This window comes from Nostoc sp., assembly GCF_036919495.1.
GTDB lineage: Bacteria > Cyanobacteriota > Cyanobacteriia > Cyanobacteriales > Nostocaceae > Nostoc.
Map to the genome: position 1 here is coordinate 115344 of NZ_JBALBZ010000170.1, position 57066 is coordinate 172409.

General features: G+C 42.5%; 63 protein-coding genes, 1 tRNA gene and 1 pseudogene (1 of these 65 cut by a window edge). 36 read left to right on the plus strand and 29 right to left on the minus strand.

The features are described 5' to 3' along the window. The 6 genes from carB to nblB all read left to right on the plus strand — a co-directional run. Nucleotides 1-1642, plus strand: partial view of a carbamoyl-phosphate synthase large subunit gene (carB, locus tag V7K25_RS24350; protein WP_335161366.1) — the 3' portion only. Its footprint begins 1625 nt before the window's first position; only the last 1642 of its 3267 coding nucleotides appear in the window; the start codon falls outside the window, past its left edge; its stop codon occupies nt 1640-1642. A 551-nt stretch (nt 1643-2193) separates the two neighbouring features. Then, nucleotides 2194-3150, plus strand: coding sequence for an RNA polymerase sigma factor, RpoD/SigA family (locus V7K25_RS24355; protein ID WP_335161369.1), 957 nt, complete (start codon nt 2194-2196; stop codon nt 3148-3150). Nucleotides 3151-3405: 255 nt separating this feature from the next. Further along, complete coding sequence (locus V7K25_RS24360; RefSeq protein ID WP_335161371.1) at nt 3406-3750, plus strand: DUF760 domain-containing protein; 345 nt, start codon at nt 3406-3408, stop codon at nt 3748-3750. A 581-nt stretch (nt 3751-4331) separates the two neighbouring features. After that, nucleotides 4332-4748 (plus strand): 8-oxo-dGTP diphosphatase MutT, encoded by a 417-nt coding sequence (mutT, locus tag V7K25_RS24365; RefSeq protein WP_335161373.1) that lies wholly within the window; start codon nt 4332-4334, stop codon nt 4746-4748. 149 nt (nt 4749-4897) lie between these two features. Then, nucleotides 4898-5362 carry a CBS domain-containing protein gene (locus V7K25_RS24370; protein WP_335161375.1) on the plus strand — a complete coding sequence of 155 codons (465 nt, stop codon included), beginning with the start codon at nt 4898-4900 and terminating at the stop codon, nt 5360-5362. 85 nt (nt 5363-5447) lie between these two features. Then, complete coding sequence (gene nblB, locus V7K25_RS24375; protein WP_335161377.1) at nt 5448-6113, plus strand: phycobilisome degradation protein NblB; 666 nt, start codon at nt 5448-5450, stop codon at nt 6111-6113. 160 nt (nt 6114-6273) lie between these two features. Here nblB and V7K25_RS24380 read toward each other — a convergent pair whose 3' ends face one another. Both V7K25_RS24380 and V7K25_RS24385 read right to left on the minus strand, forming a co-directional pair. After that, nucleotides 6274-6435 (minus strand): PEP-CTERM sorting domain-containing protein, encoded by a 162-nt coding sequence (locus V7K25_RS24380; protein ID WP_335161379.1) that lies wholly within the window; start codon nt 6433-6435, stop codon nt 6274-6276. Between the two features lie 183 nt (nt 6436-6618). Continuing rightward, entirely contained in the window at nt 6619-7137 is a 519-nt protein-coding gene (locus V7K25_RS24385) for a DUF456 domain-containing protein (protein ID WP_335161381.1), read from the minus strand. Between the two features lie 542 nt (nt 7138-7679). On the opposite strand from V7K25_RS24385, the gene V7K25_RS24390 reads away from it, so the two are divergent. Beyond that, entirely contained in the window at nt 7680-8594 is a 915-nt protein-coding gene (locus tag V7K25_RS24390; protein WP_335161383.1) for a M48 family metallopeptidase, read from the plus strand. A 43-nt stretch (nt 8595-8637) separates the two neighbouring features. Here V7K25_RS24390 and V7K25_RS24395 read toward each other — a convergent pair whose 3' ends face one another. Continuing rightward, nucleotides 8638-9276 (minus strand): cofactor assembly of complex C subunit B, encoded by a 639-nt coding sequence (locus V7K25_RS24395; RefSeq protein WP_335161385.1) that lies wholly within the window; start codon nt 9274-9276, stop codon nt 8638-8640. 96 nt (nt 9277-9372) lie between these two features. Continuing rightward, the gene (rpaB, locus tag V7K25_RS24400) at nt 9373-10101 is read right to left on the minus strand and encodes a response regulator transcription factor RpaB (protein WP_100898636.1); all 729 of its coding nucleotides are present in this window, start codon (nt 10099-10101) and stop codon (nt 9373-9375) included. A gap of 170 nt (nt 10102-10271) precedes the next feature. Here rpaB and radA point away from each other — a divergent pair, with 170 nt between their 5' ends. From radA to V7K25_RS24435, 7 genes and pseudogenes are all read left to right on the plus strand, one after another. Continuing rightward, nucleotides 10272-11798, plus strand: a complete 1527-nt coding sequence (gene radA, locus V7K25_RS24405) for a DNA repair protein RadA (RefSeq protein ID WP_335161387.1) — start codon at nt 10272-10274, stop codon at nt 11796-11798. Nucleotides 11799-11919: 121 nt separating this feature from the next. After that, nucleotides 11920-12648, plus strand: a complete 729-nt coding sequence (locus V7K25_RS24410; protein WP_335161389.1) for a Uma2 family endonuclease — start codon at nt 11920-11922, stop codon at nt 12646-12648. A gap of 196 nt (nt 12649-12844) precedes the next feature. Next, nucleotides 12845-13321: pseudogene (locus V7K25_RS24415) on the plus strand (WD40 repeat domain-containing protein); the annotation flags it as partial. A 131-nt stretch (nt 13322-13452) separates the two neighbouring features. After that, nucleotides 13453-13704 carry a hypothetical protein gene (locus V7K25_RS24420; RefSeq protein ID WP_335161391.1) on the plus strand — a complete coding sequence of 84 codons (252 nt, stop codon included), beginning with the start codon at nt 13453-13455 and terminating at the stop codon, nt 13702-13704. A 13-nt stretch (nt 13705-13717) separates the two neighbouring features. Next, nucleotides 13718-13957, plus strand: a complete 240-nt coding sequence (locus tag V7K25_RS24425) for a DUF2283 domain-containing protein (protein ID WP_335161393.1) — start codon at nt 13718-13720, stop codon at nt 13955-13957. A gap of 13 nt (nt 13958-13970) precedes the next feature. Continuing rightward, entirely contained in the window at nt 13971-14783 is an 813-nt protein-coding gene (locus V7K25_RS24430) for a Uma2 family endonuclease (RefSeq protein ID WP_335161395.1), read from the plus strand. Between the two features lie 603 nt (nt 14784-15386). Further along, nucleotides 15387-16637, plus strand: a complete 1251-nt coding sequence (locus tag V7K25_RS24435) for a serine/threonine-protein kinase (RefSeq protein WP_335161397.1) — start codon at nt 15387-15389, stop codon at nt 16635-16637. A 146-nt stretch (nt 16638-16783) separates the two neighbouring features. Here the strand turns inward: V7K25_RS24435 and V7K25_RS24440 are convergent, their stop codons facing one another. Continuing rightward, a complete protein-coding gene (locus tag V7K25_RS24440; RefSeq protein ID WP_335161399.1) occupies nt 16784-17692 on the minus strand; it encodes a c-type heme family protein in 909 nt (302 codons plus the stop codon). 288 nt (nt 17693-17980) lie between these two features. Here V7K25_RS24440 and V7K25_RS24445 point away from each other — a divergent pair, with 288 nt between their 5' ends. Both V7K25_RS24445 and V7K25_RS24450 read left to right on the plus strand, forming a co-directional pair. Further along, nucleotides 17981-19873: a serine/threonine-protein kinase gene (locus V7K25_RS24445; RefSeq protein WP_335161401.1), complete on the plus strand. Its 1893-nt coding sequence runs from the start codon at nt 17981-17983 to the stop codon at nt 19871-19873. A 187-nt stretch (nt 19874-20060) separates the two neighbouring features. Then, on the plus strand, nt 20061-20954 hold the full coding sequence (locus V7K25_RS24450) for an SDH family Clp fold serine proteinase (RefSeq protein ID WP_335161611.1): 894 nt from the start codon (nt 20061-20063) through the stop codon (nt 20952-20954). 29 nt (nt 20955-20983) lie between these two features. On the opposite strand, the gene V7K25_RS24455 is transcribed toward V7K25_RS24450, so the two are convergent. Beyond that, entirely contained in the window at nt 20984-21709 is a 726-nt protein-coding gene (locus tag V7K25_RS24455) for a peptidoglycan-binding protein (protein WP_335161403.1), read from the minus strand. A gap of 451 nt (nt 21710-22160) precedes the next feature. Here V7K25_RS24455 and V7K25_RS24460 point away from each other — a divergent pair, with 451 nt between their 5' ends. From V7K25_RS24460 to V7K25_RS24490, 7 genes are all read left to right on the plus strand, one after another. Continuing rightward, the gene (locus V7K25_RS24460; protein WP_442948113.1) at nt 22161-23579 is read left to right on the plus strand and encodes a hypothetical protein; all 1419 of its coding nucleotides are present in this window, start codon (nt 22161-22163) and stop codon (nt 23577-23579) included. A gap of 229 nt (nt 23580-23808) precedes the next feature. Next, nucleotides 23809-24270 (plus strand): ribosome maturation factor RimP, encoded by a 462-nt coding sequence (gene rimP, locus V7K25_RS24465; RefSeq protein ID WP_335161407.1) that lies wholly within the window; start codon nt 23809-23811, stop codon nt 24268-24270. Between the two features lie 188 nt (nt 24271-24458). Next, nucleotides 24459-25745, plus strand: coding sequence for a transcription termination factor NusA (nusA, locus tag V7K25_RS24470; protein ID WP_335161409.1), 1287 nt, complete (start codon nt 24459-24461; stop codon nt 25743-25745). A gap of 148 nt (nt 25746-25893) precedes the next feature. Continuing rightward, complete coding sequence (locus tag V7K25_RS24475) at nt 25894-26163, plus strand: YlxR family protein (protein WP_335161411.1); 270 nt, start codon at nt 25894-25896, stop codon at nt 26161-26163. Between the two features lie 482 nt (nt 26164-26645). Beyond that, nucleotides 26646-29804 carry a translation initiation factor IF-2 gene (gene infB / locus V7K25_RS24480; protein WP_335161413.1) on the plus strand — a complete coding sequence of 1053 codons (3159 nt, stop codon included), beginning with the start codon at nt 26646-26648 and terminating at the stop codon, nt 29802-29804. Nucleotides 29805-29908: 104 nt separating this feature from the next. Beyond that, nucleotides 29909-30529, plus strand: a complete 621-nt coding sequence (locus V7K25_RS24485) for a low-complexity tail membrane protein (RefSeq protein WP_335161415.1) — start codon at nt 29909-29911, stop codon at nt 30527-30529. Between the two features lie 132 nt (nt 30530-30661). Beyond that, the gene (locus V7K25_RS24490; RefSeq protein WP_229492072.1) at nt 30662-30859 is read left to right on the plus strand and encodes a hypothetical protein; all 198 of its coding nucleotides are present in this window, start codon (nt 30662-30664) and stop codon (nt 30857-30859) included. Here V7K25_RS24490 and V7K25_RS24495 read toward each other — a convergent pair. Continuing rightward, nucleotides 30856-31392: an alpha/beta hydrolase gene (locus V7K25_RS24495; protein ID WP_335161417.1), complete on the minus strand. Its 537-nt coding sequence runs from the start codon at nt 31390-31392 to the stop codon at nt 30856-30858. The two genes, V7K25_RS24490 and V7K25_RS24495, sit on opposite strands and share 4 nt — an antisense overlap. Nucleotides 31393-31986: 594 nt before the next feature. On the opposite strand from V7K25_RS24495, the gene V7K25_RS24500 reads away from it, so the two are divergent. After that, nucleotides 31987-33684 (plus strand): DUF1565 domain-containing protein, encoded by a 1698-nt coding sequence (locus tag V7K25_RS24500; RefSeq protein WP_335161419.1) that lies wholly within the window; start codon nt 31987-31989, stop codon nt 33682-33684. Between the two features lie 428 nt (nt 33685-34112). Here the strand turns inward: V7K25_RS24500 and V7K25_RS24505 are convergent, their stop codons facing one another. Then, nucleotides 34113-34406, minus strand: coding sequence for a DUF3493 domain-containing protein (locus V7K25_RS24505; protein ID WP_335161421.1), 294 nt, complete (start codon nt 34404-34406; stop codon nt 34113-34115). A gap of 33 nt (nt 34407-34439) precedes the next feature. On the opposite strand from V7K25_RS24505, the gene V7K25_RS24510 reads away from it, so the two are divergent. The 3 genes from V7K25_RS24510 (at nt 34440) to V7K25_RS24520 (ending at nt 35494) form a co-directional block, all read left to right on the plus strand. Beyond that, nucleotides 34440-34511, plus strand: a tRNA-Thr gene (locus V7K25_RS24510). 285 nt (nt 34512-34796) lie between these two features. Continuing rightward, nucleotides 34797-35015 carry a hypothetical protein gene (locus V7K25_RS24515; RefSeq protein WP_335161423.1) on the plus strand — a complete coding sequence of 73 codons (219 nt, stop codon included), beginning with the start codon at nt 34797-34799 and terminating at the stop codon, nt 35013-35015. 113 nt (nt 35016-35128) lie between these two features. Further along, nucleotides 35129-35494, plus strand: a complete 366-nt coding sequence (locus V7K25_RS24520; protein WP_335161425.1) for a hypothetical protein — start codon at nt 35129-35131, stop codon at nt 35492-35494. Nucleotides 35495-35519: 25 nt separating this feature from the next. On the opposite strand, the gene V7K25_RS24525 is transcribed toward V7K25_RS24520, so the two are convergent. From V7K25_RS24525 to V7K25_RS24600, 16 genes are all read right to left on the minus strand, one after another. Then, nucleotides 35520-35708, minus strand: a complete 189-nt coding sequence (locus V7K25_RS24525; protein ID WP_335161427.1) for a hypothetical protein — start codon at nt 35706-35708, stop codon at nt 35520-35522. A 19-nt stretch (nt 35709-35727) separates the two neighbouring features. Continuing rightward, a complete protein-coding gene (locus tag V7K25_RS24530) occupies nt 35728-35889 on the minus strand; it encodes a hypothetical protein (RefSeq protein ID WP_335161429.1) in 162 nt (53 codons plus the stop codon). A 68-nt stretch (nt 35890-35957) separates the two neighbouring features. Next, complete coding sequence (locus V7K25_RS24535; RefSeq protein WP_335161431.1) at nt 35958-36419, minus strand: hypothetical protein; 462 nt, start codon at nt 36417-36419, stop codon at nt 35958-35960. Continuing rightward, on the minus strand, nt 36416-36820 hold the full coding sequence (locus tag V7K25_RS24540; RefSeq protein WP_335161433.1) for a hypothetical protein: 405 nt from the start codon (nt 36818-36820) through the stop codon (nt 36416-36418). Before V7K25_RS24540 ends, V7K25_RS24535 begins: the two co-directional genes overlap by 4 nt. A 36-nt stretch (nt 36821-36856) precedes the next feature. Then, nucleotides 36857-37078, minus strand: coding sequence for a hypothetical protein (locus tag V7K25_RS24545; RefSeq protein WP_335161435.1), 222 nt, complete (start codon nt 37076-37078; stop codon nt 36857-36859). A gap of 100 nt (nt 37079-37178) precedes the next feature. After that, nucleotides 37179-37535 (minus strand): hypothetical protein, encoded by a 357-nt coding sequence (locus tag V7K25_RS24550; protein WP_335161437.1) that lies wholly within the window; start codon nt 37533-37535, stop codon nt 37179-37181. 411 nt (nt 37536-37946) lie between these two features. Beyond that, nucleotides 37947-38891 (minus strand): hypothetical protein, encoded by a 945-nt coding sequence (locus V7K25_RS24555; RefSeq protein WP_335161439.1) that lies wholly within the window; start codon nt 38889-38891, stop codon nt 37947-37949. Nucleotides 38892-38902: 11 nt separating this feature from the next. Beyond that, a complete protein-coding gene (locus V7K25_RS24560; protein WP_335161441.1) occupies nt 38903-41242 on the minus strand; it encodes a hypothetical protein in 2340 nt (779 codons plus the stop codon). Then, nucleotides 41235-41777, minus strand: coding sequence for a hypothetical protein (locus V7K25_RS24565; protein WP_335161443.1), 543 nt, complete (start codon nt 41775-41777; stop codon nt 41235-41237). The genes V7K25_RS24560 and V7K25_RS24565 overlap by 8 nt, the downstream gene beginning before the upstream one ends. Before the next feature lies 1 nt (nt 41778). After that, entirely contained in the window at nt 41779-42321 is a 543-nt protein-coding gene (locus V7K25_RS24570) for a discoidin domain-containing protein (protein ID WP_335161445.1), read from the minus strand. Then, entirely contained in the window at nt 42308-42667 is a 360-nt protein-coding gene (locus V7K25_RS24575) for a hypothetical protein (RefSeq protein WP_335161447.1), read from the minus strand. The genes V7K25_RS24570 and V7K25_RS24575 overlap by 14 nt, the downstream gene beginning before the upstream one ends. Next, nucleotides 42657-42986, minus strand: a complete 330-nt coding sequence (locus tag V7K25_RS24580) for a hypothetical protein (protein WP_335161449.1) — start codon at nt 42984-42986, stop codon at nt 42657-42659. Before V7K25_RS24580 ends, V7K25_RS24575 begins: the two co-directional genes overlap by 11 nt. Before the next feature lie 323 nt (nt 42987-43309). Further along, nucleotides 43310-45934, minus strand: coding sequence for a VapE domain-containing protein (locus V7K25_RS24585; protein WP_335161451.1), 2625 nt, complete (start codon nt 45932-45934; stop codon nt 43310-43312). Between the two features lie 34 nt (nt 45935-45968). After that, nucleotides 45969-46307, minus strand: coding sequence for a hypothetical protein (locus tag V7K25_RS24590; RefSeq protein ID WP_335161453.1), 339 nt, complete (start codon nt 46305-46307; stop codon nt 45969-45971). Continuing rightward, complete coding sequence (locus tag V7K25_RS24595) at nt 46304-46585, minus strand: hypothetical protein (protein ID WP_335161454.1); 282 nt, start codon at nt 46583-46585, stop codon at nt 46304-46306. Before V7K25_RS24595 ends, V7K25_RS24590 begins: the two co-directional genes overlap by 4 nt. A 58-nt stretch (nt 46586-46643) precedes the next feature. Next, nucleotides 46644-46868, minus strand: coding sequence for a hypothetical protein (locus V7K25_RS24600; RefSeq protein ID WP_335161456.1), 225 nt, complete (start codon nt 46866-46868; stop codon nt 46644-46646). Between the two features lie 96 nt (nt 46869-46964). On the opposite strand from V7K25_RS24600, the gene V7K25_RS24605 reads away from it, so the two are divergent. Next, nucleotides 46965-47291, plus strand: coding sequence for a KGK domain-containing protein (locus tag V7K25_RS24605; RefSeq protein WP_335161458.1), 327 nt, complete (start codon nt 46965-46967; stop codon nt 47289-47291). 78 nt (nt 47292-47369) lie between these two features. On the opposite strand, the gene V7K25_RS24610 is transcribed toward V7K25_RS24605, so the two are convergent. Together V7K25_RS24610 and V7K25_RS24615 are read right to left on the minus strand one after the other, a co-directional pair. Next, nucleotides 47370-47783, minus strand: coding sequence for a hypothetical protein (locus V7K25_RS24610; protein ID WP_335161460.1), 414 nt, complete (start codon nt 47781-47783; stop codon nt 47370-47372). A gap of 91 nt (nt 47784-47874) precedes the next feature. Further along, nucleotides 47875-48078 carry a hypothetical protein gene (locus V7K25_RS24615; RefSeq protein WP_335161462.1) on the minus strand — a complete coding sequence of 68 codons (204 nt, stop codon included), beginning with the start codon at nt 48076-48078 and terminating at the stop codon, nt 47875-47877. 194 nt (nt 48079-48272) lie between these two features. Here V7K25_RS24615 and V7K25_RS24620 point away from each other — a divergent pair, with 194 nt between their 5' ends. From V7K25_RS24620 to V7K25_RS24655, 8 genes are all read left to right on the plus strand, one after another. Beyond that, nucleotides 48273-48641, plus strand: coding sequence for a hypothetical protein (locus V7K25_RS24620; protein ID WP_335161463.1), 369 nt, complete (start codon nt 48273-48275; stop codon nt 48639-48641). Nucleotides 48642-48722: 81 nt separating this feature from the next. Further along, entirely contained in the window at nt 48723-48947 is a 225-nt protein-coding gene (locus V7K25_RS24625) for a hypothetical protein (RefSeq protein WP_335161465.1), read from the plus strand. A gap of 108 nt (nt 48948-49055) precedes the next feature. Continuing rightward, nucleotides 49056-49421 carry a hypothetical protein gene (locus V7K25_RS24630; protein WP_335161467.1) on the plus strand — a complete coding sequence of 122 codons (366 nt, stop codon included), beginning with the start codon at nt 49056-49058 and terminating at the stop codon, nt 49419-49421. After that, nucleotides 49418-50665 carry a hypothetical protein gene (locus V7K25_RS24635; protein ID WP_335161469.1) on the plus strand — a complete coding sequence of 416 codons (1248 nt, stop codon included), beginning with the start codon at nt 49418-49420 and terminating at the stop codon, nt 50663-50665. The genes V7K25_RS24630 and V7K25_RS24635 overlap by 4 nt, the downstream gene beginning before the upstream one ends. Beyond that, entirely contained in the window at nt 50631-50876 is a 246-nt protein-coding gene (locus V7K25_RS24640) for a hypothetical protein (RefSeq protein WP_335161471.1), read from the plus strand. The genes V7K25_RS24635 and V7K25_RS24640 overlap by 35 nt, the downstream gene beginning before the upstream one ends. Nucleotides 50877-50938: 62 nt before the next feature. Then, nucleotides 50939-51292 (plus strand): hypothetical protein, encoded by a 354-nt coding sequence (locus V7K25_RS24645; RefSeq protein ID WP_335161473.1) that lies wholly within the window; start codon nt 50939-50941, stop codon nt 51290-51292. Then, nucleotides 51276-51671, plus strand: coding sequence for a hypothetical protein (locus V7K25_RS24650; RefSeq protein WP_335161475.1), 396 nt, complete (start codon nt 51276-51278; stop codon nt 51669-51671). The genes V7K25_RS24645 and V7K25_RS24650 overlap by 17 nt, the downstream gene beginning before the upstream one ends. Continuing rightward, nucleotides 51671-52786, plus strand: a complete 1116-nt coding sequence (locus tag V7K25_RS24655; RefSeq protein ID WP_335161477.1) for a site-specific integrase — start codon at nt 51671-51673, stop codon at nt 52784-52786. Before V7K25_RS24650 ends, V7K25_RS24655 begins: the two co-directional genes overlap by 1 nt. A gap of 125 nt (nt 52787-52911) precedes the next feature. On the opposite strand, the gene V7K25_RS24660 is transcribed toward V7K25_RS24655, so the two are convergent. The 3 genes from V7K25_RS24660 to V7K25_RS24670 all read right to left on the minus strand — a co-directional run bounded on the left by V7K25_RS24660 (nt 52912) and on the right by V7K25_RS24670 (nt 56760). Next, complete coding sequence (locus V7K25_RS24660) at nt 52912-53955, minus strand: M42 family metallopeptidase (protein ID WP_335161613.1); 1044 nt, start codon at nt 53953-53955, stop codon at nt 52912-52914. A gap of 37 nt (nt 53956-53992) precedes the next feature. Next, complete coding sequence (locus V7K25_RS24665; RefSeq protein ID WP_335161479.1) at nt 53993-55048, minus strand: SGNH/GDSL hydrolase family protein; 1056 nt, start codon at nt 55046-55048, stop codon at nt 53993-53995. A gap of 317 nt (nt 55049-55365) precedes the next feature. Further along, nucleotides 55366-56760 carry an S-layer homology domain-containing protein gene (locus V7K25_RS24670; RefSeq protein ID WP_335161481.1) on the minus strand — a complete coding sequence of 465 codons (1395 nt, stop codon included), beginning with the start codon at nt 56758-56760 and terminating at the stop codon, nt 55366-55368. Between the last annotated feature and the right edge of the window lie 306 nt (nt 56761-57066).

Sequence of the window (57066 nt, forward strand, 5' to 3'; positions counted from 1 at the left end):
CTATTCTACCTACGAAGAAGAAACAGAGGTAATGCCCGCAACCAAGCCAAAAGTCTTGATTTTGGGTGGTGGCCCCAACCGCATTGGACAGGGAATTGAGTTTGATTATTGTTGTTGTCACGCCGCTTATGCTTTGAAGAAAGCGGGGTATGAGACGATTATGGTCAACTCTAACCCAGAGACAGTTTCGACAGACTACGATACTAGCGATCGCCTTTACTTTGAGCCGTTAACAAAAGAAGATGTTATTAACATCATTGAAACTGAAAATCCAGTGGGTGTAATAATCCAGTTTGGCGGACAAACACCGCTAAAGTTGGCTCTACCATTACAAGAATTTCTTAGAAATGACACTTCTGGACTGCTCACCAAAATTTGGGGTACATCGCCAGATTCCATCGACATGGCAGAAAACCGGGAGCGGTTTGAAAAGATTCTCCAACAGTTGAATATTTCTCAACCGCCTAATGGTATTGCGCGGAGTTACGAAGATGCGCTGATTGTCGCCAAACGCATTGGCTATCCGGTGGTGGTGCGTCCCAGCTATGTGTTAGGGGGACGGGCGATGGAAATCGTTTATTCCGATACTGAATTGGAACGCTACATGAGCTTTGCGGTACTCATAGAACCAGAACATCCGATTTTGATTGATAAGTTTTTGGAAAATGCCATCGAAGTGGATGTAGATGCGATCGCCGATCATACCGGACGGGTGGTGATTGGTGGCATCATGGAACACATCGAACAAGCAGGGATTCACTCAGGAGATTCTGCTTGTTCCTTACCTTCGATTTCCTTATCACCAGCAGTTCTCAATCAAATTCGCACTTGGACAGTGCAGCTAGCGCAAGCGCTGTCAGTTGTGGGGTTGATGAATATTCAATTTGCCGTTGTTGGTGCAAGCAGCTATTCTCCCCAAGTCTACATTTTGGAAGCCAACCCCCGCGCCTCGCGTACAGTTCCCTTTGTTTCTAAAGCAACGGGCATACAGTTAGCGAAACTAGCGTCCTTAATTATGTCAGGTAAAACCTTAGAGGAGCTACATTTTACCGAGGAAATCATTCCCACACATATTGCTGTAAAAGAAGCAGTATTACCCTTTAATAAATTCCCCGGAACTGATACAATATTGGGCCCAGAAATGCGATCTACTGGTGAGGTGATGGGGATTGACAGCGACTTTGGCCGAGCCTTTGCCAAAGCAGAATTGGGTGCTGGGGAGCGTTTACCGCTAAGTGGAACTGTATTTGTATCAATGAGCGATCGCGATAAAACGTCTGCTGGTGGTGTGGTGAAGGAGTTTATCGATTTGGGCTTTACAGTGATGGCTACCCTTGGTACACGGCGAGTTCTTCTCGAACAAGGTTTAAATATTGAATTAGTACTTAAACTCCATGAAGGCCGTCCCCACGTTTTAGATGCAATCAAGAACCAGAAAATCCAACTTATTATCAACACACCTTCAGGAGAAGAAGCCCACACTGATGCTAGGTTAATCCGCCGCACAGCTTTAGCTTACAAAATTCCCATAATTACTACCATCGCTGGCGCAAAAGCTACCGTCGCCGCTATCCGTTCTTTACAAAATACAACTTTGGACGTAAAAACCATTCAAGAGTATTGCCCGATTGCGAGGGAGTAGGGAGTGGGGAGTGGGGAGTTAGGAATTGGGGAGATGAGGGAGACAAGGAGAATAACCAATGCCCCATTCCCTATTCCCCATTCCCAGCAAAAATTAAGTAATTGTTATAAGAGAATGACTATAGTTCTCATTAGATATACCTTAACAAATATGAGGAAAATTATTTGAACCTGAGAATTTCTTAAATTTACTTCAAGTCAGCCTAGAGAGAAAGGGCGACGTTGCATGAACTGGAACAACCAGGAAATTTAATGTCGCCATATAGCCAAAACATTCTCATAAATGTTACAATTATTAATACGACTCCAATAGAAAAATGTTTAAAAAGCGATCTTTTATCTAACTGTAGATACTTGTGCAAAGTAGGAAATAGCTGTAACTTTTAGCAGTTAAGAAGCCTAAATTTGATTATTATGAGCAGCCGAGTTTCTCGGATGCGTAACTTGCAAACCATAGCATAGGTTCCCAGCCTAACTGGGTAGCACCCTAAAAAAGCATCTATACCCTTAATGACCCTACCGCCAAACCCATCATTACCAAAGAGTAGCGCCATGAAGACCGCTCAGACAGCCACAGACCTCGTGCGGACTTACCTGCGTGAGATTGGCCGTGTGCCACTCTTAACACACGAGGAAGAGATTTTCTATGGTAAACAGGTGCAACGTTCTTGCACTTTGCATGAATCAAGAGAATCTCTTGCCACCCAGCTAGATCGTCAACCGACTTTAGAAGAATGGGCCAAAGCGACAAAGCTAGAACCAGCAGAGTTGAATGAAGCGATCGCTGATGGTGAGATTGCCAAGCGTAAGATGGTAGAAGCCAATTTGCGGCTGGTAGTCTCCGTTGCCAAAAAGTACATAAAGCGCAACGTCGATTTACTGGACTTGATCCAAGAAGGTAGTATTGGTATGCAACGGGGCGTAGAAAAGTTTGACCCTACCAAAGGGTATAGATTTTCTACCTATGCCTATTGGTGGATTCGGCAAGCTATTACTCGTGCTATAGCCGAAAAAGCTCGTACCATTCGGCTGCCTATCCATATCACTGAAAAATTAAATAAAATTAAAAAGGCCCAGCGCCAATTATCTCAAAAATTGGGACGCGCTCCGACAGCTGGTGAGCTAGCTGAAGAATTAGAATTGACCCCCAAACAAGTGCGAGAGTATTTAGAAAAGGCGCGTTTGCCCCTTTCCTTAGATTTGCGCTTGGGTGATAATTACGACACCGAACTTGGAGAAATGCTGGAAGATCCAGGAGCATCTCCAGAAGAGTTTGTCATGCAATCTTCCTTATCTTATGACTTAGATCGTCTGATGGGTGACCTCACACCACAACAGAAGGAAGTGATCACGCTGCGCTTTGGATTAACTGATGGGCAAGCGCTGACGCTGGCTAGAATTGGTGAAATCTTGAACATCAGCCGAGAACGAGTTCGGCAAATTGAGCGGGAAGCTTTAACCAAACTTCGCAAGTCTAAAGCCAACATGGGTGAATATTTGGCAAGTTAGGAGTAGAGACGCAATTAATCGCGTCTGTGCAGGAGTGAGGAGTGAGGAGTTTTTAATGAACTCCTCACTTTTGACTTTATTGGGGTGAGAAAATACGCTGACTTTGGTACGGTTACGCCTACTTCCACTCTTAAGCTGGGCTGTTACATTAGTTGACAGGAAGACAAAAGAGCTAGCTAAGTCTAAACCAAAACAGACATTTAATATTCAAATCACAAGCACCGCAGTTAGCAGTGGTAGTTAAGGAGCTAAAAAATGAATAACTCATCCAATCGTGTCTCAGAATTTTTCAATAGCGAATCAGAAACTAGCGATTTACTATGGCAGTATGTTAAATCCTTGAGTCCAGAAACAGTTACCCAACTATCTAAACCCAAGTCTGCCGAAGTTTTTCAGGTAATGGAACGGAATATTATAGGACTATTGGGTAATCTACCTTCAGAAAACTTTGGCGTTACTGTAACTACCAGCAGAGAAAGTCTGGGTCGGCTTCTAGCTTCTGCTATGATTAGTGGTTATTTCTTGCGTAATGCTGAACAGAGAATGGATTTTGAAATCGCCCTACAAGGAGCTGAAACGAACAGCACCGAAATTGACTAGAAATATAATAGTAAATTCAATATTCTTGTTGGGTTTATAGCTAGTCACAGTCATAGCGATACGAATTTAAAATATACCTCTGCGAAATCTTTGCTCCTAATTCCCAATGAAGAATCAGCTAAATCTTTTTAAAATATCCAAAACAGTGACAAATTAAAGTTTAATTTAAACGCATAGGCGCTTTACCGAGCTGCATATTAGGAGTGCAGAGATTAGCGCAGAGGTTTGGAATGTGGTTCTCTATGAGCTTGTCTACTTTGGTAATCAGTTGAATTACAGCTGTATCTCTAAATGATTAATACACACGCCTAGGTAAATTAACTACGGTAAATGATATTCGCAATAAATTCAAACTCGGCAAAGTTAGTCTAAACTTTGCCGAGTTTTATTATGAGTCAACAGCGTATTTTAAATCAAGGGTTAAAAGTTAAAAAGTAGGAATTTTATTGTAAATTAAAGAGTTTAAGATCGCATTAGATGTAGTATTAATTGCCCTACGGGATATTGCTACGGTTGGGATTTAAATCCTTGTCTGAAATGTCTTTAATTTTGAATTGTTAATATCCATCTATCTATAAACTATGAGTAAAATCAACTCTCTCCCACCCCATAAAATCATTGGTGTTGCAGTAATTTGGAACGAGCAAGAGCAAATTTTAATTGATCGTCGTCGTCCAGAAGGAGCAATGGGTGGTTTGTGGGAATTTCCTGGCGGTAAAATTGAGCCTGGTGAAACTATCAGCGAGTGTATTCAACGAGAAATTTTCGAAGAACTGGGAATAGTAATTGAAGTAGGAGAGCATCTGATTACTATTGACCACACATATACAGACTTGCGCGTTACCCTGACAGTACATCACTGCCGCCATGTTACAGGTGTTCCCCAACCTTTAGAATCTGATGAAATTCGCTGGGTAACTTTGGAAGAACTAGAGCAGTTTGCTTTTCCTAAAGCAAATATTCAAATTATTGCTGCCTTAAAAGGGAGTAGGGAGTAGCAGAGAAAGTTACCCCCTGCCCCCTGCTCCCTGCCCCTCTGCCTCTTTCCAATGCCCAATACCGTAACAATCTATTAATTGCATCAGGTTGAGTCCCGCAATTTTCTACAATAGGCGCAGGGACTTTGATTAAAAGTGTAAATAAATAAATGCCTAAAACCGTTGCCGATGTGATGAGCCGCAATCCTATTGTCGTCCGGGTGGAAACTCCACTGAATGAAGCTATCCAAATTCTCGCAGAACGCCACATCAGTGGACTACCTGTTGTGGATGATGTCGGTAAATTGGTGGGTGTTATATCAGAAACTGATTTGATGTGGCAAGAAACTGGTGTTACTCCACCTGCGTACATCATGTTTCTTGATAGCGTTATCTATTTAAAAAATCCTGCTACTTATGAACGTGATTTGCACAAGGCTTTAGGGCAAACCGTTGGGGAGGTGATGAGTAAAAACCCGATCGCTATTTCCCCTGATAAAACTTTAAGGGAAGCTGCTACAATCATGCACGATCGCAGCGTTCACCGCTTGCCAGTACTTGACGACATGGATCAAGTAATTGGTATTCTTACTCGTGGTGATATTATTCGGGCAATGGCAGCAAGTCAAGATTAGTCATTTGTCATGTGTCATTTGTCCAGAGTTTTTTGACTGTTGACTAATGACTATTTTTTACATCTTTGAAAATCAGGATAACTAAATGAGTATTACTCCAGAGTCTGTTAAGCAATTGCTCAGTTCTGAGAATTTAGGCGATCGCTTACGTGCAGTAAATCAAATCCGCGAACTGGAACCTACGATCGGTTTTGAATTAATTCAAAGTGCTATTGGCGATAGCAATTCGCGTGTCCGTTACTCGGCGGTAAGTCAAATGGATACACTCGGAACACAAGATTTACAGTTATCCTTGGATATCTTGCGCGATCGCTTGCTTCATGACTCCGAAGTAGATGTACAAGCAGCAGCAGCAGACTGTTTGGGCGCTTTGAAGTTACATGAAGCTTTTGAAGACTTGCAACACCTTTACCATACAACCACTGAATGGCTAATACAATTCAGTATCATCGCCACATTAGGAGAGTTAGGCGATCCACGAGCCTTTGAACTACTCAAAGAGGCACTCTCATCAGAAAACGAATTAGTCCAAACTGCTGCTATTAGTTCTTTGGGTGACTTGGGAGATTTACAAGCAGTTCCCTTATTGGCTCCCTATGCTACCAATCCAGATTGGCAAATTCGTTACAGAGTTGTACAAGCCTTGACTCGTTTGGGTAGTGCAGAAGCTAAATCTATATTAGAAACTCTGGCTAATGATGAAATGGAAGCGATCGCAACTGAAGCGAAACAATCTTTGCAATCAGTTTAAGTCTATCTCAGGTTAAAAAATTTCATCTTTAATATAGATTTGTCTGACAGGATAAAAAAATTCGACCTGCTTGGTAAATTTTGCATTCCAGCCAGATCGAATCGATAAATTAGAGTTACTTTTAGCAACTAAAAGTAACTTTTTTATATTTAGGATAGGTCTATTGAAGAAAACTTTTGCGTCGGCGAGACATAGACATAACCATGCCAGCACCAACTAAACCTAAGCCTAGCATTGTGGTTGGCTCAGGAACGCTAACTGATTTAGCGGTGAGAGTTAACTGGTAACCGCTTGAAGCCCCAGAAAGAGAACCGCTAATCAAGCCCGTCGCAATAGTTTGTCCATTGAAATTAAATTTCCCTGTAAACTCATTTACTCCATAACCAATACCATCCGAGAACGTAGTTCTAGTAAGTACAGAATTATTTAAGTCAAAGGTAAGAACAGCAGTAAGCTAACTACTAAATATTATTACTGCCCTAAAATATGTCATACCTTTGAAATGCTAAGAGTTAAATACTTGTGGCCAAGTTGTCGCAACGAAAACTACAACTGCGGCGATCGCTAACAGCCCTTGAATTAAATTTCCAACCAAAGAGCCAACTACAATTCCTATACCTGCTTTAATCGCCAATCCAAATTCACGTCGGTAAAAATACTCACCGATAATTGCTCCCAAAAGCGGGCCTAGTAAAATTCCTAACAGTGGGCCACCAAAAGGCAATGTTGGTAATAATCCCAAAAATCCCACTACTAAACCGACGATTGCGCCAATTTGCCCCCACTTGCTTGCTCCAGCTTGTTTTGCTCCCACATAACTAGCTAAAAAATCCACTCCGACACTGAGCAGTAAAACTATAACTGTCACAATTAGGGGAATCTTGATAGCTGTAAAGGAACTACTAACGATTCCCCAAACGATAATTGCAATTAAAATTAAGCTGCTACCAGGAATGGCAGGAACTACAGCACCAATGATTCCCACAAGCATTACAGCCAGTAATAGCCAATAAATAATTTGCATAAATAGAATTGTAAATTTCTAAACTTCCCAGTAGTAGGGGCGTACAGCTTGCTGTGTGTCCCTATTGCATATTGTATCTGGGCAAGATGGTAATAAATACTTAAGACTTTCAACCTGAACGAAATATAATTTACTAGTTCAATCTGGTAAAATCTCTCTCTAGATCGCTCTTGGCTCGTCTTGGTAATTGTCGGTTGTGCGGACTAATTAATTTGCTCTCCAGATGCGATTTATATTTAGGGACTTCCAAATAAAAAAATGTTCCAAAACTGAGGCAAAAACTCTCTCTATTTCTTCTCTCTGCGTTCTCTGCGCGGCAGTCGCTCATGGGGGAAACCCCCAAGACCGCGCTGCCTTGTCTCTGTGGTTCGTTTCTTGGAATAATTTATTTCTTGGAAGTCCCTTAGGACTTACGAAAAGTACACACGCTCAGGGGCTAATTCATAAATCCCAAACCCATAACCACAGGCGTAATGAAGGCGCAAGCCGTTCGTACTGAGTAACTGAACTTCCCAAACACTCCAAGATAAAGCTCAAAACCCATGACGAGAAAAATTTTAACTGGACTGAGTTCAGCAGCCTACGAACACCCTTTTGATCGCAAAGCCTTGGCTTCTTTGCAAAATATGCCTGGTGTCTCGCTGTTACTCAAAAAAATTAACGAATACGGCATCGATCGCTTACTCAGGCTGCAAAGCCTTGGTAGTGAAATCAGAATTTCATCCCGTAATTTTCCTCAATTGCATGAGAAATTTGTAGAAACCTGCCAAATTCTTGATGTTGCTCCACTTCCTGAACTGTATCTGTTTCGAGGTACAGGTCATATTCAAACCTACATTGTTGGCGTAGAAAAACCCCTTGTAGGTATAAATTTAGATGCAATGGAGTGGCTTGGCGCAGATGAGTTGATTTACGTTTTTGGACACGAAATCGCTCGCATCAAGAGTCAGCACATGGTTTATCATCAAATGGCAATTGTTATGCCAAGTTTGAAAAATTTGTTGAACAGTACCACACTGGGGGTTGGTGGCTTGGTAGCTAGTGGTATGGAACTGGCTTTGTATAATTGGCGAATGATGGCTAGGTTCACTGCCGATCGGGCTGCAATGCTTGCTTGTCAGGATATCGACGTAGCAACCACTACACTGATGAAACTCGCAGGTTTGCCAGATGAGTATTTGACTACTGCTGTAATTGAAGATTTCCTTGTCCAAGCCCGTGAGTTTGCATCGAATAATTTTGACAGTATTGATAAGGTTACCAAAATATTAAGCTATACAGAACCCGGACTTTCTTGGGTAGTTATGCGGGCTGGCGAGTTATTGAAATGGGTTGATTCAGGAGAATATGAGAATGTAATTCAACAGAAAAATCTAAAGATACCTGAAGAAACAGAAGAAACAGAAGAAAACACACCGGAAGAAAAAGAAGGGTGGAATTTTTTGACTTCTTGGTAATTGAATTTTAGATTTTAGATTAAATTGTAAACTAGTGAATCACTTAAGAGCCAAGAGTAACGGCTAATTTATCAGCAATTCCGGCAATCCAGTTTTCATCTTGTTTGGTGTAACTGCGAGGAGCATTCGCGCCCAAAATTAGAGCGCCTTGGTTACCAATAGGTTGACAGATTACACCTTGAGTGTTTTCTGGTAAATAATCAAATTCAAGCCTACCTGGATATACTTTTAGCGCAACTAGATAAATCGGCTTTTGTTTTTCGAGTACCTGTTTTAAGATTACTCCTGGTACAACTTCAGATTTAGTACCCAGAATCCCGCGACGCAACAAAACTTTACCTTGATAATAAACCACCAGCGATCGCGTTACTGTATTGGTCAACAATAAACGAGATGCCCAAGCTAGCTCTGTTTTCATGGCTTCAGGCAAATCTGCTGCTAGTACAAAACCTTCTTCTCCAATTAGTTCTACAGTATCAGGCGATCGCGGCTGAACTTGCTGCCAAATTAAACCCGTCAAAATTAACACCGCACTCAAAATCACACCTACCACATCACCACGCGATTGAGACTGGGTTAGTTCTGGTGTCAATAAACGGTTAATCAGCAAAAGTACAGCGCCTAGCCCACCCACGACAATGGGTAGACGCCGCAAAACTCGATTAGGATCTGGTTTGGTCATTAGTCATTAGTCATTAGTCATTGGGCATTGGGCATTGGACAATAATTAATAGTTCTTCTCCCCCTGCTCCCTGCTCCCTGCCCCTGCCTCATCTCCTCACTCCTCCCCTGGTTCAATAATTCGCTGGAAAAGATAACCAGTACCTCGTGCTGTCAGAATCAATTCTGGGTTGCTAGGATCATCTTCTAATTTTGCCCGCAAACGGGATATATGCACATCCACTACGCGGGTATCAACATGGCGCTCTGGTGTGTAACCCCAAACTTCCTGCAAAATTTCTGAACGAGAAAAAGCTTCTCCAGAGCGACTGACTAACAACTCTAGTAAGCTGAACTCCATACCGGTCAATCGAATCCGCTCATCGCCTTTGTAGACTTGTCGCTTATTCGTATCGATTTTAATGTTAGCGACATGGATTACCCCAGAACTGGGAATGCCAGATGCACCATTCTTGTCTACTCGCCGCAACACTGAACGAATTCGAGCTTCTAACTCTTTGGGGGAAAATGGTTTAACTACGTAGTCATCAGCACCCAATTCTAGACCGGTGATGCGATCGGCTACATCCCCCAAGGCTGTTAGCATAATAATGGGGACATCTGATTCTTTTCGTAATTCTTGACATACACCATAGCCGTCTAGCTTTGGCATCATTACATCCAAAACTACCAGGTCAGGATCAGTTTTGCGAAAAATATCTAATGCTTCTTCCCCGTCGCCAGCCGTCACTACATCGTAGCCAATCATGGAAAGGCGCGTTTCCAAAATCCGGCGAATGCTGGCTTCGTCGTCTACCACCAAGATTTTTTCTTTATGGCTTTCCAAGTTTCTCAACGCTCCTTCACTAAAAATTTACATGATTAATTTTTAATACCATAATATTAAGATATCATTCCATCAATTGATTTGGAAAAAGCTCTAAATACTACTATTATTGGATTTTAGTTTTTTTCAAGAATTAAGTAAATATTAAAATTATTTAATAAGATTTAAGAATGGCAAAGCCAAAAACCTTTTTTGTATGTAACGAATGTGGAGCCGAATCGCCCCAATGGTTTGGTAAATGTCCTGCTTGTGGCACTTACAACTCTCTAGAAGAACAAATTTCTATTCAATCCTCAGTAGATGTACCCAGTCGGGGGGGGGTGAGTAGTTGGCAATCAACTCAAAACAATGGCAAATCTCACTCTAAACCAGCTAAAGCGCGAGCCTCTTTAACATTTGACCAAATTACCGATCGTCAAATTGCCCGATGGGAGTCTGGTTATGAAGAATTGGATCGTGTGCTTGGGGGCGGGGTTGTCCCTGGCTCTATGGTGCTGATTGGCGGCGATCCGGGTATTGGTAAATCGACTTTATTGTTGCAAGTATCAAATCAATTAGCACAGAAATATCGCATCCTTTACGTAACTGGTGAAGAATCGGGACAGCAGGTAAAATTACGAGCTTCTCGTTTGGGAGTATCAAAAAGCGTAAATGTGGTTAATGATGAGAATCCCATTGTGGTAGTAGATCCGACACTTCCCATAGACCCTGACAGTATAGGTGCAGATTTATATGTACTGCCAGAAACAGATTTAGAAGAAATTTTACGGGAAATAGACTCTCTAAAGCCAAACGTGGCGGTGATTGATAGTATCCAAACAGTGTTTTTTCCGGCGTTGACTTCTGCACCAGGTTCAGTGGCTCAGGTACGGGAATGTACAGCAGCATTGATGAAGGTGGCGAAGCACGAAGATGTAACTATGCTGATTGTGGGACACGTTACCAAAGAAGGAGCGATCGCCGGGCCAAAAGTTTTAGAACATTTAGTAGATACGGTGTTGTATTTTGAAGGCGATCGCTTTGCTTCTCATCGGTTATTACGGACAGTAAAAAACCGTTTTGGTGCAACTCACGAAATCGGCATCTTTGAAATGGTGGCAGATGGATTGCGAGAAGTCTCCAACCCCTCAGAGCTATTTTTAGGCAACCGTGACGATCCTGCACCTGGTACTGCCATTGTCGTTGCTTGCGAAGGTACTCGCCCGATAGTTGTGGAATTGCAAGCTTTGGTGAGTCCCACCAGCTATCCCTCACCCCGTCGGGCTGGTACTGGCGTAGATTACAACCGCTTGGTGCAAATTCTCGCTGTCTTAGAAAAACGGGTGGGAATTCCCATGTCCAAATTGGATTCTTACGTTGCTTCTGCGGGTGGGTTGAATGTGGAAGAACCTGCGGTAGATTTGGGAATTGCGATCGCGATCGTTGCTAGTTTCCGCGATCGCATAGTCGATCCCGGTACAGTATTAATCGGTGAAGTTGGGCTAGGTGGACAAGTGCGATCGGTTTCCCAAATGGAACTGCGGTTGAAAGAAGCAGCTAAGTTGGGATTTAAACGAGCGATCGTGCCAAAAGGGACAAAATTTCCCGACTTAAATATTGAAATATTACAAGTATCCAAAGTAATAGATGCGATTATCGCCGCCATCCCGCATCAGGAATTGACAGCAGACGATTTAGAACCTGATGAAGAAGAGTAATTCCGGGACTAGGTACTGAGAGATTGTTCCAAAATTTGGCAGGGTTCAAAGCAAATTCCATAATTTTTACGAGTGAAAACCCAATCCCTAGTCCCTTTTACACACTAAAGGAAAACCGACTATGACAACCCTCACCCAAGACTACCAAATCACTTGGGAAAAACTACCCGATGATTACAAACTCCCAGATGATCCAGTGGACAATATCAATCAACCAGCCTTAGCTGCTGCACTCACAGAAAGCCTACAATTAGCCGGAAAAATTTCAGCTAACACTCTAACAACAACTAATTACGGCATTTGTGCCACTCTAAACAACAAAATGGTCATTAAAGCCCCTGATTGGGCTTTCATTGCCAAAATTAATGTTAGTAGAGAAGAAGTAACACGCAGTTACACACCTCAATTACAGGGTGATATTCCCGTAATTGTAATGGAGTTTATTTCCGATATACAGGAGACAGAATATTCTATCAAAGCGACATATCCACCAGGAAAATGGTTTTTCTACGAGCGCATCTTAAAAGTGCCAAACTACATCATCTTTGAGCCAGATAGCGGCAATATCGAAATGTATCGCTTCCGAAACACAGAACAGTACATTTTGCAAGAGCCTGATGAAAATCAACGCTACTGGATAGCAGAAATGAATCTTTACCTTGGGGTGTGGCAAGGTACTCGTGAAAACCGCGCAGGAAAGTGGTTACGGTGGTGGGATGAACAAGGAAACCTTTTGCCTTGGGGTTCCGAGTTAGCCCAACAGGAACGCCAACGCGCCGAACAGGAACGGCAACGTGCTGAACGACTAGCAGCACAATTGCGGGCGGCGGGAATTGAACCAGAAGTGTGATGAAATGTTTTAGGAAAAATTGAAAGCCACTGATCCCCGGCTTGTTTAACAAGTCGGGGATCTTATTTCTCACAAATGATTCAAGTAGGGGTGAATACCAGTTGTTAGGTAAGACGATGGATCAAAACCCTCAGAGAACAAATCCTGAATCATCCCGCCTGGATAAGCAAGCAAGATAAATTACGCCAATTCCTATTCGGTTAATTCCGTCGCCATCAGTAGTGATGGGCAAATCCTGGCTAGTGGTAGTGGTGACGGGACTATCAAACTGTGGTCGGTGACAACAGGAAGAGAAATTCGCACCCTGAGTGGTCATTCCCGGTGGGTTCATTGCGTCGCCATCAGTAGTGATGGGCAAATCCTGGCTAGTGGTAGTTGGGACAAGACTATCAAACTGTGGTCAGTGACAACAGGAAGCGAAATTTGCACCCTGAGTGGTCATTCCAGTTTTGTTAATTCCGTCGCCATCAGTAGTGATGGGCAAATTCTGGCTAGTGGTAATGACGACAACACTATCAAACTGTGGTCAATAGCAACAGGCAAAGAAATTTGCACCCTGAGTCTTTTTGACTCAGTTCATTCCGTCGCCTTTACCCCCTATGGTGGTTGGCTTGCTGCTGGAGATGCTAGCGGAAATATCAAAATATGGCGATCGCAGCTAGTTGTGGAATAACAGCGTCAAAATAGTATTAGGACTTGACAAGGTATTTCGCTATTAACATAAACTGTCTAGAATTTATTTCCGATTTAATAACGCAAGTCCATTTTAATGTAGGATTTGTGGGAGTTAAAATTAAAGCATATATGAACGTCAGGTTGCATCCCTATGCACAAGCACGATTAAATGAACGTGGGGCAACAGAAACAGAAGTTATTGCCACAGTCGAACATGGTGTTACTTTTCCTGCTCAATCTGGTAGAACTGGATTTAGATGTAACTTTCCCTTCAATGCTGAATGGAATGGAAAGTTTTATACTACTAAAAAAGTTGAAGCAATAGCTGTTCAAGAGGAAGAATACTGGTTAGTTATTACAGTTATCGTCAAATACTTTTAAAGGGAAAATTTCAATGAAACTTACTTACGATCCAAGATACAACATAGCTTATATCTATCTCCAAAAGAAAACTGCACAAGTAGAAACAATTCAAGTCAGTCAAGAAATGAATGTAGATATTGCTCCTGATGGCACAATTTATGGGATTGAATTGCTCAATGCTAACCAGCAATTAGGCGCTGATGAACAGGGGAAATTAATCGTATTCAATGAAGCATTAGGAGAATCTGCGGAAATTAAGTTGCTACTATAACACAATTTTTATTATGACTTCTTCTCCCCACTATATTCCTCAATCTGATCCCCCGCTTCCTCCTTGGGAAACTCTACCAACGATGTATGATTTACCAAGTGACAACCCAGAGGAACCAGGCTTGCCAGACGATTTTCACTTTTTACAACCCTTACTTTTATACTTAACTTTTCAGCCCATTAACTGGAATCCCGAACTAGTTTACAGTGCGGCTGACCTTAATCTCTACTATGATCTCCAGCATCCTTTGTGGTATAAGCGCCCAGATTGGTTTGGTGTAGTAGGTGTAGGAAAATTATACAAAGGGCAAGATTTACGGTTAAGTTATGTAACTTGGCAAGAGCCAGCAAATCCCTTTGTGGTTGTTGAGTTATTATCTCCAGGTACAGAAGACGAAGATTTAGGCACAAAAAGAGAAAGTGCAGCAGATAAACCTCCTAGCAAATGGGAAGTTTATGAACGAATTTTGCGGATTCCCTACTATGTTGTTTTTAGTCGCTACACTAATGAACTTCGGGCTTTTCAGTTAGTCGGCGGTCACTATGAACCGATGAACTTGACTAATGGATACCTACTAATGCCAGAGATAGATTTAAGTTTAGGCTTATGGCAAGGTTCATTTCGAGATATTGAAAGGTTATGGTTAAGGTGGTTCACTTTGACGGGAGAATTAATTCCCGCACCCACTGAGGAAGCTGCTGCTGCAACCCAACGAGCTATGATTGCTGAACAAGAAGCTGCTCAAGCTAAACGAAAAGCAGAACAATTAGCAGAACGTTTGCGTCAATTAGGTGTGAATCCTGATGAACTAGATGAATTATTGTAGCTTCATGAGTATTTTTTTATACGCAGCATAATTACCTGCTGTTGAGGAATCACCTATACTGAAAACCTTGATAGCCGATGCTGAAACAGTTATTTGATAACGATATTGACTCTCAGAAAGATTAATTTTTGAGAGCGATGTCTACAACGAGCTGCGCTAACGCATATTCAGCACTTGAGATATATATAATAATTTTTTCAGCAAATCTATAGCAACCTCAGTTTTTCTGAGAAACTATCATATCACGCTATATCTTTACTGTTCCAAAGCTCAGTGCCAATTGAATTACTAGAGGTAAAATGTGGTTCATCTGCGAATCCAAAAGACGATGCCCAGAGCAGTCGCAGAGATTACCGCAGACACTGATTATGTTCCGGCTGCTAAAATACGTAAGTATGAGTAGTATGATCGAAGTGCTTAGGTAAAAATTGTCTATTTGGTCACACAAGACCGTCGAAAGATTGTAGAAAAGTGTATTTCCTTGTCTTGACAGTGATGCTAATCTCAATTTTAGGGATGTTATAAGCCAATATCAGCTAGAGTTTCTGACTTTCAGCAAACTGAATAATCTATCAATAATAAAATCGCAAGGAGTGCGATGAGATGTCACAGTCCCCTATGACAAGACCAGAAATAGCTGCTGGAACTCTAATCGATAACCGCTATATTATCCAAAAACTTCTGGGGCAGGGAGGATTGGGGCGAACTTACTTGGCCTTTGACACTCGTCGGTTTAATGAAGCTTGTGTTCTCAAAGAGTTTGCGCCCATTGGCACAGGGGAGAGTGGGCTGGAACAATATCGCAACTTGTTTAAAAGAGAGGCAAAAATTCTTCATCAATTGCAACATCCTCAAATTCCCAAGTTTTTGGCTTGCTTTGAAGGAGATGGTCGATTATTCCTAGTGCAAGAGTATGTTGACGGTAAAACATATTCTAGGCTGCTGGGAGAACTTCAACGTCAAGGCAGAAACTTTTCTGAAGAGGAAGTTATAGAGTGGCTAAAAAATCTGCTGCCTGTTTTGGAATATGTTCACCAGCACAACATCATCCATCGAGATATTTCGCCTGATAACATTATGTTACCTGATGGCAAGGATCTACCAGTGCTAATTGATTTCGGTGTTGGCAAGCAAATTGCTGACATCAATGAAGGGAGAAGTTCTAACAACCAGGTGACCTTTGTTGGTAAAATGTCCCTTGTCGGCAAAGTGGGATATGCTCCCCGAGAACAGATTAGCTTGGGTTTATGTTCTCCCTCTAGTGACCTTTATGCTTTGGGAGTAACAGCTATTGTATTACTGACAGGTAGAGATCCATCCTTACTAATGGATCAATATTCCTTAGAATGGAACTGGCGTTATTATACCTATGTTACTGATGGGTTTGCTCAAGTACTCGATCAGATGTTGGCAGATAGACCTAATAAGCGATACCAAACAGCTAGGGAAGTTTTTATAGATTTAGAGCAGATTGGAGAACCAGAAGTGGCAATGTCTCCTGCAATCATACTTGATGATTTGCCCCCTACCGTATTTAATCCTGAATTTCAGCCCATGTCGGCAATATCGTCGTCATACAACCAACCTGGAGAAACAATTTTTAGTTCACCTACTTCACCAGCTATTCCGCAAATTGGGCGAATTAAAGAACAGCAACCTTCGCTCCAACCAGCATTTATTAAACATTGCCATCAAGAGTTAGCTTATCACATCGGGCCAATGGCAAATCTAGTTATAGAAGAAATATTAGATCAAAATCCTTACATTTCACCCGACCAATTTATTGAACTCATAGCCAGGGAAATTCCTGACTTTCAAGCAGCTTTTGAGTTCAAAAAAAGCTTATTCTCATAAATATATAGACCACCTTTAATTTAGAAATAATTTTGAATTGTTTAACTAATTCTCAGAGTTTAAGTAAAGAGCAACTAAAGGCAGCCAGTTTTGTGGTTAAGTCTAAATATCCGTTGCACAACTAACATTACGAATTACGAATTATTTTAATCCCCTATACCTCCCTGAGTGCGTTTGATTCTTTTCATTGCCATTTCTAAACTTAACTGCATCCGTTTAAAGGCTTTAGCTAAATTACCGATTTCATCATTAGACATCTGCTCGAATTCAACATCCATGTGTCCAGTACTAACTTCTTCGGCGATGCGAGTCATGCGTTTGAGAGGCATTACAACTTGTTGATTCAAGAAATAGTTTACTAACAGGATAGTAGCTATAAAAATAGTTGATACAATTAGAATAATTAGTAAGGAAGACTGATGGGCTTTGTTGATGACGTTATTTGCTGGTACTGTAATAATCTGAGCACCGACAATTTCATTTAGCTTCCACCCAAATCCATTAGCTGTACCATAAAGATTAATCATACTTGGAGGTGCAGCTTCTGGTACACTATGGCAGACCAAACAACTTTGTTCAGAAACTGGTAAAGGACGAGCAATATAAAAGATATCCCCACCAGGAATTGAGCGAAATCCACTAACTTCTTTCAGGTCTGATTTATTTCTGAACCTTTCTACAATTTCCGTCTCAAAACCGTCAGCCTTATCCCGAAGATTTGTCGGATTTAAAGTTGCTTCTTTGTAAAAGAAATCACGGTAGTCTGGTGTTTTCCGTAAAATCTCAAATACCTCCCGTGCTGAGTATGCAGGCACACTTTGCGGCAAAAACTCAGTTGCCAATTTATCAGCTAGCTCTGGATTAACTTGAGTATTGGTATATTTACGAATAGAACTCATGGTTTGTATGAGCATAAGACCTGTTGAGCTAATATCTTGTTTAGCATTCTCTCTAAGCAGAGAAGAAAGAGCAAATCCACTCAAGCTCAGACCGAATGTCAGAATGACCAGTAGCAGAATTGTAAACTTTTGTTTCAACTTCAGATTCTTTAGCATAATTTTACATTACCTACACGTCAAATTATTATGACCAAATATTGCTAAAGTCATCGTTTACTTTAGCATGAACAATTAAATAAAATTTTGGTGTAAAAGTATAGTTTAGCTAAAACTATTAGGGTATACCCAACTCTATATTAGTAATTATTGAGGTTAATGAAAATGTTCTCTAAGTAAGTAATTCAAAAAGCTACAACAGCAAAACAAAATTGAATTTCCAAAAATTCGTGTTGGCTGTTCTGATACCGTGCCAAAATAAATACCAGAAATTGTCAAATATTACTAATGGTGTGGAATGCAGGAAAGTCTTTATTTGGTGGACGGTACATTATTGAAAGCCAACTAGGTGAAGGCGGAATTGGCATTACTTATCTTGCCAGAAATCAACGGAATCAACTGCGAGTGATTAAAACTCTCAAAGAAGAAATTCTGAATCACCCCGCCTGGATACTCCACCGAAACAAGTTACGGCAAGACTTCCGTGATGAAGCAGTTCGGCTGGCTGTGTGTCACCATCCTCATATAGTACAGATAGAAACCATCTTTGATGAGGGAAATTTGCCCTGCATGGTGATGGATTACATTGAAGGCGAAGACTTAGGGCAGCGCCTAAGACGGATGGGGGTGCTATCAGAAGCAGAAGCGCTACTATACATCAGGCAAATTGGGAACGCTTTGACGGTAATTCACTCTAAAGGGCTGCTGCATCGGGATCTCAAACCACGTAATATTATGATCCGCATTGATAAATCAGAAGCAGTGCTGATAGATTTTGGCATCGCTAGAGAATTTATTCCCAATATGATCCAAAGGCATACAGTGTATCGTACTCCTGGTTTTGCCCCACCTGAGCAGTATGAATCAGAAGCGCCACGAGGAGAATACATTGATATATACGCCTTAGCTGCTACTTTGTATAATTTACTTACCGCAGTTATACCAACGAGTGCGGATGATAGACGTCACAATATTAATTTAGAACCACCACAATATTTTAATCCTAAAATCAGCGACAGGGTGAATCAGGCTATTATGTGCGGCATGGATTTGGAGTCAACCTATCGTCCCCAGTCTGTGCAGGAGTGGTTAGATTTATTGGGTTCTGATACTGGTGGCAATAAGATTGCACCAATATCATCTAACTTGGTGATAACGCCTAGACTTAAACCACCTCCACCTGTTGTATTAGATCAACAGAACTGGCAATGTGTACAGACCCTCAAAGGTCATTCTAGTATGGTTCATGCGATCGCCATTAGCTCAGACGGGCAATTTATTGCTAGCGGCAGTAATGACCATACTATTAAACTTTGGCAACTGGGTACTGGCAAGCTAGTGCGTCAACTAGGTCGTTGGTCTTCTGGTCATTCCAGTATGGTTCATGCGGTCACCTTTAGCCCAGTGTCCTCAAAGCTTTCTTATCAAAGGGAGTCAGGCAAATCTGCGGGAGTTGCAGAACTGAACTCGGAAATTTTAGCTAGCGGTAGTTGGGATAACACCATCAAATTGTGGGATGTAAACACAGGCAAAGAAATTCGTACTCTCACTGGTCATACTAATTGGGTGAATTCCGTTGCCTTTAGTCCAGATGGCAAATTTCTGGCTAGTGGCAGTGTTGACTGCAAAATTAAACTGTGGGATGTAAATACAGGCAGAGAAACCCAAACTCTCATAGGCCATTCTGACTCAGTTTCTTCAGTTGCCTATTCTCCAACAACGCCTGCAACTAATAGCAAAGATAGAGAGCTTGTGGCTAGTGCCAGTACTGATTACACCATTAAATTATGGCAAGTATACACAGGTAGAAACATTTGCACATTATTAGGTCATTCCTTCTTTGTTAACTGTATCGCCTTTAGCAAGGATGGGGAAATTATCGCCAGTGGCAGTGGTGACAACACAATTAAACTGTGGGATGTAAATACAGGCAGAGAAATTCGGACTCTCATTGGGCATTTTGATTCAGTTTGGTCAGTTGCCTTTAGCCATGATGGTCAATTTCTCGCTAGTGGCAGTTGGGACAACACTATCAAACTGTGGCACGTACACAGTGGCAGAGAAATCAGCACACTTGTAGGACATTCTAGTTATGTTCGATGTGTCGCCTTCAATCCAGATGGTCAAACCCTAGTTAGTGGTGGTGATGACGACACTATCAAGATTTGGCGACGGGGATAATAAATAATTCGTAATTCGTAATGACGCTCGATGACTCGCTAACGCTGCGCTAACGTAATTCGTAATTTTGAATTATCTCTCTGTGCTTGTGGTTCGATAGTTTTAAACCTACAGATAGAAATGCGATCGCTCAGAAATTGTCACAATAATGACGGCAACCGTTATTTTTGAACAAGAATTAATATTTATGGGCTTTGGTATTGGTGATTTATTCTGGATTTTTCTACTTCTGACTTCTTTGCAACCCCTTTGGCAAAAACGTCAAATAGAATATCGCCGCTTGCGTGCTTTACAACAATTCCAGCAGGAACGCAAAAGTCGGGTAATTTTGCTCATTCATCGTCAAGAGTCTATTAGCTTCCTGGGAATTCCCTTATCTCGCTACATTACTATCGAAGACTCAGAACAAATATTGCGAGCAATTCGCCTCACACCCCCAGATGTGCCGATTGACTTAATTTTGCACACTCCTGGTGGTTTGGTTTTAGCTACAGAACAAATCGCCAGAGCATTAATTCGCCACCAAGCAAAAGTTACAGTCTTTGTACCCCACTATGCTATGAGTGGCGGTACAATGCTTGCGATCGCCTCTGATGAAATTATTATGGATGCTAACGCTGTCTTAGGGCCAGTTGATCCCCAATTGGGTAACTACCCAGCAGCAAGTATCCTAAAAGTAGTGGAAGATAAACCCATCAGTGAGATTGATGACCAGACTCTAATTATGGCCGACCTCTCACGCAAAGCAATTGGGCAGGTACAGAGGTTTGTACGGACTCTGCTAAAAGATAGTATACCCAAACAAAAAGTTCTACCAGAAAATATTGAATCGATTATCGAAGCCTTGACAACCGGTCGCGTCACCCACGACTATCCCATCACTATAGAAGAGGCAACAGAAATGGGGCTGCCCGTAACTGTCGGACTGCCCCATTCTATTTATGATCTCATGGATTTGTACCCACAGCCACAAGGAGGCCGACCCAGCGTCCTATACATTCCTATGCCTTACAATGACCCCCGTCGAATTCTACCTATACCCAAGGGCAGACCCTTAGAAGAACCAAATCAAATGATTTAAGAGGTTTGGGGTAGGAGTTTTTGTGGCGACTAGGGTGTAGTTGTTGGTGTAGTTGTTGGTGTAGCTGTTGGTGAAGCTGTCGGTGTAGCCGTTGGCGTAGCTGTTGGCGTAGCTGTCGGTGTAGCCATTGGTGAAGCTGTCGGTGTAGCCGTTGGTTTGGCTGTTGGTTTAGCCGTTGGTTTGGCTGTTGGTTTAGCCGTCGGTTTGGCTGTTGGTTTAGCCGTCGGTTTAGCTGTTGGTTTAGCCGTCGGTTTAGCCGTCGGTGTAGCTGTTGGCTGACTGAAGACTGTCTTTGCTTCTTCATTCACCTTTTGGCGGAGTGCTAAATTAGCAATTCCAGTTTCTTGCAACTGATATTTCTTCTGATACTCCTTCACCACATCTTCTGTCCGGGAACCATAAAAATGATCTCGCGGGAGAGGAGGATTTGGCTTTACTACTGCATTCAAATTTGTGTGCAAAATCTGAACTATGTTAGCAGCAAATTGTTGGGTTTTTGGCCCTGCTATCCCATCAACTGGTTTTAGCTTATAACCTGTCTGAAATTCACGAATTGCCTTTTTAGTTTCCTCATCCGTCAAAGCACCATTTGTTACCTTGACGTTATAGCCTAACCCTCGCAACACAGCACGGAATTGCTGGGGGGTATAGCTACGTTGAGAGGCTGCAAAACCTGTGTCTGCAATTACAACACTAGCCGTTATCAGGCAAGTAACAGCAAAGTTCGCGCTTGATTTTCCAAACCCACACCACATACTTAAAACTCCTTTGAGTTAAACCAGCAGGATTATAAATGTTAACAGCTGCATTTTAAGTTTGTTTAATAACTTTTTTTGCAGTTTTTTAATGTTTTTTGAATAATTTGTGATTTATTTTTGTCAAATTTAACTTTGTCTACAAAAACTAATTTTTGTCATCTATCAAAAGGAGTATCTTATATTAGCAGAGATACAGCGTCATTTGAATCGAATCCACCTCTTGAACACTAAATTACAGTAGTGCATACATCTGTCACTTGTGTCAAGCTAGAGCGAGGGCAATTGGAGATGTTGTGCGAACAGAGAGGGTTGTGACCTTCGTTTAAAATTCATTCTGTTAAAGGATAGCTAAGGTTTAGCCCATTCTGACTCCTGAATTCTGTTTCGTTTCGATAAATGAAAAAGCTTATATTCAAAATAACCTAACATGTATAATATATGACAAAACATGAAAAATATAAAACCTTCTAAGCAGCGGAATCTTTGGTTTGAAAGAATTATGGCAATTACTGCCACTGTAAATTTAGGTTTAGTTTTGTTTAATTTAAGTTACGTACCTTGGCGAGATTTCTACTTGCGTAAAGTTCCCCAAATTATTCAGATTTATGACCCAATAAAAGGTATTGAACCCCATCGAGACACAAAAAGTTATCTAGAAACAGTAGATGCATTAGAAGAACAAGTCAGACAAACAGGGTTAGAGTCTTCTCAGGTAAATAGCAAACTAATACAAATAAGTCGTCTTAGCAGCGAGATGATTGACAGTAACCCGTTTGCGGGAGTGAATAAGAGTGGGACTCTGGAAAAAATCAAAAAACGGATGCGATCGCACATCGGTAAAGAATCTGCAAAACAGTCCTTTGCCACTTTTTGGAGTCAGCCTTACTTATCACAAAAGGGCTGGGATCAACAAATTATTTTTTTTAACGAGAGGATTCGCCCTTTGATTGCCTCTAACTACTTCCGCCAAATCGGTGAAAATGGCGAATTTATTGATAATTTCTGGATTATTGATTTACCCTTTGTGATTTTATTTGGCGTAGAATTGCTGGGGCGCACTTTCTTAATTAGACGCCGACATCCTGGTTTAAGCTGGTTTGAAGCAGTATTGTGGCGTTGGTACGACCTATTTTTACTACTGCCATTTTGGCGGTGGCTGCGAATTTTGCCTGTAGTCGTTCGCCTCGATCAAGCGCGGTTATTGAATTTGCATCCAGTGCGAAAGCAAATTCATCAGGGGATTGTCGCCAATTTTGCCGAAGAACTCACAGAAGTTGTAGTAGTGAGAGTAATTAACCAGGTTCAGGGTTCAATTCAAAAGGGTGAGTTAACGCGCTGGCTACTGCAACAAGAAAATTTACGTCCCTACATAGATATTAATAATGTAAATGAGGTGGAAGCGATCGCAGGTCTTTTAGTAAAGACAATTGTTTACCAAGTGTTACCCGAAATCCAACCTGCGATCGTAGCCATTTTGCGCCACAACATCGAAACCGTCTTCCATCAAGTCCCCGTCTACCGCAATCTCCAGAACCTCCCTGGTGTGGGACAGGCTCAAACCCAGTTAAGCGAACAACTGGCAACTCAAATCACAACTAATCTTTACAAAACGTTAGTTAGTGCTGTTGAAGATCCTGTTGGCGCAAAACTCACCAGTCAACTAGTAGAAACCTTTAGCAAAGTCTTAGGATCTCAAATAAAGGAAAAACACGTACTCTCAGAAATTCAGAGTTTACTTTTTGACTTCTTAGAGGAAATCAAACTCAACTACGTCCAGCGTTTGTCCCAAGAAGACATAGACCAAATTATCGAGCAAACCAGACAGTTACGAACACAAGTATCAGTTCCAGCAGTAGTGAAAAGATGAGGCCGGGGGAGATGAGGAAGCAGGGGGCAGGGTGAAAATTCCTCTCCCCTGCACCCTTCCCCCTGCGCCTCTGCCTCTTCCCCATGCCCAATGCCCAATGCACGACTATAAAAGAAATGCGCTAAACTACGAATTAGGCGAATCATAATTGGTTCGTCACAAGACTTCTTGGAAGATATACCTATCGCAGGAAGTGGGTCAGTGCCCACTTTTTTTATTGAATTTTCTCATGGCTCATCCTTTAGTTCCACAAATTATTGATTTGGCGACACCAGTAGCAGAAGAACTGGGATTGGAAGTGGTTGGCGTGGTTTTTCACACTAACCAAAGTCCACCAGTTTTGCGGATAGACATTCGCAATCCTGAGCAAGACACCGGGTTAAATGATTGTGAGAGGATGAGCCGTGCTTTAGAAGCCTCCTTAGATGCTGCCCAAATCGTTCCAGATGCATACGTCTTGGAAGTGTCTAGTCCTGGGATTTCGCGGCAACTGGTAACAGACAGGGAGTTTATTTCCTTTAAAGGATTTCCTGTCATCATCTCCACAACGCCCCCCTACGACGGACAACTAGAGTGGACTGGTCAGTTGATTCGTCGGGACGAGACAGCACTTTACTTAAACCAAAAAGGTCGTGTAGTCGAAATTCCCTGCTCCCTAATTACTAAGGTGCAGCTAGACGAGCGCCGATAAACAAAGGGCTAAGGCTTAGGAGTTAGAGATTAGAAGACCTTGGCTCAAGGCTAAAGGTTAGGGACTAAGGGCTAGAGATTAGAGGCTAGTGTAAAACTATTCTCTAATCTCTGGCTTTAATGCGTAGTTTTCAGTCTCCACTCCCCACTCCCCACTCCCGATTCCCTAATTTTTAAAGGAGATTGCTTATGTCAATGGTTACTTTACCTGGATTAAAAGAATTAATTGAAAGTATAAGTCGTGAGCGGAATTTACCCCGTCTTGCAGTTCAATCAGCTATTAGAGAAGCACTACTCAAAGGCTACGAACGTTATCGTCGCGCCCAAAATTTAGAACGCAAACAGTTTGACGAAGATTATTTTGAGAATTTTGAAGTAGAACTCGATATTGAAGGAGAAGGATTTCGCGTTCTTTCCACCAAAACCATTGTCGAAGCAGTCAATAACACAGACCACCAAATTTCCCTAGATGAAGTTCAACAAGTCGCTCCCGAAGCGCAGTTAGGGGACTCTGTAGTGCTGGATGTAACTCCCGACCAAGGAGAGTTTGGTCGGATGGCAGCAATGCAAACCAAGCAGGTACTAGCACAAAAATTACGGGATCAACAGCGCCAAATGGTGCAAGAAGAGTTCCAAGATTTAGAAGGAACTGTCCTGCAAGCAAGAGTCCTGCGCTTTGAGCGGCAATCAGTAGTTCTGGCAGTTAGCAGTGGCTTTGGTCAGCCAGAAGTAGAAGCCGAATTACCAAAGCGGGAACAGCTGCCTAACGATAATTATCGAGCAAATGCCACCTTCAAGGTATATCTCAAAAAAGTCTCTCAAGGTCAGCAACGAGGGCCACAGTTGCTTGTGTCTCGCGCTGATGCTGGTTTGGTGGTTTATCTGTTTGCCAACGAAGTTCCAGAAATCGAAGATGAAGTGGTACGGATTGTTGCCGTAGCTAGGGAGGCAAACCCCCCTTCTCGTTATGTTGGCCCCCGGACTAAAATAGCAGTAGATACCCTCGATCGCGATGTAGACCCAGTAGGCGCTTGTATCGGAGCTAGGGGATCGCGAATTCAAGTGGTAGTCAACGAATTACGTGGTGAAAAAATAGATGTAATTCGTTGGTCGCCAGACCCAGCAACATATATTGCCAATGCCTTAAGTCCAGCCCGGGTAGATGAAGTACGCCTAATGGACCCAGAATCCCGGCAAACTCACGTACTAGTGGCTGAAGACCAATTGAGTTTAGCCATAGGCAAAGAAGGACAAAATGTCCGTTTGGCAGCCCGTCTGACTGGTTGGAAAATAGACATCAAAGACAAAGCCAAGTATGACTATGCCGGAGAAGATGCCAAATTTCTGGCTGTAAGAACAAAATATCAATCAGAGGAATCAGAGGAAGACGATCTTGAATATGAGGAAGAATTCGAGGATGAAAATCAGGACGGATTAGAAGAGGAGGATAGTTTTGACAATGACGATGATGAATAATTGATTAAATTTGTAAAGTTTTGATACTGTAGATTGTAGTCTCAGTCTCAAGGATTATTTTCTCAAAAGCTACTTGGTATGAGTAAAAAATAGTAATAATAAACTTCTTTTTACATCCAGAATGCTGGACTGAGATTACCCAGAAACGATGAAACCAAATTATCGGCGCTGTATTAGTTGCCGGAAAGTAGGCTCAAAAGATGAGTTTTGGCGGATTGTCCGCGTCTTTCCATCGGGAAAGGTACAATTAGATCAGGGCATGGGGCGTTCTGCCTATATTTGTCCGCAAACGAGTTGCCTACAAGCAGCTCAAAAAAAAAATCGACTAGGGCGATCGCTACATGCATCAGTGCCAGAAGCACTGTACCAAAGCTTGTTGCAACGTCTAGCCCAGAGCAATACCCAAAACCAAATTTAATTGGAACAACTTTGTGACATCATCAACAGAGAAATTGTGCGAAAGCCGAAGTCGCGCTTTCATGACACCCTCTGTTGATCGTTGAGGTTAGTGCCAAAATAGTAAATGGGTGTAAAAGGCTTTCGGCTCTCTAATAATTTAAGAGGGGCGAGGCACGATTCCCAGAACAAGATGTAATCGATTGTGTTGTGGAAGGCTCAGAATCACCAAAACAAGAAACTACAAAATGGCAACCTGGTAGCGCTCAGGCGCAGTTCGGCGTCAGGGGTTCCTATAAAAATCTTTTATTTAAAAAATTTTTATGGGTGTCCCTCAACCATCATTCCTGGTGGGGATGCCATTATTAAACCGAAACATCTCTCTTTCCTGATTGGAGGCACCGGCAAAAACTGAACGGCAGTCTAAAAACAGTAATCCAAGGATGGAGATGTCGCAAACCAGGCAACCATCCGCTAAAACTGTAAATTAAAGGGGAAGAGTGGATGAACAACGGCAAAGTTAGAATCTATGAATTATCAAAGGAATTGAATTTGGATAACAAAGAGCTACTAGCAATTTGCGACCAGCTCGATATTGCGGTCAAAAGTCATAGCAGCACGATTTCAGAATCCGAGGCAGAAAACATCCGCATGGCTGCGGAAAAACTCGCAGCGACGAATGTCTCCGCCAAAAAGGAACTACGTACAACAAGCCATAAACCAAACTCACCACCAAACGGCGGATCTGCCCGACCTGCTGCACCCCACAAACAGCAAATTTTGGAAATACGCAAACCCAAAATATTGAGAAATACTACCTCCAACGCCTCTGAGGCGTCAGTTGCTACCAATACCCAAGCTGCCTTGTCTGAAGCTAACCCTCCCTCTCCACCACGGCCTTTCGCTACACCAGTCTCACCCATGAAGCCGGCAGCACCAACTAGACCTGTGCCCCGGACTCAATCAGAGACTCAAGAGCAACCTCCTGTCACGGACTTGGAACAAACGCCAAATCCAAATCAGGCGTCGGAAAAAACAGCATCCCAAAAACCAGAAAAAATAGTTCCACCTAGACCGAAAGCGGAAAAACCGATCAAACCGCAATTAGCTGCCCCACCGCCAAGACCTGCGGCGGAAGAAGCTCCGGTGGCAGATGAGCCAGTATCTCAGGCAGATAAACCGATTCTTAAACGCGATCAACGGCAACGGCCCGTCGAAGGCGATCGCGAACAAATTAAGCCCAGAGTTGCTAAACTGCCAACTGACCAGTCTCCACCAGGTGCACCACAAAGAACAAGTCGTCCTACACCCGCACCCACCAGACCAGAGCAGAGGGGCAGTAGACCATCTGCACCATCGCAACTAGGAGAGGGGCAACGACCCAGACCAGCCCGCCCTGGTGAAGCAGTAGCAGCCGCAATGCCGATCGCTACTCCACCCAGGCAGATGTCAGGAATAGCGGGCAAATCTCAAGGATTGGGTGATGAGCCAGTCGTCGCACCCGATCTCCTCGATTTGAAACGCCCAACTCCGCCTCGCCCCACCAAAGGCGGCAAAAAGTGGGTAGAAGAGGAAATAATTGACGAAGTTAAAGAGAAGGCTAAAGCTGGCGTTAAAGGCAAGCGGATCAAGCCGATATTGGATGATGAGTTTGAAGAAGATTTGCTAGATGATGACGATCTAGACTCACCAGCCACCGTCCAAGTCAGCCTTTCCATTGCCCGTCCTCCCAAACCCAAAGCGACTCGACCTGTGCAGATGCCAGGTGCAAGCCTTGCTAGCGCCCCAACTGCTAGAGGAAGTAGAAAACCTGGTTCTAAATCTGGTTCTGGCCGTGACCATCACAATAACCGTCGCCAACAAGAAGCCGATACAAAGCGCGATCGCCCCGAAAAGGTCACGATCACAGGCCCCTTGACTGTGCAAGAACTGTCTGACGTTTTAGCCGTTCCCGATACAGAGATTGTTAAAATCCTGTTCCTCAAAGGCATGGCGGTGAGTATCACCCAAAATCTTGATATTCCCACAATTACCCTGGTAGGAAAAGAACTAGAGATAGAAGTCGAAACCGTCGAGCGAGAAGCAGAAGCTCGGAAAATTACAGAAATGGTCGGCGCAGAAGACCTAGAATATCTCCACCGCCGTCCGCCAGTCGTGACAATTATGGGTCACGTAGATCACGGTAAAACAACCCTGCTCGACTCAATCCGGAAAACAAAAGTGGCTGCTGGCGAAGCTGGTGGGATCACTCAACACATTGGTGCATACCATGTGGATGTGGAACATGAGGGCAAACCACAGCAGATAGTCTTCCTGGATACTCCTGGTCACGAAGCCTTTACAGCTATGCGGGCCAGAGGAGCGCGGGTAACAGACATTGCTGTGTTGGTAGTAGCTGCCGATGATGGTGTCCGTCCTCAAACCATTGAAGCCATTAGCCACGCCCAAGCTGCGGGAGTGCCAATTGTTGTTGCAATCAACAAAATTGATAAAGAAGGGGCACAGCCAGAGCGCGTTAAACAAGAACTCACCCAGTATGGTCTAACCTCAGAAGACTGGGGTGGTGAGACAATTATGGTTCCCGTGAGCGCCATCAGGGGTGAAAACCTGGATACGCTCTTAGAGATGATTCTCTTGGTAGCAGAAGTTGCAGAACTATCTGCCAACCCAGACCGTACCGCCAAAGGAACTGTAATTGAAGCACATCTGGATAAAGCCAAGGGAGCAGTTGCTACCCTGCTAATTCAGAATGGCACCCTGCATGTGGGAGATATCTTGGTAGCTGGCTCGGCTTTCGGTAAAGTCCGGGCGATGGTAGATGACAGAGGCAAGAGAGTAGATATTGCTTCTCCTTCCTTTGCCGTCGAGGTACTAGGTTTAAGCGATGTGCCAGCAGCAGGTGACGAGTTCGAGGTCTTCCATAACGAGAAAGAAGCCAGAGCGCTCGCTAGCGATCGCGCCGACAGACAACGCCTATCCCGTTTGTTACAGGGTCGTGTTACCCTTACAACCTTGTCTGCTCAAGCACAAGAAGGCGAGTTGAAAGAACTCAACTTAATCTTGAAGGGAGACGTACAAGGTTCCGTGGAAGCCATTGTGGGAGCGCTCAAGCAAATCCCACAAAACGAAGTCCAAATTCGGATGCTGTTGGCTACTGCTGGGGAAATCACCGAGACAGATATCGACTTAGCAGCTGCCAGTAACGCTGTAATTATTGGCTTCAACACCACCTTTGCTAGTGGCGCTAGACAAGCTGCCGATGAAGCGGGTGTAGATGTTCGTGAATACAACGTAATCTACAAACTCTTAGAAGATATCCAAGATGCCTTGGAAGGTCTTTTGGAACCAGAGTTGGTGGAAGAACCCTTGGGTCAAACCGAAGTCCGGGCCGTCTTCCCAGTCGGTCGCGGTGCTGTTGCCGGTTGCTACGTTCAATCTGGCAAGCTAGTTCGCAACTGTAAAGTTAGGGTGCGACGCGGCGGTAAGGTGATCTTTGAAGGCGTCCTTGACTCCCTAAAACGGATGAAAGAAGATACCCGTGAGGTCAACGCCGGTTATGAATGCGGTGTCGGCATGGATAAATTCAATGATTGGGTTGAAGGTGACATCATCGAAGCCTATCAAATGGTTACGAAGCGCCGCACTCTCACCTTAACAAGGTAGTGTTGAGGGTAAAATGGTTAGAAGTTAGGAGTGATCAATTAGGAGTTAGGAGTTAAAGACTGCTAATTCCTAACTCCTAACTCTTAACTCATAACTTTTTATATATGCATTCATTTCGCTCTGAACCTATTTTGTGGATTCACGTCGCTGGATTAGCGACGTTGCCTGTTTTTTTAGTCCTCTGCTTATTCTTCCTGTCTGTAGGCGAGCCGTTTTTACCAGTCTGGATGGAACTATTTTTAGTTGCTGCCATTGGTATTCTCCCTTTGCTATGGATGCAGTTGCGTCGCCCTTTTTATATATTTGCTCTTTTAGGAATAGCCCTAAAGCCAGAAAATCTGACCGAACGGCAGCGAAAAATTCTCTGTTTAATTAATACAAAGGTAAATCGTATCCTGGCATTAGTAGCAGCAGTATTGTCGGTTTGGGTGCTGTGGCAGCTTTACCAAATTGCCCCATTAGTAGCAAATTCAGCTAAATTTCTCCCACAATGGCGTAGTGTTGCACTCGTGCTTGCAGGGTTAGCATTTTTAGGCAGCAATCTATTTTTACAAATACCTGTGAGTGTAATGCGAGTTTTAGTGACTAATGACACAGAATTCGCTGGCATAGAGCCATTATCTTTAGAAAAGATTAAGCAGGATTTCACGATTTTAGGAGTACGGGTTAATCAAATCGTGCCCCGGTTGTTGGAATCTTTGTTTAGGATTAATAAAGATTCATAGCAGCCCATAAAGTATATTATTTAACTTTAAAAGGGCTATAAATAAGTAGCACGGGGAGCAGGGGAGAATATATTAATAACCAATGCCCTATGCCCAATTACCGTTGAAGTTAAAATAAAGGAATGAGAAACTATGACTCAAATTCCAGCTTCTAGCGATCGCCAATTTTCTGCTGATACTGAAATTTGGTATAGCCTCAAATGTGCGATCTCCACTAGTTCCGGTTTTCAACGCTGGCAACTAGAACGTGATGCTCAATTACACGGAATTCGCTTGGAACAGCAGGTACAACGGTATTTAAGGGAAACTTTAGAAACTTTAGCTTACTAAACACCAAATAAATCTTGTAGGCTTGTTTGCAAGCGGCGGAGTTGACGGTATGCACCCTGCAAGCGTTTTCCATCAACTTCGACTTCATTTGTGGGATAATTCTTAATAATTTCGATTAGCGACACCTGCCCGTCTTGACTTGCAGAAAGTACCAAAGCGGCTCGCAAAGCCTGCCGATGTGCTCTGTGAGACGGTGTATAAATAACTTGACTAATTTGATCCAAAATAATATTACCAATCTGGCTATTTAGCACTTTATCTAAAAATACAAGGTTTACCTTCATTGGCTCTGTCAAGTACTGACGGATGGCTTTGGGATCTTGTCGCGCCAAAGCCAAATTAATTCGTAGTGAACTTGAAAGTTCACCTGTTTGGGCAAAAGTCGATAGCTCTTGGACTGAAAGTGATTCTCGAAAAATACCATAATTTAGCACTACTCTTTCCGCAGCAAAGACAGGAGTGGACAAAAGTAGAAGGCAGGTACTACCTACTAAAACTAAAGTGCGACGCAGCTCCAAAAATTTAAAACGCATTTCTCCCGATTCCTAATAAGTTTGCTTTTGCTGTGATGATATTCCAGCACAATGAATTGCGGCATCTGGCTTTAGGGAATACTAAAAAATAAACAGTTCAGTAGGCAGGATGAGCGCTTAGACAAGGCTAGGAGAGACTTGTTGATAAGACAATACATCCGCCTCATCCCGAATGCCCCCAGTACAGTGGGCAGCGAAAATCCACTTACCATATCAATTAACAAGACTTAGGGCAAAATCCCCTTATTAAAGGTTGATAAACTTCCGCCGTGCTGTACTAGTAGTCTGTCAAGGCAAGTTTACTGCGTGAAAAACTTCTTAAATAAACATCTTTTTTCTCTGACTCTGTGTCCTCTGTGCCTCTATAGTTCGTTCTTTTACCCTTCAAAGTTTGCTTGACAGAGTACTAGTAGAGTTTTATGAATAAAAAAATATAACTAATGTATAAGTTCTGTGATCTATCTAAGGAATTTAGCTGAATCAGTGCTAATCATCCAGTATAGTTTTGCATGGGTTTTACAGCAGCTACAAGGCTGCTTGCTATCTTTAACCTTGTTCGACACACTGTAATTCAGCACATCACAGACGAAAAAAATGAAATACCGGGGTTTTCACGTTTCTCCATTGGAGATTTTTCGCCATTTTTCTAGCAGTCATCTTACATATACTTTGCGCGTGGGGGCCGGGCTAACGGCAATGCTTGTTGTTTCTAGTGGCTCAATACTACTACCTGATGAGGTTAATGCTGGTGCAACTCACCCAGAAGGTATCGCCTCAACTCTTACAGCGCAAGCTCCTGCAACTGCCGCAGCGATTTACGTCAATCCAGCAACTGGTGCAGATAGTGCTGGTGCTGGTGCAACCTCAACTGCACCCTACAAGAGCATAAGTTTTGCTCTCAGTCAAGCCCAACCAGGTGCAGTTATTCAATTAGCACCTGGGAACTATAACCAGGAAAGTGGCGAAACCTTCCCACTGTTGCTTAAACCAGGTGTAACATTACGGGGTGATGAAGCTACTAAAGGTCAGGCAATATTGATTACAGGTGGAGGTTTTTACACAAGTCGCAGCTTTGCCAGACAGGACATTACTATCCTTGCCGATCAAGATACCACGATCGCAGGTGTCACCGTCACCAACCCAAATAGCCGGGGTACGGGTGTGTGGGTGGAGTCAACTAATCCCATTATCAAAAACAGTACTTTTACTAACAGTGTCAGAGAGGGTGTTTTTGTCACGGGTACAGGCAATCCCACTATTGAAAGTAACCTCTTTGTGCAAAACAAAGGGAATGGGATTTCAATTACTAGAACTGCCCAAGGACAAATCAGGAATAACTTATTTCAGGATACTGGTTTTGGTTTAGCGATCGGTGGTACTTCCACACCCCAAATTGTGGAAAATCAAATTATCCAAAACCAAGACGGTCTTTATATCTCCGAATCAGCAAAGCCCATATTGCGTAAGAATGTCATTCAGAACAATAAGCGGGATGGTGTAGTAGCGACTGTCAACGCTTTACCCGACCTTGGCACCAACGAAAATCCTGGTGGAAATCTTATTCGCAATAACACTCGTTATGATGTGAACAACGCTACTAAAACAGGTCAAATTGTCGCTGTTGGCAACGATATCGATCAGAAAAAGATTTTCGGCTCAGTAAATTTCGTTGCTGCAACTGTTAACGTACCCCCTGGAGGGCCTGTCGCCTTTAAAGATGTGCCAGCAAATTACTGGGCAAAAACCTACATCGAAGCTTTAGCCTCCCAAAATATTATTGCTGGCTTTCCTGATGGCAGCTTTAAACCCAATGATCCTGTAACCCGCGCTCAATTCGCCACTATTGTCACTAAAGCCCTAACACCACCAACCAAACGCGCAGTAATTAAATTTAAGGATGTAGCAAGCAATTTCTGGGCTTACTCTGCAATTCAATCTGCCTACCAGAGTGAATTTGTTTCTGGTTATCCCGATGGAACTTTTAAGCCACAGCAAAAAATTCCCAGAGTGCAGGCGTTAGTATCTTTAGCTAATGGTTTGGGCTTAACTGCGAGTAATAATCAGAATGTCATTTCCTTTTACACTGATGCTGCCCAGATTCCTAATTATGCGATCGCTCCTGTTGCTGCCGCAACTGCACGGCAACTAGTGATCAACTATCCCACAGCGAAGCAACTCAATCCTAATCGGGAAGCGACTAGAGCCGAAGTTGCTGCCTTTGTTTACCAGGCACTCGTCAATGCTGGACGTGCCCAAGCAATTCCTTCATCCTATTTGGTAACTGTTCAGTAAATGCCTGGTACCTCTGCGCGTAATTCGTAATTCGCAAGAATTCTAGATATTTGAAAGGGGTGGTTTATTTCCGCCGTGCTGTACTAGTTAGCAAATTGAAGCGCCAGACTAACAAATTATCAGTCTGGCGCTTTCAAAATTGTGAGCTTTTTAATTTTAGGGGTTTTTCAAAATAAAATTTGGGGTCTTTAAATATAGCTGACCCCATTTGAATATGGTTGGTTTTATGGTCAGGGTCTTTATATTGGCTGACCCCGTTTCAACGATTTCTAGTTTCTCAGGAATTTTTGCTTTTTGGAATTTCCTAATAATTTTTTTATTTTTTATTTGTTGATATTTTTATCTTCATCAAAGCATTAAAAAATTTGAAGAATATAAAGATATTTTAAAGGAAAACAATAAAAAATTAACAACTAAAATTTCTCCCTTCAAGAATTAGGATTTTTACCGGATTGCGTGCTTCGTTGCCGTCGATGTTCCCAGCGCCAAAGGAAGACCATTAGGGCAACTATTCCTAATTGGAGAGCTAAACTTGGCAAAGCACTCTCAATATTGCGTCCGGCAAGCACTTGGAAGAAAAAGACGAATGCACCGAGTGAGCCAGAAGCACCAAAAGCGATGTAGAAAAATTGTCGTAAGCCGCGATAAGGAGCGGCTATTTCTGCTTTGAGGCTGGCGTACTGTTCAGGGCTAAGGCGATTTTTGCGATTTTGATCTACCATGATTAAATCATGTTATACTCTTAGATTGTGTACGCCGATGTGGCTCAGTGGTAGAGCAGCTGATTCGTAATCAGCAGGCCGTGGGTTCAAATCCCATCATCGGCTTAGGTTTTTAAAAATCATATCTTTATCTTGACCGATTTTTGACCATTTACGCTCAAAACCTGTGGTGATAGCGCTACTCAAATGCTACTCATTGGGAACGATACCATAGGCGTTACAGCAGGCATGTTACGAAAAGGGAATTATGACTGATGAATTCAAAACAAGATGCCCCAGATGTAAGGGAAGCGGGAAAGTTTGGAGAGATACTAGAAAGCTAGTAAAAAGATTTTGCCCCTTATGTAAAGGGTGGGGTTTTGTAAACGACCAAGTTACAAAATAGGAATTATGACCAACGAAAGGATGGTAGAGGTTGAGGCGGTTATGAATGAGCGCCTATGCTCAAACTGTGGCAGTGTGGATGAAATGAGAGAAGATTTATTAGATGAAGGATACTCATTTGAGTGCCTTAAGTGCGGCTGGCAGATAATTATTAAACGAGATGAGGTTTTATGGATAGAGTCGGAAACGCCAGCATTAAAGCTTTCTAGAGTAGTGGATGATTAAAATTATGTATTACGAAGGTTATTTTTCTGATATTAATAATTTTCTTAGTCCAAAAATCAAAGTACATTGCTACTGCTGCGGAGGTGCAGTACCAAACTGGTGTCTAGAAGAAGATGAAACAGAATGGTATTGCCCTTGGTGCGGCGATATTGGTGACTCGTCTTTCTGGACTGCTCCCGCTACTCAATCTCCAGCGTCCAAGCTTATCAAGCGAAAAAAACGGAATTATGCCCGATCGAGAATATCCGCTTTATAAAATTGAATATCTTGAAATGACCCCAGCCGAGGAGGAAGAATCAGACGAATGGGTAGAAGCTTTGGAAATTATCGCGGAAGTTGACGGCGATCCATTCGATGCAATCCATTTTTGGATAATCGATATGGAATGGAGCATAATCGACTATCACCAAGTAGAAGAAGGAATGCCAGCAATTTATTTATCACCGACACATTACATAGAGTTAGAGCCGTCCAAGTGACAAAATGGAGATTACCGCACTCTAATTATTTAGACTGTGGCTGCTGTTCACCTGCGGCAGGCTGTTGTACCAGATAGCCAAGGATAGCAGTAGCAATTCCGCCAACAGTGCCAGAAACCCCGTGATTAATCACCCCAGCGCTGCCAAGCAGAGAAGATCCGCCAGCAATTAACCCAAAAATAGTAGAAAGCGTGTTTAAAGTTGATTTAGACATAGATTATTAAAAATTTTGATTACTTACGTTTTTTCTTGGGATTGGTTAAATCTAAATTTAAAAAATCCTTCATATCTTCTGGTAGCGCTTGCATGAGGAAATAAATTACAAGTGAAACCACAGCGATAACAATCACAGGAAGGAAAACCTGAAAAACTAAGCTTATAGTAGAAGCATCCATAGAGTTAATTTGAGGGTTACTCTAGGATGCGGAAATTCCTTTGATCCAGCATCAGGGAATTTTCGTATTTATCCCCTAATTTTAAAATTCTGCTCCTTCTTAAGGAATTGTTGTAACTCCTTGATTTCGCCTTTATGCTCTATGAATAGCTTTTCTGTCTTGCTCCAGGTATGATTAATCTTTTCATTAATGCCGTTATAAGCTAAAAGATTTGCATCTTTATAATGTTGATAGTCTTGCAAGTGCAAATCAAACTTTTTGTCAAAGTTAATAAGGTCTTTTTGAATAATTCTAGTTTGTTCTAATAGTTGTTGATGTCCTTCCGCTTTAGAGTGGGAACCTAAATCTTCTCTTAAATCACGTATTTCAGCCGTGATAGAGTTGAACTTAGTAATTATTTTTATAAAGATTCCCAATAAAGCGCAACTAGATATCAGTATAGTTAGAAACAGGCTAGTGCCTTCAAGGGTTACGACAAAACCTTGACTATTATTAACTAATAAAATTAGATTTGGCTGAACAGGTTTCATTTATCTTGCAAGAAGTTATAAACTTCATTTACCCTGTCTTCTACTCTGTCTTGTTGATCATAAAGTGCATAATCAGCCGTACTCCAGATTTTTATCTGAATATCTACCAACCAAGGTACAGGTTTAAAAGCAAAATTATTAAGAAATTCCCAATCAGTAAGTTTCATAAAAGTGTACCGTCTAAGTCCACAAAATCTACTTTTACCGTAGACTCTCCCGATACTACTATCATCAAAAAATGGCAGTAAGTAACCTGCTTTATACCATGCCGGATTAGCTCCAAGACTGTCAGTAAATACAATAATATATTTACCTGTAAGCGTTAGAGTGATAGAGATTTCAGAACTATTGCCGTTAATATTTTTGTGGCTACTATGTATCAGTGACCAATTAAGCTTCATCTAGTTGCATCTCCATCACCCTATAACGAAGTTGAATTATGCGAGCTTGACAGCTACCGTAACTTCTTTAACAGACACATCATTGTCAGCATTTAACGATTGATACCGACCAGCTACGCTCCGAGCATCAGATTTAGTCAGGAAAATATTAGCCTCGTTTAAATCCTCAGCTAGCAAGCCATCTGAGGTAGTTGTGGAAGAATAATATCCTAATAATTTGTCCTCGGCATCATTAACGGAGATAACGAACTTTGACATTAAAATACCTCTTTTTTGAGAGCGTGAAAATCTTGAAATTTAGAAGCAGTGGAAGAATGAAAGTCTAATTTACTAATTGAGTTAACAGATAGTCACTAATTTAGACATAAATTCTTCTACGGGCTAAATAGGCTTCTGTTATATCTTTGCCTTTGTAATTCTGCCCAGATAATCCAGCTAAGGCATCTTCGAGCTTTGCGGGAGCGACAAGCACATTCCCAGTAGCATAAACGGCTGTGTCAGATCCAGCAGTCCCAGACTTAACATACTTGACACGAATTTTACTAATTCCAAAAGTGGAAGCCGCACCAGTGAAAACTTTTGCATTCGCTGGGGCAGTTGGAGTAATACCAAGTAAAGTACAAACTGCTGTAGTATAGATGGTCTTAGTGCCAGAAAATTTAAATGCAATTCCTGTTGCTATTGAAATGTAGTAACTCTCTCGTGTGTTAGCCATAATTGTTTTTTGAGCTTGTTATTTAGTTTTATACTTTTTTTTTAGCTTTAGTTTATTTAACGAACCTTTAATACTTGTGCTTTGAATTAAGCATTGTGATTCAGAGGAAATCGCCTATTATCTCTAATCAGATTAATCACTATGCATTATCACTTAGAAAAGAAACTTTAGTAAAATTAAAATTTCCGTATATTTTCTAGACTTTAACACTGGCTTGATAAATTAATATCATCAGCGACAGGTCAAAGAAGTAAAATTATCTATTTTTAAACTATAATCAATTTCTATTCTACTAGGTTAGATACTACATATATACAAATAACAAGCGCTTAATTTATATTAAAAAAAAAGAAATAAATAGTTAGCTAATTATATTTCTATGAGTTGTTTATTAGGTAACTTATCTATAGTTTAAGCAAGTGCTTGATAATGCCTTCCAGTAGTATCAACTAGATAAATTGGTCTATCTTTACCCCGTAAATATAAATAAGCATACCTAAAACGGACATTAACAATAGGTCTGTATCTTGGCTTTTTCTTTTTGGCACCATAGACCAATTCTGTCTCAGTTGGATTTGTAATTGAAGCTTTTTTGGGGATGCTAACTACTAATCTATTTTCATCGTATGGAATATTTTGGCATTTTAAAAGACGGGTAATTATATCTTGTGTATCAGTTTCAGTATTTCCATAGATTTGTAAGCGATAACCATGCTCTTCATGGTAGTATTTGTAAATATTTTTCCCTTTTGTAAAAACTATTCCTTGCCCATTTAAAACAAACTGACTCTTGACTTCTTTTGCTATCGCTAGTGCTTTTGATGGGGTCATTGTCGCTGGCGTTTCGTTCATCAGACGAAAAGAATATTCCGCTTTTACTTTTATTTCACCTTCAGGAATACTAGCGGAATCTTGAGTAAAATACAAAAATACTTGTGGCCTGCCAACAACAGACTCTTGAAACTGTTCGGCAGGAATGCCATAAAAAACACCTAAATCTTTTTTACCATATCCCAACAAATCAAATAATAAATGATGTCTCAAGTTCATTATTGCTTCGTTGTCATCATCAAGCATAGTACAAGCGACACGCAAGCTACTACGGGCTGTAGCAACATTAGGTTTCCAATCTTCAGGATGATCAGAAAAATATTTCTTTACTAATGCATTGTGTTGAGGGATATAGACTTTTTGTAAATGGTCAAATGGCTTAAAATTATCAGGTAATTTATCTTCCGGTGGTGTAGCCGCTGTGATAATCGGATTGCTTGGAGTTAGTGTTTGACCAGTTGGAATATCAGAAGTCGGAGGTAATTGTCTCCCTTGGTCGTCCCTTGCTGGAATGTAATTCCCCATTTTTTGTTACCTCATTCCCCAGCATCAAATAAATCATCAATTGTTGCTACAAGAATATTTGTACTATCAGCTTTTGCTTGCTCTTCTGCCAGAATTGTTTTTGTTGGATCGGGAACAGTTACCCCAGGTTCATATTTAAGTGGATTACCGAGCGCATCTCTAAGCGGCTGTCCATTTTTGTCTTTGGGGTCTTCTTGATTTAGAGATTGCTGTAATGCTGTTCGGGCTGAGTTTACCTCAATTACTGCTTGGGTGACTGCCAAAGGAACCGCTACAACTGCATTGATTGTATTAAGGGCATCCGTCGCACCTGTTAAATGATTAAAAAATTTACCTTGTAGATTAGGCTGTGGATTCATCCATGAATAGGCTCTTTCACCAAGTACACCCCATATTTTTAAAGCATTGCCAACCTTAGCAATATTGCCGCCAATAACTTCCATCCCGGAAGTTATTACTGCGACTGCATTACCTATTGTATTAAAAACATTAGTAGTCGCTTGATAAATTCTATTTGCTAGCGCCCACTCTTCAGTAATTTTTGTATAGTTGGCTTCCCCAATGGTATCTGCAATTATTTCGTGAGCAAGCTTTCCTAATGCATCGCCAATAGTTATAGGCTGTCCGTCGATGCCTTTGGGAGCGATAAAGCTTAAGCATTGGTCGATGACGGTTCCCAATGTTTGAGCGAGGTTATTTGACAACATGAACGCATTGTGGACAGTAACGGCGAATGTGAGAACACTCAAAGCTTTCTCAACATAAGTATTTTTAGCAATTGTTTCAATGAATTGTGATAAACCGCCTGTTACCTGTTTGCCTAACTTATTATTAATTATGTTTAGCAGTGCTAATTGTGCCGCATCACTGAATTTAGAAACGATATCGTAAATTTGTTTTAGCAAAGCAACTATTGGGGCGAATGCCGCCAAGATTGGCGTTAAAATTCTCGCTCTTGTAGTCGTGTGTTGCGTCGTGCTGTTAAGTCTTGTTTGAGTGTGTTGCTGAATAATTAAGGCTTTTAATCCTGCCAAATCGCCTGGGTTCACGTCCTTTCCGTCCTTCCCGTCCTTGCCGGGTAATCCATCTCTGCCATTTCTGCCGGGTAACCCACTAATACCGGGTAATCCTCGCTCACCTTGCCGCCCAGGCGTGCCGGGTAAAGTCACTACTGTTGTTATTCCGTCGCGGCCGGGTATACCTTGAATACCCTGTAATCCTCTTTCACCTTTTGGCCCAGGAATACCCGGAGCGCCTTGTAATCCGCGCAATCCTCTCACTGTTTGATAGAGTGCTAGCACGGTGAGTGCCGTACCAAGTGCTTCTCCTGCTTTACCTAAAGCTTCGCCGCCCAGTCTTAACGCTTTTTGTCCAATGTTTTCAGCTTCTCTAGCTTTTTGATAAGCTGTCGTTGCGTTGTCATTAGCTTGGTTTGCATTGCGAACAGCACCGTCAGCCGTAACTTGAGCTTGCCTACCAATACCGATCGCAATATCTGCTGTGTTTTGTGCCCTCCCTGCTGCTAACCTTGCTGTAGAGGCGGTAAGGTTAGCTGCATCGGCAAGGCTACGCGCATTCACGGCAATTCCTCTTACTTCTGAAATTGAAGCTTCATTGCGGCTTATACGACCTTGAAGACCTAACAACTTACCAAGAACGCCAGATACATCATTACCTAGTGCTTGCACCATATTTTCTACAGCGTCAATGCGGTCGCCAAGAATGCGTAGTGTTTCTAATTGCTCAATGAGTGTGAATATCGTGCCGATGACATTAAATATTTCGACAATTCTACCTGCTAATCTTGCCGTAGCTGATAATGCTTGTTTACTAATTCCTATTGCCTCTGCTGCTTTTACAATGGCTTCACCAACAGTACTTTCAAGCTTAGAAATAGCGGCTCCCAATTGTCCTAGCCTACCTTTTATCCCTTCAACAATTCCTTTTAACCCTGATATTTCGCCTGTTGCATTAATGGCAGTTCTAGAAGCTATTGCAGAATCACTAATTGCTTTTGCTGCCGTTCCTTCTGCTGTAGCAGCTTTAGCTTTTGCTAAAGAAGCTGCAATTTCAGCATCAGAAGCTTTAGCAAATCCTTTTTCGGCTAATCCAAAAGCCTCAGAAGCTTTATTAACAGCATTTTGAATTTTTGGTTGAAGAGGAGTAATTAACCCTGATGCAATTGCTGTTGCAATTCCGCTTGCAATTGCTGGAATTTGAGGAATTATACTTGCTTCGGAAGCTTTGACTGAGCGATTTACAATTGCATTTTCATCAACTCTAGGAATGCGAGCTATTTCCGCCCTAAGTGCAGCAATTTCTATTGCTAAACTTGCACATGTATCAGCCATTTTTAGACCTCAATTCATTAGTAATAAGGCGAATACTTGTAGCCGTAGCTGCACAATCTAGACAACAATAGCCCGGATATTCAGGAATTTCACATTTACAATATCCATCTGGGCACGATGTACCGCAAGCTACCTTAAAAATTGGGGGTGTGGATGATGAGCTAGAGTCTTGAAATATCTGTTTGCCGCTAACGTCTAGCACTTTTATATAGGCGTTGTAAGTAGATGGAGTGAAAAAAGCACTTCTTATTCTCACGCTTCCAGCTACCGTTGTGGAATCAGTCGATATGACCCTACCCGTAACTGTCTGTAGTGTCCGTCCATTGGTTTCAGGGATATCAGCTTCTGTACCGTTGTAGTGAGCAACGTAAGACTGAGTTATATCGTCATAAGTATCAACCGTCCAAAATCCATAATTCTCACTACCCACTAAGACGTTAATTGGCACGGTGTTGGCTATAAAAGTCATTTTTTCACCGTTGCCATAATGCCAAGTCACAGTAGCCGTTTTATCTTCAAGTTTGCAATATGACACATCAATAACCCCATACCTCAAACTCTGATAAACCGACGTTTGCCCCCGTTCCACCTGTTACGGTGAAGCGTACCCAAGTAATAGTTTTAGGAGGAAATTCAATGACTTTAAATATCCCAGTATCGTCTATACCTACAACGTTGATACTACTACCATCGCTAAAGGTTAGAGTACCTGCATTCGCGGCTTCTGCTGTATTGGGTCTATCTGAAAGTCTTACTTTTGAAACAATTTTAGATATAGAAAAATCAAGTTGAATCCAAGGATTTGATTGTCCTAAAGATGCCCAATCTGTTGCAGCGTTTCCATCAATAGCTTTAGCAGGTGAATACGAATCGCTATAAAAACTAGAAGCTGTAGGAGTTGCGAGGCTTGCAATATTTGTAGCAACTTGTGGTTGTGTTTGCGGAGTACTACTGCCAATGTAAGATTTAAGAGTAGAAGCCTTAATTTTTACTGTAGTGTTTGAGGCAGTATTCCAAGCTAAAAGAAAATCCCCATCTGATAATTGTAAAATCTCTGGGTAATCATTAACTAGGGGCATAGAGGAATGTGATAATTTGATTTGTGATGTATTTTTGGTTGTTTCGATTAGTTGTGAATGGTTGCCAACTAATCATCTTGAGTAAATCGAAGCTATCAGAATTATCAAATTCAATCGCTTGATTATTCTCATCTGTAATTGCTTGATCATTTTCGTCTGTAACTATCCCTTTGAAATTCAAAAGTGCTGTAATCAAGATTGCTGTCAGTAAACTTTCTGCGGTATTGTCTGCTTGAGGATTTAATCTTAATAAGTCAGATTTTTGGATTATGAGAACGTTTGCATCTTGATACACTCTCTTGCCAAACAATTGAGCAGCAGAAAAAGAATATAAATTAGTAGTCATCAGGATCTATTGCTGATGATGTATCAAGCTTGGCTAGGTTAATTGTTAGTTGATCAACCCTATACTTATCATTATTAGCGCCTCGGTTGGTAAAGCTAGGAAATCCATCGCTTATGTATATTGATTGGTCAAGATTACTATCAAAATTAGCTTGAGATAGCGGTTCCTCAGCTTTTAAAAGAATTCCCGTAAGTAAGCTTTCAGCCGTATTGGTTGCCGATGGTGTCAATCTGGGAAGGTCGGCTTTTGTAATTGTGATTGTAGTGCTAGTTTGAGTAGCATTAGCACCAAAAATTTGTTGTAAAGTTGGTTCAGCCATATTTAAAATTAGTGAAATTATTCTAATCTAAGCTAATCTCTAAAGCACCGCCAAGAGTTTTTAAAAATTAGTGTGACAAAAATTAAGTTTTGTCACTTGGGGAGTTGGACAAACAATGCCTGGAGCGGATAGCCTGGGCAAGGTTAATAACACCTAACCTCATTAGATTTGCGATCACACTCCCATCTTTTAAAACGTGTGATCGCATTTTTCATGCAAGGCAATGACGATGCTTGGCTAAACCTTCACCAGCCGTTGCGGGAAGTGCGCCACCCGTGACAACGGGGCACTGAATGCGGATTAGATTTTTAGCCATGTTAAATTCAGCGAACTTTCACCAGCTTCAATTGCTCAGGGTCGAATGGGCCAATAGGAGATTGGAAACCTTTGACTGATTTTCTGAGCCAGTACTGCTCCTTCTCTGCAAAATCCACTATCAAAGCCTTGCCTTTGTGTTCACCGAGTAGCACCTCTACTTCATCACCTCTCAAAAACTTTGGTTTGCTTGGGCACAGATCGCTGTAGAGCAATCGCGGTTTATTAATTGGATCACCAGCGATAATCACATCGGCTTTTTTGACAGAGGGATAAATTTTGGTGACTCGCACTTCTTTGTCTAGAGAGATAGACCAAGCGAACTGACCTACATAGAATTCCTGCTGAATGATATTTTCTATGAAATTTGGTTCTTGATCTCTCTCAAAAATTTTCTGGAAAGTTGGTTTTTTCACTGGATCTACGGGATCAGGCTGTGAAATTATCGGCTGTAGTTCTTGCTGTGTATTGTCTGTAGGGCTGATCCCATAGATTAGAGTATTATTTAATACCGTATTTTGTGCTACCTCTGGATTCCCTTCTATTTCGTGGTTACCACCGTCAGGGTAAGTATATTTTAAACTCGTATTATGTGCTACGCATTCAGAAGCTGATCCCGTAGATCCAGATGATCCAGTGAAAAAACCAACTTTCTGATTTTTTTTTGTCCACTGTCTCACCCATTTCCCAGATGATCTTTTGCGCTCATCCTCCCACTCTAATCGGTTCATGACAGCACCAATTCTCTTGGATAGTCCTATATCTTGCCTTGCCACTTCTATTTCTAGAACATTGAATAACTCAGGAAGTGTCACCAAATCTTTGCCTTCGAGGTACGCTTGGATTTTCTCAAGCCAGGGGTCAACTACCTGGAAATCCTTGTTTAGTTCTTCCCTGAGTTCCTCCTGCTCTGAGGACAGCTGCCATTTCTCCCCAGTTTTGTAGAGTGCGTAGGCGGCGGCCCAAAGTAAATCTCTCTCGGCGGCTACCTGATCAACTGGAATCGCACCTTTAACAGGCATTACCCAAAATCGACGGCTGCCTGTGGGGTCAGCAAGTATCTGTTGCTCGTTCGTAGTGCCCACCAAAATAGATCGGCGCGGATACTCCTTTACGGTTCGAGCGTAAGGAGTTCTGAAGCTATCGGTTTTAGTGGTGATGAATTTCTTCAGGGCACTGACATCTTTTTTCTTGTAAACGTTCTCAAACTCAGACCACTCAAGACACCAGAAGTTGTGAAGCTTCATTCTCTCGTCTTTTTCGTTGGCATCTCCCATGTCATCGGAGAACCAATCTTCACCAAAGAGATTTCGCCAAAAAGTACTCTTACCTATTCCCTGACGTGGGTTAACAAGGATAGGCACAGATTCAACCCTGCATCCAGGTTGCTTAATTCGAGCAACGGCTGAGATAAGAGTTTTCTTCATATATATATTGTGTAGTTCGTTGTCAGAGCCAAAATAACGGGTGGCTAGATTGTCTAGGATGCTTGTGTCTACGTCTGGGTAAGCTTGAGCAACATTCTCTAGATAATCAGCAACTGGATGATAAGATTTCTGGCTAGCAAGCATACTGACTATTGCCTGAGCATCCCCAATTGGTACAGCTTCCTCGAATTCGAGAACCATGTGTAGGCGAATTTGGTCTAGGTCAAGGGCTTGCCCTGCTAATTCGATGTGGTTTTTCATCTGGTTGAGGCGTAAACCATCTCCCCAGCCGTCGCGGATAATTTCAAATTGGCGTTTTAGTTTACATTTGGTTTGCTCGCCATCCTCTAATTGTTGCTTGACCCATTCTTCTTCAAGGTGTTTACGCCACTCCTCGATGGTTTTAGCGTTCTCTACTAGCTTGTCGAATTCTTCTTTGCCGTTTTGACTGATAAAATCGTCCATGCCTTTTAGCTCTCCGGGTGGAAGTTCAATGATCATGACTTTGGAACCGGTAGCTGATAAATCCTTGGCCATTCCTAACATGGCATTCTGTACTGGTTTCTTGACAATCACATCATTGTCAAAGCACAGATAGAATGTTCTGCCATATCCAGCAAATAGCTTGAGTAGCTCGTGCAGTCTACCATTTTTTTTGCAAGTAGAAACACCAGGAATCGATATAGTAGGGTAACTAATTGATAGTCCTGCGCCTGCCTTTTTAGCACCCTCTGTAATGATAATTGGCTGTAATTTATCGGCAATTATTTCTTGCCAAAAGGTAGGGTTTTCAACCTCTAGAAACAACGGCGCGGCTTCATAATCACTTGCTCCTAAGTATTTTCTTAACTTACCCTGTTTATCCAGTATGGGTGTGTCTGGTTTTACTTGAACGCCAAGCAGGGTAGGCTCTCCAGTTTGTGGATCTACACCACGAACTGACCAACAAGGTATCAAGCTATCTGAATGCTTCCACCTTGACTTATTGTTTCTATTCAGAAGTTTGTCTACTTCTGAAGGGTCTTTAATTGAGCTTACATTCTTTGATATTATTTTGTTTCTGACACCGCTAATCATCCACTCATCCCAGTGCTTTTTATCTATATGTTCTGGTATCCCCGTGTTATAATTAGAGGTGTTATTGATGTTTTTATTATTATTTGAAGGGGTAGTTGCTGCTACCTCTTTTTGTTGCGTATCTGTCATGATGTTTACTTCCTTTTTGACTTAGTAATTTTGGTTAAAACGGGTCGATCGCAATTTCAAGGCAGGCATTAATCCACTGTCCAATCTCCCCAACGCTAGAAAGTGAATTGGCTGTTTGGCGCAGCGCTGCTAGTTCGTCGGGGAATCCTCCTGTGGCATCCCAGCAAGGGGCGTTGATGTAATGCTGGCAGTATTCAGCTACGAGGCTGATTTCGTCGGCGGTTAAGCACTGGGTACTAAAGTATTTGAAAACTGCACGGGGCAATTCTCCTGATGTCTCGTCCTTCCAGTTCAGAGGTAAGCCCAGAGGTGGGCGGTAAATGTTAGGTATTCGCTTGGAACGGTAGATAGTTACTTTGATTTCGTTACTCATTGGCGCTTGCCTCTCAATGCTTGACACTCGGCTTTTATCCCAGCAATTATTTCTGAGTCTGTTTCGAGCAATGCGGGTAAAGACTCTAGAATTACTGATGCTATGACGATCGCCTCATGCCGTTCTAGTTCTCGGTCCAGGGTGGAGATGTAATCAACGAATTGGTTTAGCTTGTAGCAGGCAAGCTCTGTGGCACTGTTCAATTCTGGGGGCGCGATCGCAATCCTGTCGCCATAAACCACGATCGCAGCTTTTATCTGTTCTTCCTGTGTACTCATTGGTTATTGGGTGTTGGGTGTTGGGCATTGGGTATTGGGCAAGAGCGATCGCACTCCATCACGCAGCAGTGAAGTCAACGTAATAGCTAGTCCCAACAAAGAATTGAGACGATGCCTGTGGGTTGGTGATTTGGAGGGTTATGTTACCGGCTGGTGTCGCTTGCCAGAAAGTTAGGTTTTCTTCATTGGGTGGGTTGGTGGTTACTGGGGTGAGGATAACTTCTGCTGTCTGGATTTCGTGGTTGAGAATATTTTGCTGACAGGTGAATTTAGCTCTGATCATTGGTTTTATCCTTGGTGGTCTGTGGGAAAGATTAGGGAAGGCGGATGAAGTTCGTAGCTTAATCCGCCATGTCGTTTACGGAATAAGAAAATCGAAATGAATAACCCAGTAGTTTTGACTGGCGATGAAGTAATCAGCATCAATCCAGAGATGAGCTTCGTGAATACTAAGCTTTTGAAGTTTGAGGAGATAGACAGACACATCGGAGAAGCTATAAAGTCGAATTTTCCTAATTACAGGGTTTGGACTGCTCAACTTGCGGGATGTGACGGCGTTGGTGCTGAGGTTCTCCAACCGGGAAAAGATTGGCAGAAGGGGAGGCTAAAACTAGTGATCAGTTATCGTGTGGAATTCACTCCCGACAAAGTGCCTGGGACAGAATCACCGTTAGATGATCTTCGTTCGCAACTCAATCCCGAATAGTCACAGATGCGTCGCCTGCTACTAAGTAGGCGACATATCCATGAATAAGCCGTCCTTGCCAGAATAGGCAGGACGGCTTTATTCGTTGTGTTTGTTATTTCCGTTAGGCGACTCTAACTTCTCTGAGTTGGATACCAAATCATAAATTTCTTTTTCAAGTTCTTGAATAGCGGTTTTAAAGTTTTCCTCTTCATCCTTGGTTTCATCTAGCTTGGATTCTAGTTGCTGTTCAAGTTTTTTGAGATGAGATAGATATCTACCCTCGATCAATTTGAGCCGCTCTAGGATTTTCCCAGGAGGAGTATCTCTGTATTTGTTTGTTCGCCCAAAGGGATTTTCCTTTGAGCTATTAGCCTGATGAGATCCGAGCGGTTCAGCCCCATAGATTCGGCTTGAAGCCTGAATTCTTCCCAGTCCTTCTCGCTGATCCAAAAAGTTGCCCGCATTGAATCTTCTGCTAGTTTCTTGGGTCTGGCCATTCGCATATACCACAACAACACCCCCATTTTATTGTATGAACGAAACTTTTTCTGTACGAATAGAATGCTTGACAGGTTTCATTCGTACATTATACTAGCATTAGTTATGTCTGAACAAAACTAAGATATACCACCCCAAACCAGGCAGAGATAGCAGCCTGCCAGCACTGAGCGAACACCAAAGACCTGCTAGGGGAAACCGACAACTGACAACTGCATTCACCCGTAAGTCGTAGCGTCGCGGGGTTAGCGGTTCCAAGTAAAAAGGCGATGCCCTCTACAAAGCGATCGCCTAGTTCAAATTTCAATTAAGGAGATTGTAGCGCAGCACCAAAAGACCAAAACATCGAAATGCTTATACAGCAATACTTTAGCGAATAGACAAATGTCGTTTTTAAGTCAACACAAGGCACACGTCACCCAATATCGAGGTACATATCACCTACTATCGACCCACTTATGAGGCACACATCACCCACTATCGAGGCACACGTCACCCACTATGACCGACCAACAGACCACAGATCGAGCCACTACTAACGGTAAATCAGCCAGTAATGCTGAAGCTAAAACCAGAAGACCGAGACAGTGGAAAGAGATGGCAGACGATCCGCTCTCCGAGGGGTTCGATTCTCACCAGGCTGAGTACGTAGTAGGGAAAACTCAGGTAATATTTGAAACCTTGTCAACTGGGCAACTATTCTCTCGAACAAAAACAGGGAAAACCCTTTACGTAAAGCTTAACGACGGGCGGGCGGTTTGCCTTGACACTCGTCAACCCATCGAAGTTAGTCCAACAAGGCGAAAGACTTTGCCTTGCTGGGTCGTAACCATTTTCAACAGCACCACTGCATCAAAAGTTGATTATTAGGGCGGCCGCCATCCGCACAGATACGCGATCGCCCACAGAGATTAGTCTCCGCCTACGAAAACTAAACATCACATTGATTATATGACTGAACAACCAAATCCCAGTAACGAAATTCACCGCGTAGGCTTCCCAGAGGGGCAGCTACTAGGCAATGGTGCAACTGAAGAGGAGTGCGCCGAAATCTCAGCCGCCTACCTCCAAGGAAAATCACTACCCGCCAGTGATAACGAAGTTATCAACCGAATATCAGACAAACTCACCGAAACAAGCGGTTACGGCAAGTACAGCGATTGGGGGGAAGAGTGAATCAAGTAAGCATTCTTATTTGCATCATTGGCGCTCTAATCATTGCGATCATTACCCTGTGCAAGCCGGAGGGTAGCCGCCCTTTCTACCTCAAAATCGAGGTGCAGTATGGCAGATGAGCAAAAAATTGTAGTTGAGCTTCCGAGCGAAAGGGGTGGGTATTCCCCAGTCGCTAGTACAGCAGAACCATCACGGCTAGAGGAATTCAGGAAGGGATGGATTCAGGCGATCGCACTGCCAGACAATCTGCCGGATTTGGCTTATACCCTTACTTCTACAGTGGCGATTCCGGCTTTATTAAGTAGTTGCTGGGTAAGTATACCCATACCTGGTTTTATCCGCCTGGGGGTGTTGGGGGTGTTAGCGATCGCTGGAATTTTCACACTTTACCTGCGGCAAGTAGTGCCAGAAATCAAAGATATTCTGCTGTTACGGGTTGGGTTGGTTGCAGTGGGGGTATTGCTAGGGATATGAGCAGTGATTTACACCCATCCCAATTGCACCAGCACTTGCAGATGTACAGCCGCGCCAAGTGGTCATGCTGGAGTAGTTTAGCTGTCAGCTGTGGCTTATTGTTCCTGGGGGCAAGCCAAAAGCAGGAGTATAAGCCGTGGATGTTGGGTGCGTCGGTCGCTACTTTAGAAGTCGGTCGCAGACATCGCCAAACAGCTAAACTTCTTCTTGAATCACTCGGCGATATCGACCGAGCATCACGGGTAAATTTCCAGGCGTGGGCAAGAGCCAATACTCAACCGACAGCACAGTTAGCGCTGACTGTTGGCACTCTTGACACCAATTGGCAACCAGAGAACTTAATCACCGATCCAGTTGAGTACATCCAGAAAAAGCAAAAGCACGTTGCTTTAGTCGGTGGCACGGGCGATGGGAAATCAACCTTTACCCAGTATCTATCCTCTAAAATTGGCGGTCGTGTAGTCGTCTATGACAGCGACGCTAAACCGGATGATTGGGCATGGCTGGATCAATCTGATGTCATTGGCAGAAAAGGAAATTTCAAAGCCATCGACACCGCGATGGGTAATGACCTCAAAACCTTAGAGGAGCTTGTAGAGCTTCGCGGAGAGGGGGGAGATAACGCGATCGCAGGTCGTGAGAGATTCCTAATTGCTGAGGAGTTCCCAATATTAGTAGATGAGTGTGACCACGCCGCTACCTGGATAAAACGCCACGCCAAACGGGGTAGGCGATACAAGCAGTTTATTTGCGCGTTAGCTCAAAATGACACGGCTGAAAATTTCGGCTTACAAGGTGATAAAGACACGCTCTACAGCTGCTTCTGTCTCGTGCGTTTGGGGCAGTTTGGGCGTGACCACGCCAAGACTAAACTTAAAGATCCTCAACTAGAGCAGTGGTTGAAAGCTGGTGGTAAAAGGCGGTTTATGGTCGATGACCAACCCTGTGAGCTTGACCTGAGCAACTGGGGAGCAGGGGGCATGGTGCAGCCGGAAAACTCCGGCGGGGGAAATGAGGAGGTGCGATCGCCTCAAGACCTTAATGAATACGAGCAAATCATCGTCACTTGGGGACAAGAGCATCCAGGGGAGATTTTGAAGGCCCGAGTACTCCAGCAAGCAAGCCAGCAATTTAAGAAAGACGACCCTGAGAACATCAGGATTCTCTTTCAATCCCTTGCTGACAAAGGCTTGGGGGAAGTGGTAGATAGTGGCGATCGCCTCGGCTGGAGGTGGTCAAAGTAATGCCTACAGTTTGCCTACAGTCTATCTACAGGCTGTAGGCAACGCTTTAGAGCTAAATTACAGCTTGAATAAGCGCCACTTGGGTGGAAGTGTCGATGCTCACGACATCGGCGATAACTACTCAAGAGTGCGTCTACACAATCTACAATTTTTTAGCGCCAAATTTTCGGCTGTAGACGCTAAAAATAGCCGCCAGAGAGGATTTTGGTGACTGTAGACAAATTTTCTGGGGTTTAAAAAACTTAAAAAATTCAAACAATTGTTAACTCTGCGATGTCTCAAGCAAATTGTCCTCGATGCGATTCTACGCGACTGCAATATCAAGAAAATTATGGTTACTGGGAGTGTGACGACTGCGGTCACACTTGGGCATTAGATGCTGACGATCCAGATTATGACGAATTACCGATCTGCCCCAAATGCAACTCGTCTAGTATTACCCTAGATCCGATTTTTGGGTATTACAAATGCTCAAGCTGTTTTACTGCCTGGGTCAACGACGAAGACGACCCAGACTTTTTATTTGGGTGTTCCCATTGCGGCTACCGTTTTTTGGAATGGAATTTCGTTAGTTATTTTCTATATTGTCCAGCTTGCAAGCATTACAGTTATGAACGAATTAAATAAACAGCTTTGTTCACTAGCTGAAAACTACATAGAAAATTCTTACTACCGCGTTGGCAATTGTAGCTATGCCTGGGAGGAAAAAGACTATCGCAGTGACGATTTAGACGGAGATATTGTATGCGGTGAATGTCCCCCCAGTGATGCTGACCATTACTCATGGTGGGAAATTGTTTCTTGCGAAATTGAAAGCAGCGAACTTGACGATCGCAACGACGAAACCGGGGAATATTCTGTAACGGTTAAAGCGTGGGTGGCTGTTAGTTCTGGTGATGAGGAGGAGGAGGTTGACAAGAGCGTAGCGCCTGACCTCCGCACCATTTACGTGCAACTTGACCGTGATGAGGAGGGCGATTTCTGTGTCGTTGGAACTGAAGAATAATGATTGAACAACGAATTAAGGAAGCGAATGGACGACTAAAAAATAATTATTGTGGACTAAGAATTGAGCAAATAGGGGGGCGGCTTTATCTTCGCGGGACATTACCTCCTAAACCCTTGTCCGGGAAGAATAAACCCCATAGACAGCGAATATCTGCCGCAAATGCTAATCAAGATGGGGTAAAAATAGCGGAAAGGTTGGCAAAAAAAATTAGCGTTCAAATGGACGCTAAAACCTTTGATTGGGCTGACTACAAGGAGGAACAGGAACTAGAAATCAATATCAAAAATATTAAAAATTGGATCAACGAATTTGAACAAGACTATTTTTCTAGGAAGGAGCGAACATTTAAGACTGAAACAACATGGAGAGTAGAGTACCGTGCAGTATTTAAGTTTCTGCCGCTAGAAGACGAATTAACAATTGAGAATTTAAAATCAACAATTATAAATTATTCAAAGCCGGATACTCGTATTCGCAAGCGTTTCTGTCAATCATTAAACCTATTGTCTAAGTTTGCTGGACTGAATTGTGATTTTTCAAATTTAGTGGGAAATTACAGTTACAGCAGGCGAGAACCGCGCAATCTGCCAACTGATAAACAGATTCAAGATTTTTATTACCAAATTGGTAGTGACCCCTGGCGATGGATTTACGGAATGATCGCTACTTATGGATTAAGGAATCATGAGGCATTTTTTATTGAGCTAAATTCCCTAAAAAATCCTGACCACTCGATAAAAATTACTCAGGGTAAAACTGGATCGCGTAAAGTGTGGCCACTGCATCCTGAGTGGGTTGTCACTTTTGACCTGACTAGTCCCAAAGTCCCAGGCATAAACTTAAATCGTCCCAATACGGCAATAGGCAATGTGGTTACACGACATCTCAGGAGAAATGAAAATATGCCGTTCAAAGTTTATGACTTACGCCATGCTTGGGCAGTGCGATCGCTTGAATACGGCATTGATATTTCATTAGCTGCAAAGCAAATGGGACATGGATTACAAGTTCATAGCAATTTGTACCATTCTTGGATTAATGAGCAAGCACACCAACGTGCTTTTGAGCTAGCCATTAACAAGAGCGATCGCCCACTTCCACCATTGTTATAGTGTTTCGTAATCAGCAGGCCGTGGGTTCAAATCCCATCATCGGCTTTTGTTAAAGTATTGCTCAACACTAAAGTTTGACATAAATCAAGCATTTAGCCAAATGGGTGTAAATGAGTTTTGAAACTTCACTCAAACTCAGTTTCGCAGAAAGCTTTTAACAAATCGATACAATTAGCGATCGCTCCTAAATGAGCAATTTCATATCCATGTGTATTTTGGGTGGGAAATGCCAAACAAGCAGCACGCCCAACATGTCCAAATTTCATCGCAATCGAAGCATCACTACCAAATCCATTCAGAGTTGTGAATTGTATTGGCATATCGAGTTGCTTGGCACTATAGCGCAGTTGTCCATTTAGCCCCTCATCATATATCCCATAAGCATCTTGAGATAAAAGTACAGGACTTTCCCCATCTTTAACAGGATATTCCTCAGATAATGGACAAATTTCTAAAGCAATTAAAGCATCCAAAGGCTGATTTTGGGTGAAAAATAGCGCCCCAATTGCCCCCACTTCTTCTTTTGCTGAAGCCACCAGATAAACATCAACAACTGGCTGTTTCAGGTTTTCAGCCAAAGCTAGCAAAATCGCCACAGAGGCTTTGTTATCCAAGGTGTAACCAGCAATATGATCCTTTAACCGAATTGGATGCTTGCGATGCTTGCCGATCACCATTCTAGTTCCAGGTCGAATGCCAGCTGCTTCCAATTCAGCAGATGTGAGCTTCGTTTCAATCCAGGCATTTTCCCACTTAACAGTAGTATCTTCCTGCTGCACTTTTTGGGGCGATTCGTGAGAAACATGGCGAGAACCAAAGCTGAGAATACCGTTAATGGTTTCATTATCTCCCAGTAAATCGACAACGCCTTCGCCATAAACCCACGGGAAAGAACCGCCGAGTTTGCTGACTTTCACACGACCTTCATCACCGATATTCTTGACAATTGCGCCAATTTCGTCTTTGTGTGCGGTGATGGCAATTGCTCGGTCTGGAATTTTCCCTGGAATTTTCGTAATAATATTATCGGCGCGATCGCACCAGACTTCTACACCCAGCGCCGCAAATCGTTGCATTAAGAACTGGTTAATTTCAGCTTCTGCACCACTAGGAGAATGGTGCATGATTAATTCTTCAATAATTTGAAATAAGCGATCGTAATCCCACATCAATACAGTTAGTTCAGTTTTCAACTGTTATATCAGACTATTGTGCATCAACAACCCGACCTGCTGATACAAGTGCTGACCTTTTTTGTTGACGCTTCAGCACTCCTACTGCACCAAAAGCACCAAGGGCTAAAATTCCCAAGTTTATCGCAGGTTCCGGGACAGACTTAGCCTCAATCGCCGCCAGTGCAGTATCTGCTACTAACTTTTGAACGCCTGTTGTTGGATGTACAGAGTCAAAGAACAAATAATCGTTTGGTTGAGGGCATACACTGATGATTGTCTGAAAATTTCCGACTACGCAAGGGTTAACCACATCTTGAAACCCAAACTTCCCTGGATTTGCTTCTACTTGATTAAATAGGGAGAACACATCCACAGGGATCAGATTCAAATCCGAGTTACTGCTAAATTTGCCTAGTTCCTCTGCCAACCTCTTGTTATGATCATTTGTCAAAGCAGTCAAGTTGCTAGATAGACCTGTAGCCGATGCAAATGGAATCTTGCCCAAATCAGGCAAGTTAAAGACTAAAATATTTTTTGCGCCAGATGAGGCAAGTAACCCTACTGCATCTGATAAATTCTGGACTGTTTGAACCGTATTGGTAGCTTGACCAAACACATAATCATTTGCACCTCCCCATACAGCATAAAGAGCATTTGGATCAAGCTTCTGATTGCCTTGTAGAATCGGTTGCGTCAACAAGGCGACTTGCTCTAGTACTCCCGGTAACGGCGCACTAGGAACAACAGCATTACCCTGACCAGAACTAGCGCCGCCCACAGCAAAATTAATACCTTGATTGGGAATAGTAGGATTTGAAATCAAGTATGGGGTAGGATTTAATCCTAGCTGATTTCCCAGGTAGTCTACCCACACCCGATCATTAGAAAAACGTCCTTGAAAATAGGGTGGATATTGGGGAATGGCTGTTTTCGGAGTGACTAAACCATTAGTAGCAGTGAAAACATTGCCAGTATCAGAAAGACTGTCGCCAAATACATAAAATTTGGAAAAACTTGCAGCACTTGCTTTGAGCGGCAACATGAAAGATAACAGAACAAATCCTACTGCTATAGCTTGTTTTTTCATCTTCGTTTTGCCTGTGGTATTTTTAATTTGTTTAAAAGTAATGAGAGGGCAATAGTCTAACAACTTGTCTTTTGACTTATTTCAAAACAAAGTACGCCTATTGATTAATTTTCGTTGTTTTACTTAACTATTCCTCAAAAATTCATTAAACACAGATAAAAACGCTGAAAATACTTAGATTTACATTTTCTTGATAAAAAATAGCTGTATTACAAAGAAATGGCAAAATTTACATGCTAAAGCGTGGAAATTGCCCACTTTTATGCTCTCTACAGATTAACCGCAACACAATAGTCTAGTTCATCCTAGGCATCGCTTTAACTTCGCTTTAATTTCAAAGCCTCAGTAGCCGATACACCCTCACCCTGACTGCCGAAATACGACAAAGCTATAGCAGCCTCAGCACGAGTTACTGGTTTTTTAGGTTGAAACAGAGTCGTATAACCAAACACCCGCCGAATATTCGATTGTTCGCCGTTCTGGTAATCAGCCAACACTGCTCTTAAAGCCTTGGGGTCAATTCGCGCCGCGTCTTGGAAACCCCAGGTTTGTTTAACTGTATCCAAGTTAGCAGAGGGTAAAGCTTGACGACTATCTAGAGGCAATTTCCACAGCAGCAACTGTTCCCGCGTGAGAGGTGCATCAGGACGAAACAAAACTACTGTAGAATCTCCAGACAAAGGACTGGGAATTAACCCAGCTTCGGCTAATCCCTGAATTACTGGAAAATCAGGGTCTTTTGCGGACACATCACTAAAAACTGGTTGAGTACTTTCTGATGCCAAGCGAATTTGTTTGGCTGGATTGCTGGTATATATGGCATTGTTTGCAGCAATTAGCCAACGAGCGTATTCTCGATGTGTGATTATTTTACTGGGTTCAAATTGGTTACTTGTGGTAGTAGAGTTGCTCTTAGCTGTCTTTGGTTCTAAAGACAAAACACCTAATGCAGCCAAGTCTTGGATATGTTGCCGCCATTCTTGCGGTGCCTTATTCAGATCGTTGAATTCCTGAGATTCAGGTGTCGCTGTAGAGATTGTTTGGTTATTAGCCGTGCTTGGTGGCTGTACTACCAAGTTTGCAGGTGGTACTGGGCCAATGAACTGGGAATTTCCTGGTTGAGGAACGGCGTTAGTAGTTTGGTTAGGATTTGTAGTTGGGGTAGGTTGTGCCGTTGCAATACTATTTGGTACGTAATCAATTAGTAATTCGGTGGCTGTTTGGGGTTGATTTGGTGTAGCGTTAGTAACTGATTTAGGCTGAATGGAAACCTTCAACAGCAAATCGTTACGACGTGCCTCGAAGGCACCTCCCGCATCATCTGTTGGCTGTTGCAAAATCTGCCAGTTATTTGTTTGAAACTGGCTACTATAAAAGCTAGCAATAAAGTTACTGGGGTCAGAACTCAACCAACGAGTTGAGACTCTGTTTTCTGAGCCGCTAGCAGGTGTCACTTCCTGTAGTTTGGCATTGGAATATAAGGGGATATCTTTGGGAAAATCAGGTGGTAACTGAACTGTTGATTCGTTCTGCTGTGCTTGTGGTTGGTTACTCTGAGATTCTCCAAAGACAACTGGATTGCTTTGCAGTTTCGGATCTGCCGCCAAAGATTCCTCAAGGTTTTTGGCAACTGGACTGTTAGCACAGGCCGTTAACGAAGTCAGTAGAACAGCCCAAATTAGAAATATAGCTGGACGTTTACAGGGAAGCACAGGAAATCACAAATTGAGTTTCAATTCCTACCCTAGCGCAGACTGTTCATTAAATGGGAATGAAGAATGGGCAATGGAATATTCAAACAAACCCATTTCCTCTGCCTTTATGCTTCTCTACGTCTTAAATATCACCAAAGGACAATATTAATTCACTATGTCCTCTTGGTAAATCTCTCTTTTGGTGAAGATGATGATATCTATTTGTTTTAGCTAAAAATGAGTAAACGGTAGCTTTTGCTACCGTATTGTCTTTGTATTACAGCCATTAGGTTTGATAATTCCCATGCTTATTTATAGAGTTCC

Bases quoted from the DNA above. Each gene is read 5' to 3' on its own strand.
- V7K25_RS24485 (WP_335161415.1), top strand. From the start codon at position 29,909: ATGCATTCATTTCGCTCTGAACCTATTTTGTGGATTCACGTCGCTGGA.
- V7K25_RS24505 (WP_335161421.1), bottom strand. From the start codon at position 34,406: ATGGTAGATCAAAATCGCAAAAATCGCCTTAGCCCTGAACAGTACGCC.
- nblB (WP_335161377.1), top strand. From the start codon at position 5,448: ATGAGTATTACTCCAGAGTCTGTTAAGCAATTGCTCAGTTCTGAGAAT.
- V7K25_RS24490 (WP_229492072.1), top strand. From the start codon at position 30,662: ATGACTCAAATTCCAGCTTCTAGCGATCGCCAATTTTCTGCTGATACT.
- V7K25_RS24410 (WP_335161389.1), top strand. From the start codon at position 11,920: ATGACAACCCTCACCCAAGACTACCAAATCACTTGGGAAAAACTACCC.
- V7K25_RS24580 (WP_335161449.1), bottom strand. From the start codon at position 42,986: ATGGCTGAACCAACTTTACAACAAATTTTTGGTGCTAATGCTACTCAA.
- V7K25_RS24370 (WP_335161375.1), top strand. From the start codon at position 4,898: ATGCCTAAAACCGTTGCCGATGTGATGAGCCGCAATCCTATTGTCGTC.
- V7K25_RS24590 (WP_335161453.1), bottom strand. From the start codon at position 46,307: ATGAGTAACGAAATCAAAGTAACTATCTACCGTTCCAAGCGAATACCT.
- V7K25_RS24445 (WP_335161401.1), top strand. From the start codon at position 17,981: ATGGTGTGGAATGCAGGAAAGTCTTTATTTGGTGGACGGTACATTATT.
- V7K25_RS24660 (WP_335161613.1), bottom strand. From the start codon at position 53,955: ATGTGGGATTACGATCGCTTATTTCAAATTATTGAAGAATTAATCATG.
- V7K25_RS24665 (WP_335161479.1), bottom strand. From the start codon at position 55,048: ATGAAAAAACAAGCTATAGCAGTAGGATTTGTTCTGTTATCTTTCATG.
- V7K25_RS24560 (WP_335161441.1), bottom strand. From the start codon at position 41,242: ATGGCTGATACATGTGCAAGTTTAGCAATAGAAATTGCTGCACTTAGG.
- rimP (WP_335161407.1), top strand. From the start codon at position 23,809: ATGGCTCATCCTTTAGTTCCACAAATTATTGATTTGGCGACACCAGTA.
- V7K25_RS24395 (WP_335161385.1), bottom strand. From the start codon at position 9,276: ATGACCAAACCAGATCCTAATCGAGTTTTGCGGCGTCTACCCATTGTC.
- V7K25_RS24420 (WP_335161391.1), top strand. From the start codon at position 13,453: ATGAACGTCAGGTTGCATCCCTATGCACAAGCACGATTAAATGAACGT.
- V7K25_RS24460 (WP_442948113.1), top strand. From the start codon at position 22,161: ATGAAAAATATAAAACCTTCTAAGCAGCGGAATCTTTGGTTTGAAAGA.
- V7K25_RS24530 (WP_335161429.1), bottom strand. From the start codon at position 35,889: ATGGATGCTTCTACTATAAGCTTAGTTTTTCAGGTTTTCCTTCCTGTG.
- V7K25_RS24355 (WP_335161369.1), top strand. From the start codon at position 2,194: ATGAAGACCGCTCAGACAGCCACAGACCTCGTGCGGACTTACCTGCGT.
- V7K25_RS24425 (WP_335161393.1), top strand. From the start codon at position 13,718: ATGAAACTTACTTACGATCCAAGATACAACATAGCTTATATCTATCTC.
- V7K25_RS24390 (WP_335161383.1), top strand. From the start codon at position 7,680: ATGACGAGAAAAATTTTAACTGGACTGAGTTCAGCAGCCTACGAACAC.
- V7K25_RS24605 (WP_335161458.1), top strand. From the start codon at position 46,965: ATGAATAACCCAGTAGTTTTGACTGGCGATGAAGTAATCAGCATCAAT.
- radA (WP_335161387.1), top strand. From the start codon at position 10,272: ATGGCAAAGCCAAAAACCTTTTTTGTATGTAACGAATGTGGAGCCGAA.
- V7K25_RS24630 (WP_335161467.1), top strand. From the start codon at position 49,056: ATGGCAGATGAGCAAAAAATTGTAGTTGAGCTTCCGAGCGAAAGGGGT.
- V7K25_RS24435 (WP_335161397.1), top strand. From the start codon at position 15,387: ATGTCACAGTCCCCTATGACAAGACCAGAAATAGCTGCTGGAACTCTA.
- V7K25_RS24455 (WP_335161403.1), bottom strand. From the start codon at position 21,709: ATGTGGTGTGGGTTTGGAAAATCAAGCGCGAACTTTGCTGTTACTTGC.
- V7K25_RS24540 (WP_335161433.1), bottom strand. From the start codon at position 36,820: ATGAAGCTTAATTGGTCACTGATACATAGTAGCCACAAAAATATTAAC.
- V7K25_RS24515 (WP_335161423.1), top strand. From the start codon at position 34,797: ATGACCAACGAAAGGATGGTAGAGGTTGAGGCGGTTATGAATGAGCGC.
- V7K25_RS24645 (WP_335161473.1), top strand. From the start codon at position 50,939: ATGTCTCAAGCAAATTGTCCTCGATGCGATTCTACGCGACTGCAATAT.
- V7K25_RS24385 (WP_335161381.1), bottom strand. From the start codon at position 7,137: ATGCAAATTATTTATTGGCTATTACTGGCTGTAATGCTTGTGGGAATC.
- V7K25_RS24625 (WP_335161465.1), top strand. From the start codon at position 48,723: ATGACTGAACAACCAAATCCCAGTAACGAAATTCACCGCGTAGGCTTC.
- V7K25_RS24655 (WP_335161477.1), top strand. From the start codon at position 51,671: ATGATTGAACAACGAATTAAGGAAGCGAATGGACGACTAAAAAATAAT.
- nusA (WP_335161409.1), top strand. From the start codon at position 24,459: ATGTCAATGGTTACTTTACCTGGATTAAAAGAATTAATTGAAAGTATA.
- V7K25_RS24360 (WP_335161371.1), top strand. From the start codon at position 3,406: ATGAATAACTCATCCAATCGTGTCTCAGAATTTTTCAATAGCGAATCA.
- V7K25_RS24430 (WP_335161395.1), top strand. From the start codon at position 13,971: ATGACTTCTTCTCCCCACTATATTCCTCAATCTGATCCCCCGCTTCCT.
- V7K25_RS24545 (WP_335161435.1), bottom strand. From the start codon at position 37,078: ATGTCAAAGTTCGTTATCTCCGTTAATGATGCCGAGGACAAATTATTA.
- V7K25_RS24475 (WP_335161411.1), top strand. From the start codon at position 25,894: ATGAAACCAAATTATCGGCGCTGTATTAGTTGCCGGAAAGTAGGCTCA.
- V7K25_RS24600 (WP_335161456.1), bottom strand. From the start codon at position 46,868: ATGATCAGAGCTAAATTCACCTGTCAGCAAAATATTCTCAACCACGAA.
- V7K25_RS24520 (WP_335161425.1), top strand. From the start codon at position 35,129: ATGAAACAGAATGGTATTGCCCTTGGTGCGGCGATATTGGTGACTCGT.
- V7K25_RS24650 (WP_335161475.1), top strand. From the start codon at position 51,276: ATGAACGAATTAAATAAACAGCTTTGTTCACTAGCTGAAAACTACATA.
- V7K25_RS24500 (WP_335161419.1), top strand. From the start codon at position 31,987: ATGAAATACCGGGGTTTTCACGTTTCTCCATTGGAGATTTTTCGCCAT.
- V7K25_RS24555 (WP_335161439.1), bottom strand. From the start codon at position 38,891: ATGGGGAATTACATTCCAGCAAGGGACGACCAAGGGAGACAATTACCT.
- V7K25_RS24535 (WP_335161431.1), bottom strand. From the start codon at position 36,419: ATGAAACCTGTTCAGCCAAATCTAATTTTATTAGTTAATAATAGTCAA.
- V7K25_RS24570 (WP_335161445.1), bottom strand. From the start codon at position 42,321: ATGCCCCTAGTTAATGATTACCCAGAGATTTTACAATTATCAGATGGG.
- V7K25_RS24440 (WP_335161399.1), bottom strand. From the start codon at position 17,692: ATGCTAAAGAATCTGAAGTTGAAACAAAAGTTTACAATTCTGCTACTG.
- V7K25_RS24495 (WP_335161417.1), bottom strand. From the start codon at position 31,392: ATGCGTTTTAAATTTTTGGAGCTGCGTCGCACTTTAGTTTTAGTAGGT.
- V7K25_RS24450 (WP_335161611.1), top strand. From the start codon at position 20,061: ATGGGCTTTGGTATTGGTGATTTATTCTGGATTTTTCTACTTCTGACT.
- V7K25_RS24635 (WP_335161469.1), top strand. From the start codon at position 49,418: ATGAGCAGTGATTTACACCCATCCCAATTGCACCAGCACTTGCAGATG.
- V7K25_RS24550 (WP_335161437.1), bottom strand. From the start codon at position 37,535: ATGGCTAACACACGAGAGAGTTACTACATTTCAATAGCAACAGGAATT.
- V7K25_RS24595 (WP_335161454.1), bottom strand. From the start codon at position 46,585: ATGAGTACACAGGAAGAACAGATAAAAGCTGCGATCGTGGTTTATGGC.
- infB (WP_335161413.1), top strand. From the start codon at position 26,646: ATGAACAACGGCAAAGTTAGAATCTATGAATTATCAAAGGAATTGAAT.
- V7K25_RS24585 (WP_335161451.1), bottom strand. From the start codon at position 45,934: ATGACAGATACGCAACAAAAAGAGGTAGCAGCAACTACCCCTTCAAAT.
- V7K25_RS24525 (WP_335161427.1), bottom strand. From the start codon at position 35,708: ATGTCTAAATCAACTTTAAACACGCTTTCTACTATTTTTGGGTTAATT.
- V7K25_RS24575 (WP_335161447.1), bottom strand. From the start codon at position 42,667: ATGACTACTAATTTATATTCTTTTTCTGCTGCTCAATTGTTTGGCAAG.
- V7K25_RS24620 (WP_335161463.1), top strand. From the start codon at position 48,273: ATGACCGACCAACAGACCACAGATCGAGCCACTACTAACGGTAAATCA.
- mutT (WP_335161373.1), top strand. From the start codon at position 4,332: ATGAGTAAAATCAACTCTCTCCCACCCCATAAAATCATTGGTGTTGCA.